Raw genomic sequence first — 49,170 nt, 5'->3', positions numbered from 1 at the left:
GACGACGCACCCGCGCCGCCGAAACCACCACACGCATCAACACCGAACGCAGACTCAACGCGTGCGAGGCCACCGTCGTACCCTGAGCACGGATAGTCCTCCGCGGCAAGTTTTCTCGCCGAATACGCCCCGACTGCAGGTGCACCACTCGCCAATATGCGCCAGGTGGGCAGCCGCACCGCGCCGCGCCCAATACTCGCGAATTCTGCGTCGCCGTCGTGATCACAGCGCTGCCACAACCGTGCGGCAGAAATCGACGCCAAACGCCCCCGCGAGCCCAATGCGGTGTTTGGCTTCCGCCTCAACGGGCACGCCTCTAGCACGACTTCGAGGAGGATGCCCATGCGCGCAGTGACCTGGCAAGGCCGACGGAAGGTCTCCGTCGACAACGTGCCCGACCCGACGATCAAGGAACCCAACGACGCGATCATCCGCGTCACCAGCACCAATATCTGCGGCTCGGACCTGCATCTGTACGAAGTGCTCGGCGCGTTCATGAGCGAGGGCGACATCCTCGGGCACGAGGCGATGGGCGTGGTCGAGGAGGTCGGCCGCGATGTCGACGGCTTGAAAGTCGGCGACCGCGTGGTCATCCCGTTCAACATCTCCTGCGGCCATTGCTTCATGTGCGACCAAGGACTGCAGAGCCAATGCGAGACCACCCAGAACCGAGACCAGGGCACAGGCGCCGCCCTCTTCGGCTACTCCAAGCTCTACGGCGAGGTCGCCGGCGGCCAAGCCGAATACCTACGCGTTCCCCAAGCCCAGTACACCCACATCAAGGTGCCCGTCGACGGGCCTGACGAACGCTACGTCTACCTCTCCGATGTGCTGCCCACCGCCTGGCAGGCCGTCGAATACGCCGCGGTGCCCGACGGCGGCACCCTGGTGGTCCTCGGCCTCGGCCCGATCGGTTCCATGGCTTGCCGCATCGCCTCACATCGCAAGGGCTGCAAAGTGATCGGCGTGGACTTGGTCGACGAGCGCCTCGACCGAGCCCGCGACTACTGCGAGGAGGTCATCGATCTCCGCCGCGACGACGCCGACGAAGTCGTCAAGAGCCACACCCAGGGCCGCGGCGCCGACTCGGTGATCGACGCCGTCGGGATGGAGGCCCACGGCTCCCCGATCGCCGAGGCCGCGCAGACTGCCAGCGGGTTCCTGCCGTCCCCGGTGGGACGGGTCGTCATGAAGCGCGCCGGCGTCGACCGGCTCGCCGCGCTCAACTCCGCCATTTCCCTGGTGCGTCGCGGCGGCACCATCTCACTGTCCGGCGTCTACGGCGGCGCAGCCGACCCGATCAACCTGATGACGTTGTTCGACAAGCAGATTCAGCTCCGGATGGGTCAGGCCAACGTCAAGCGCTGGGTGCCCGACATCATGCCCCTGCTCACCGCCGACGATCCGCTCGGCGTCGAGCAGTTCGCCACCCACCGGCTGCCGCTCGAGGCCGCACCCGGGGCCTATGAAACCTTCCAGAAGAAAGAGGACGGCATGGTCAAGGTGGTGCTCACCCCGTAATCGGGTAACCGGCCGACATGGACCAATCCGAAGCGCCACTCTTGGATGCTCTGGTCGACTACCGCAAGCGTGACCGCTATGGCTTCACCCCACCCGGTCACCGCCAGGGCCGCGGCGTCGACGACCGCGTGCTCGGCGTGCTGGGCCCCGAAGCCTTCCGGGACGACCTGCTTGCCAACGGCGGCCTCGATGACCGGCGTTCGAGCAACAAATACCTCCAGCGCGCCGAGGACTTGATGGCCGAAGCCGTCGGCGCCGAGATCGCCTGGTTCTCAACCTGCGGCAGCTCCCTTTCGGTGAAAGCGGCGATGATGGCCGTCGCCGGCGGCCCGGACCAGTCCGCGGGCTCGTCAGGCGGCAGCCTGATCGTCCCCCGCGACAGCCACAAATCCATCGTCGCCGGGCTGATCTTCTCCGGTGTGCAGCCGCGTTGGGTCACCCCGCGCTGGGACGCCGACCAACACATCTCTCATCCGCCGTCACCCGCGGAGTTCGAACGAGCGTGGGACGCCCACCCCGACGCCGCAGGCGCGCTCGTCGTCAGCCCCAGCCCCTACGGCACCTGCGCCGACATCGCCGGCATCGCACGCGTGTGCCACGACCGCGGCAAGCCGCTCATCGTCGACGAGGCATGGGGCGCACACCTGCCGTTCCACGAGAAGCTCCCGACGTGGGCGATGGACGCCGGCGCCGACGTGTGCGTCGTGAGCGTGCACAAGATGGGCGCCGGGTTCGAACAGGGATCGGTCTTTCACCTGCAAGGCGATCTGATCGACCAGACCCGCCTTTCCGCATGCGCCGACCTACTCATGACCACCAGCCCCAGCGTGCCGATCTACGCCGCGATGGACGGTTGGCGCAGACAGATGGTCCAGCACGGCCACGACCTCCTCGGCGCCGCAATCGAATTGGTCGGCGGACTGCGCGACGACATCGAGCTGATCCCCGACATCGAGGTACTCGACGCCGAGCTTCTCGGCGTCGAAGCCTCCCACGACCTCGACCGCCTCCAAGTGCTGATCGACGTGTCCGGCGCAGGAACGTCGGGCTACCAGGCCGCCGACTGGCTGCGTGAACACCGCCAGATCGACCTCGGCATGAGCGACCATCGACGCATTCTCGCCACGATGTCGTTCGCCGACGACAAACTGACCTGCGAACGGCTGCTGGACTCGCTGTGGGCCTGGCGCAAGGCCGCCAACGACTTCGACAAACCACCACCGGTGCGGCTGCCGTCGCCGGAGGAGATCGAATTGGAGACCGTCAAGCTGCCCCGCGACGCGTTCTTCGGCCGCACCGAAGCAGTACCCGCCGACAAGGCCGAAGGCCGCATCGCCGCCGAGCAGATCACGCCCTACCCGCCCGGCATCCCCGCCGTCGTCCCGGGTGAGCGGCTCAACACGGCCGTCATCGACTATCTGCGTACCGGCCTGCAGGCCGGCATGAACCTCCCGGATGCCGCCGATCCATCACTGCAGACCTTCCGGGTGGTGGCCTAGCGGAGCCTGGTTTGGCGGCACCGAATTCTGGCAACATTACTGCTGAGTAAGAAGTTTCCTCCGATATCCACCGGGTGGGGCACATGACGGACATGACGGAAATTTCCCTCGTCGCGCAGGACGAGGGCGGCGGCGCCGCACTCAACGAAGTCATCGGCCTGTCGATCTTCGCGGTCGTGGTCACGGCATTGCTGCTGTGGATCGGCTGGCTGCATCGCAGCCGCAAGATCACCTGGCTGACCCGCCTCGCCGACTGGTCGGGGCGCCGCTTCAAGCGCCCGCCGTGGGTGGCGCTGCCCATCGCACTGTTCATCACCGCGATCATCTGCGCGCTGTTCGGCTTCATCTGGGACGTCAGCCTGCACATCGGCGCGGGCCGAGACGAGGGGCCCCTTGCCAACCCCGCGCACTACTTCATCCTGGCCGGGCTGTTCTTCATCTTCGTCGCGGGCTGCCTTGCGATGGTGTTGCCCCTTGGGGGAGCCGAAGACAAACCCGGCCCGTCGGCCGTGAGGATCACCGACAGCTGGTACGCACCGGTCGGCGGCATCGTGATGGCCGGCTGCGGTCTGTACGCACTCCTGGGCTTCCCGCTCGATGACATCTGGCACCGGATCTTCGGTCAGGACGTAACACTTTGGGGTCCCACCCATTTGATGATGATCGGCGGTGCCGGCTTCTCCACCCTCGCGGCCCTGTACCTCGAGCACGAGGGGCGGCGAGCGATGGGTGACGAGAAGCCGCGCGACGGCATCGGCCTCAAGTTCGTGCAGTATCTGGCCTTCGCCGGCGTGCTCATCGGCATGTCGGTGTACCAAATCGAGTTCGACTTCGGCGTACAGCAGTTCCGCCAGGTGTTCCAGCCCATGCTGATCGCCGCGGCCGCCGCCTTCGCGTTGGTCGGCGCCCGGATCTTCATGGGGCGCGGGGCGGCGATCCTCGCTGCGCTGCTCGCGATCGGACTGCGGGGCCTGGTCTCACTTGCGGTCGGACCGGTGCTCGACGCGCCGAACAGCTGGTTCCCGCTCTACCTCGGCGCGGCCGTCCTCGTCGAGTTGATCGCGCTGACGCCGCTGCTCAAGCGGCCGATCGTGTTCGGGCTCGTCAGCGGTCTGGCGATCGGCACGGTCGGGCTCTGGCTGGAATCGTTGTGGATCAACGCGGTTTACCCATATCCGTGGGAGACCAGCCTGTGGCCCGAAGCCCTCGCGATGTCGGTTCCCGTCGCGGTGCTCACCGGCGCCTGCGGCGCGATGCTCGGCATGGTGCTGTGCGATCAGCCGCTGCCCGGACGCGCGATCGGGATCGGGCTGGTCGCGCTCACGGTCGTCGTCATCGGTGCCGCCACCGCCAACGGGCTGCGCTATGACGTCCCCGAAAGCGCCACCGCCACAATCACTCTCACTGAGGCACCGAGTATCGGCGACCAACGGCAGGTGACCGCAGACGTCCAGCTCACGCCCGCGAACCTGCTCAGCGAGAACCCCAACTGGGTGTCGGTGCTGGGTTGGCAGGGCGGCATCGCGAACCAGCGCGGCCTGTTCATCGACCACCTCGAGACCGTGGGTCCCGGCCACTTCCGCTCGACCGAGCCGATGCCGGCGTCTGGCTCTTGGAAGACGCTGCTACGCGTACACGACGGCAAGACGTTGGCCGCGGTGCCGATCTATCTGGCCGCAGACCCGGGTATCGGTGCGACAGAGGTGCCCGCCGAAGCGACGATGACGCGGCCGTTCGTCGCCGAGATCACGATTCTGCAGCGCGAGCGCAGCCCCGACGTGCCCGAAACGCTATGGCTCATCGGCTGTTTGATCGTGCTGTTCTGCACGCTGGTCATGGTCGCCGGGGTCACCTGGGGCGCGGGACGGCTGAACAAGTCCGAACCGAGCGGCAGCGAGGCCGAGTTGCGACCCACCGCTCAGGCGTGACGGCATGACGGCTGTGCCCAACGACCCGAACGTCGTCATCCTCGCCGACCATCCGATTTGGCTCGCCGTGCCGGCGTTCGCCCCGGCGATCGTGGTCGCCGGCGTCGTTGCTTACATAGCGGTGAAGAACCGCCGCAAGCCCGGAAACAAAGATGGAGGATCGTGATCAGTCGTAAGGCACTTCTCGTCCTGGCCACCGCCGCTCTCGTCGCCGCCGGATGCGGCTCGCAAGACGGCGACACCGCGGAGGGAACGTCGCCGCCCGCGTCGCCCGCGAGCCCGTCGGACTTGACCGATCAGCAGCGCCCGGCCGACCGCGTCACCCTCGATCTCACCATTGAAGGCGGACAGGTCGATCCCACCAACGAACAGCTGGAGGCGAAGGTCGGCGAGCCGATCGTGGTCCGGGTCAACAGCGACGCCCCCGACGAACTGCACGTGCACTCCACCCCCGAGCACAACTTCCAGATCAAGCCCGAGCCCGGCCAGCAGTTCCAGTTCACCGTCGACATCCCCGGCCGGGTCGAAGTGGAGCTGCACGACGCGAACAAGATCGTCGCGACCATCCAGGTGCGGTGAACACCGACCCGTCGCAGGTCGTGCTGGCGCACGGCCTTGGCGGCTCGACCGATCTGCCGATCCCGTTCACCTACGCCCTGATCGGTGCGGCGTGGACGCTGACATTCACCTTCGCGGTCGTCGCGTTCGCATGGCGGCAACCCCAGTTCGACCCCGACAAGCCGGCGCGCCCGTTGCCGCGCTGGGTGACGACGGTGATCGATGCCCCAGCCACCCGATGGACCGTCGCGCTGGCGGGGCTGCTGTTCGCCGTATGGGTCGCGGTGGCGTCGTTCATCCGGCCGCAGAACGCCGACAATCCGCTGCCCGGTGTGTTCTACGTGCTGCTGTGGGTGGGTCTGGTGGCTCTGTCGCTGGTGGCCGGCCCGGTGTGGCGGGCGATCTCACCGATTCGGGCGGTGCATCGGCTGCTGGGCTGGCGTTCCCTGCGCCGCGCCTATCCGGCGGCGCTGGGCTACTGGCCCGCCGCGCTGGGCCTGTTCGCGTTCGTGTGGCTCGAGCTCGCCAGCCCCGACCCCGGATCGCTTGGCGCCATCAGGATTTGGTTGCTGATCTATCTGGTCGTCACCCTGGCCGGCGGGCTGTGCTTCGGTCGGTGCTGGTACGGCCGCGCCGACCCGTTCGAGGTGTACAGCATCGCGGTGTCGCGGCTGTCGCCGTGGCGGCGCGATCCGCGCAGCGGCCTGGTCGCCCTCGGCAATCCGTTCGACCACCTGCCGTCGCTGCCGATCCGGCCGGGCGTCGTCGCGATCATGGCGGTGCTGCTGGGATCGACGGCCTTCGACAGTTTTTCGGCGCAGCCGCGGTGGCGCAACTTCGTCGACGAGCACGCCACGTCGACCCTGACCGCCACCGTGATCCAGACTGCGGGCCTGCTGCTGTTCATCGGGGTCGTCGCGGCCACGTTTTGGTTGGCGGCCGTCGCGACCGGAGGCGTCGACCGCGGGCGGCGACGTGCGCTGCCCGGGCAGATGGCGCATTCGCTGATCCCGATCGTGATCGGCTACGTGTTCGCGCACTACCTGACCTATCTGGTGGAACGCGGTCAGCAGACGGTCTTCCTGCTGTTCGGGCTGGATGCCGATGTCAACTACGTGCTGTCCCTCCATCCTTCGGTGCTGTCCACCATCAAAGTCGGTTGCGTGCTGGCGGGCCACGTCGCCGGCGTCGTCGCCGCCCATGACCGCGCGCTGCGTCTGCTGCCCGCGGGCCATCAGCTGACCGGCCAGCTGGCGATGATGCTGGTGATGGTCGGTTACACCTTCACCGGGCTGTATCTGCTCTTCGGCGGATAACGGCGCTACGGTTGGGGTATGAAAGCGCTGATCATCGTCGACGTGCAGAACGACTTCTGCGAGGGCGGATCGCTGGCCGTGACCGGCGGCGCCGAGGTGGCGCGCAACGTCACCCGGCTGCTCGCTGACCGCTCCGACTATGCGCACATCGTGGCCACCAAGGATTTTCACATCGATCCCGGTGACCACTTCTCCGACACCCCCGACTACAAGGTGTCGTGGCCGAGGCACTGCGTTGCCGACACCCCGGGCGCGGAATTCCATCCGGACTTCGACGCCAGCGCCGTGGAAGCCGTGTTCCGCAAGGGCCACTACTCGGCGGCCTACAGCGGCTTCGAGGGCACCGACGACGACGGCACCCCGCTCGCCGACTGGCTGCGGCAGCGCGGGGTCGACGAGGTCGACGTGGTCGGGATCGCCACCGACCACTGCGTGCGGGCCACCGCCACCGACGCGGCCAAGGCCGGGTTCACCACGCGCGTGTTGCTGGACTACACCGCCGGTGTGGCACCGGAGACGACCGAAAAGGCCGTCGAGGACCTGCGCGCCGCGGGCGTACAGGTCAGCTGATCTCGGCCCGCACCTGGTGCGCGGCCGCCACCATGTTGCGCAGCGACGCGGTCACCTCGTCCGGTTGGCGGGTCTTGAGCCCGCAGTCCGGGTTGACCCACAGCCGTTCCGCGGGCACCGCACGCAACGCCGCGCGCAGCTTCTCGGCCATCTCCTCGGTGCTGGGCACCCGCGGCGAGTGGATGTCGTACACGCCCGGCCCGACGCTGTTGGCGAAGCCCGCGGCGTTCAGGTCGTCTAGCACCTCCATGCGCGACCGCGCCGCTTCAATGGAGGTGACGTCGGCGTCGAGATCGGCGATGGCGCCGATGATCTCGCCGAACTCCGAGTAGCACAGGTGGGTGTGGATCTGGGTGTCGTCGTTGACCCCCGACGTCGCCAGCCGGAACGCGTCGACCGCCCACTTCAGGTAGGCGTCCTGGTCCTTGCTGCGCAGCGGTAACAGCTCCCGTAGCGCGGGCTCGTCCACCTGGACGATCGTGATACCCGCGGCTTGCAGGTCCACGGTCTCGTCGCGGATCGCCAGCGCCACCTGGGCGGCGGTGTCGGCCAGCGGCTGGTCGTCCCGCACGAACGACCACGCGAGGATTGTCACCGGGCCGGTGAGCATTCCCTTGACCGGCTTGGCGGTCAGTGACTGCGCATAGGTGATCCAGTCCACGGTCATCGGCTTGGGCCGGGCCACGTCGCCGAACAGAATCGGCGGGCGCACGCACCGGCTGCCGTAGGACTGCACCCACCCGTTCTGGGTCGCCAGGAACCCGTCGAGTTGCTCGGCGAAATACTGCACCATGTCGTTGCGCTCGGGCTCGCCGTGCACCAACACGTCGATGCCGAGATCCTCCTGAAGCCCGATCACATCGGCGATCTCGGCCTTCATCCGCCGCTCGTACTCGGCGCGGTCGATCTTGCCGGACCGCAGCTGGGCACGGGCCCCGCGGATCGCCGGCGTCTGCGGGTAGGACCCGATGGTCGTGGTCGGCAACAGCGGCAGGTTCAGCCGCGCGTTCTGCGCGGCCCGGCGCTCTTGGGCGGGCCCGCGCCGCGACCCCGACGCGGCGATCGACGAGATCCGTGACCGCACATCGTCGTTGGTCAAGCGCGAGTCCGACCGGCGTGACGCGATCGCCGCGTCGGAGGCGGCGACTTCGGCCTCGATCGCGTCGCGGCCGTCCCGCAGCCCGCGTGCCAACGTCACGACCTCGGTGACTTTTTCGGCACCGAACGCCAGCCAACTGCGCAGCGCGGGGTCGATGTCGTCCTCGGCATCCAGCGAGTAGGGCACGTGCAGCGTCGAGCACGACGTCGAAACCGCCACGGCCCCAGCTAGTCCCGACAGCCTCGCCAGCACCTCCGACGCGTTCCGCAGATCGGTGCGCCACACATTGCGGCCGTCGACGATGCCCGCGACCAGCAGCTTGTCGGCCAGCTCGGGCACCGCCGCGACGGCCGACGCACCGCCGGCCACCAGATCGACGCCCACCGCCTCCACCGGTGTGCGGGCAAGCGCGGGCAGCGCGTCGGTGAGTTCGCCGAAGTAGCTCGCCACGAACAGCGACGGCCGCTTGGCGACGTGGCCAAGCGTTCCATAGGCGCGGTCAGCCAACTCGGCGGCGTTGGCGACGATGTCGGTCACCAGCACGGGTTCGTCGAGCTGGATCCAGCCGACGCCCTCATCGGCGAGCAGCTCCAACAGTTCGGCGTACACGGCGACGAGCTCGTCGAGTCGGCCGACCGGCGCGTCGGCGCCGTCCACGGCCTTCGACAGTGCCAGAAACGTGATCGGGCCGACGACGACCGGCCGGGCCGGGACGTCAAGCGCGCGGGCCTCTTTCAGCTCGGCGAGCACCTTGGCCGGGTTGAGCGAGAACCGGGTGTCGGGCCCGAGCTCGGGAACGATGTAGTGGTAGTTGGTGTCGAACCACTTGGTCATCTCCAGCGGGGCGACCTCGTCGGTGCCGCGGGCGGCCGCGAAGTAGCGGTCGAGATCGTCGTCGATGCCCGCGACCCGTGCGGGCAGGGCACCGAGCATCACCGCGGTGTCGAGCACATGGTCGTAGTAGGAGAACGTGTTCACCGGCACGGAGTCCAGGCCCGCTGCCGCAAGCGATTCGATGGTCTTGCGGCGCAATGTCGCGGCCACCGCCTCGAGCTCGGCGCGCTCGATGCCGCCGGCCCAGTACTTCTCCAGCGCACGCTTGAGTTCCCGGTTCGGGCCGATGCGGGGTGACCCGAGAATGGTGGCGGTGAAAGGTGTGGCGGTCATGCTTCGTCCTCTATTACGGCGTGACGGTTCATCGCCGGGGGACGCGTACCGAATGCGGGTACACCGCTTCGGCCACTGCCCATTCCGCGAGGCGATGAACCACCGGACGCGGCGCGCCCGGTACAGCCGGCAGGTCTTCGGACTCACGGGCACGCACCGAGGTGCTCCTACTGGCCGTCGCTTCCCAGCCCGGGTGGGCCAGTGCCGTTGACGGCGGTCGTTCCCGTACACCGCTGCGGGACAGTCCCGGATTCTCACCGGGTTCCCTCTCGCCACCCGCCTCACGGGAGGTGGGTGGCTCGATGCCGACGCCCAAACCTCAACGCCGACAGACCAGCTGCACCGCCCAGCCTATCCGACTGTCGGGTCCACCGGATTGCCCGTCCACCGCGGCGGCCGACCGGCCAGGTGCGCACGCACCCCTTCTCTCGCGTCCTCGTGCGCCATCAGCCGCAGATGGATCTCGGTCTCGCGGCGACCCACCGCCGCGCGATCCAGATCGAACGAGTCCCACAGCAGCCGTTTGCTCGCGGCCACGGACATCGGCGCGGCGTTGTCGGCGATGTCATGCGCCACCTCCAGCGCGGCGGCGAGGACGTCGTCGGCGTCGAGGACCCGGCTGCCCAGTCCCAGCTCGACCGCGCGTCGACCGTCGAAAGTGGCTCCGGTCAACAGGATCTCGGCGGCGTTGGCGATGCCGACCAGCCGCGGCAGCACCCAGTGCGAGTAGGCGTCGCCGACCACGCCGCGGCGCACCTGCACGACGCCGTAGCGAGCGTCGGCGGCGAAGAACCGGAGATCGCACTGCAACGCCAGCGTCAGCCCCAACCCGATGGCGTGGCCGTTCACCGCGGCGATCACCGGCTTGCTCAGCGACCAGGCGGGCACGTCGATACCGGAGGCGCTGAACCCCGCGCCTGGCCGGGCGAACGTGTCTTCGCCAGATGACAGGTCCGCGCCCGCGCAGAACGCCGGCGGAGTGCCGGTCAGCACCACGGCCCGGATGCGGTCGTCGCGGTCGCAGCTGCGGTAGGCGTCGGCGAGTTCCTCCCGCATACCGTCGCCGATCGCGTTCCGCTGCCTCGGACGGTTCAGCGTGATGGTCGCCACCCCACCGTCCACCGCGGTCAGCAACGTCCGATACGCGCGCATCGTGTCAGCTTTCCTTCACGTTCGAGCATCGCGATTGCGAAGCGACGCGATTGGGCATTCCCCGTATCGTCTCGTCAACTGATCACTGGAGCGTGCAATTTTGGAAGTCTGGCCCGGCAAGGCGTATCCCCTCGGCGCCACCTACGACGGAGCCGGAACGAATTTCGGGCTGTTCAGCGAGGTCGCCGACAAGGTGGAGCTGTGCCTCTTCGACGCTGACGGCACCGAGTCGCGGGTGATGCTGCCCGAGGTCGACGGGTTCGTCTGGCACGGCTTCATCCCGAACATCGAGCCCGGGCAGCGCTACGGCTACCGGGTGCACGGGCCCTACGACCCGGCCGAGGGGCTGCGCTGCAACCCGAACAAACTGCTGCTGGACCCGTACTCGAAGGCCATCGACGGCAACTTCGACTGGAACCAGTCGCTGTTCGGCTACACCTTCGGCGATCCCGACAGCCGCAACGACGAGGACTCGGCGGCCAGCATGCCCAAGTCCGTCGTGATCAACCCGTTCTTCGACTGGGGCAACGACCGCTCGCCGGGCTACGAGTACGCCGACAGCGTCATCTACGAAGCCCACGTCAAGGGCCTGACCCAGACGCACCCCGACATCCCCGACCAGATCCGCGGCACGTATGCCGCCGTCGCGCATCCGGCGATCATCGAGCATCTGACCTCGCTGGGCGTCACCACGCTCGAGTTGATGCCGGTGCACCACTTCGCCAACGATTCCACGCTGCTGGAGAGGGGCCTCACCAACTACTGGGGTTACAACACCATCGGCTTCTTCGCCCCCGACTTTAAGTACAGCTCCAGCCCCAACCCGGGTGGGCAGGTGCAGGAGTTCAAGGCGATGGTGCGCACGCTGCATGAAGCCGGCATCGAGGTGCTGCTCGACGTCGTCTACAACCACACCGCCGAGGGCAACCACCTGGGGCCGATGGCCAGCTTCCGCGGCATCGACAACCCCGCCTACTACCGGTTGGTGGAGGACGACAAGCGCTACTACATGGACTACACCGGCACCGGCAACAGCCTCAACGTCGGGCACCCGCATTCGTTGCAGCTGATCATGGACTCGCTGCGGTACTGGGTCACCGAGATGCACGTCGACGGGTTCCGGTTCGACCTGGCCTCGACGCTGGCCCGCGAGTTCTACGACGTAGACCGGCTGTCGACGTTCTTCGAACTCGTCCAACAGGATCCGACGGTCAGCCAGGTCAAGCTGATCGCCGAGCCGTGGGACGTCGGACCGGGCGGCTATCAGGTCGGCAACTTCCCGCCGCAGTGGAGCGAGTGGAACGGCAAGTACCGCGACACGGTTCGCGACTACTGGCGCGGTGAGCCGGCCACCCTCGACGAGTTCGCCTACCGGCTGACCGGCTCGGCCGACCTCTACGAGCACACCGCGCGCAGACCCGTCGCGTCCATCAACTTCGTCACCGCGCACGACGGCTTCACGCTTCGGGACCTGGTGTCCTACAACGAGAAACACAACGAGGCCAACGGCGAGGACAACAACGACGGCGAGAGCCACAACCGGTCCTGGAACTGCGGTGTCGAGGGCCCGACGGACGACCCGGAGGTCAACGCGTTGCGGGCCCGGCAGCAGCGCAACTTCCTGACCACCCTGCTGCTGTCGCAGGGGGTGCCGATGATCAGCCACGGCGACGAGCTCGGCCGCACCCAGCAGGGCAACAACAACGTGTACTGCCAAGACAACGAGCTGTCCTGGATCGACTGGGAGAACGCCGACACCGAGCTGATGGAGTTCACCCGCACGGTGTCCGCGCTGCGCGCCGCGCACCCGGTGTTCCGGCGCCGCCGGTTCTTCTCGGGCGACACCGTGCGCGGCCACGGCGGCACTGCGGGGCTGCCCGACATCGCGTGGTTCGCCCCGGACGGCTCGGAGATGAGCGACGAGGATTGGGAGAGCGGGTTCGCCAAGTCGATCGCGGTGTACCTCAACGGCCACGGTATCCCGTATCTGGACGTGCGCGGTCAGCGGGTGATCGACGACTCGTTCCTGTTGTGCTTCAACGCCCATTACGAACCGATCGAGTTCGCGGTTCCGCCAAGCGAATTCGCGGCTGGATGGCTTCCGGTCGTCAACACCGCGGCCGATGCCGAGGCTGATCAGCCAGAGGTCGCGGCGGGCGAGAAGGTCAGCGTCGAGGCGCGCTCGGTGCTGGTGCTGCACGCACCGCTCGAGTGACGCTACTCGACGACGGGAAAGATCGAACTGCCGTCCTCCGGGGTGCCGTCGACTTCGCCGTCGGTGCTCTCCGGCCGCTCGGCGGCGAGCTTCTCGTCGAGCGACTCGCCTTCGGGCTCAGCGGCGATGTGATCGGCGGCGGCCCACTGCTCCGGCGGGTCGACGACCTCATCGCCGTCGTCGTTTCGGACGTCGTCTGAATCCATCGCCTCCATCGGGCGCAGGGTGTCCTCGACCCCGCCGGTGTCGTTCGGAGAGGCGTCGAATTCGGTGTTGTCGGGCTCCACGTCCATCCGGTTGCCCACTCCCGGCGCTGTTAAACGCCGAGCGCGCCGATCGACCGGCGCGGCGGCGGGCCGTGCGTCAGAAACGTTGCGCGCCAGAGGACTTCCGCGTCAAACCGCCACATTCCGTACCAGCCTGTATGGTATGGTCCCACCCGTAGCAACCGTGGCCGCCGCGCTGGCACGAACCTTGATCATCGTGTGCCTCCGGTCGGGCGGGCCGGAATAGGAGCCGACGAGCGGCGGCGCCTACCGGCGGCCGCGGTTGCCTCAAATGAATATATTCGTGCGTGTCAATTATCGGCGTATGCTGCCCCCATGACGGCGCCGACCGGTGCTGGCCGGCGAGTGACGGCCGACGACTGGATTCAGGCCGGCTTTGCGGTTCTGGCCGAGGGGGGACCGGACGCGCTGCGGATCGGCCGGTTGTGCGATCGACTTTCGGTCACCAAAGGCAGCTTCTACTGGCACTTCACCGATATGCAGGAGTACCGGGCTTCGCTGGCCCGCGCCTGGGGCGACCTCCACGACGAACAACGACGCCGATTCGAGGAAAGCGCCGAGGCCGACCCCCGCAAGCGGCTGGTCGCGATGATGCAGACGTTGATGCGGCCCGAGCATTGGGCGCTCGAACGCGCGATGCGGGTCTGGGCATTGACCGACGAGTCCGTGCTGGCGAGCGTTCAGCGCAGCGACCGGCGGGTGCGGTGCGCGGTCCGGCAGGCTTTCATCGACTACGGATTCGACGCCGAAGAGGCCGACCTGCGCGCGACGGTGTTGTTCGCCGCCAGCCTCGGCCTGCTGCACGGGTCGGGGTCAAGCAGGGACATTCCGGCGTCGCTGCGCGAGCGCGTTCTCGAGCTCATGCTCCGCAGATAGACCTGCCGGTCACGCCGCGTCCTGCTCCATCGCCTCTGCGGCCGCCCGGGTCCGGGCGGCGGGGTTTTGGGTAACTTTTTGCTGGGCAATCCCGATACATCACCAAGATCGGGCCGGAGATAGGGGAATCGTGCGCAAACTCTTCAAGGCGGTCGTCGCGCTGGCGGCCGTGGTACTGGTGGCGGCGAGCCTCACGCACATGCTGCGCCCCGACTCGGACAACAGCCGCGGCATCCCCGTCACCGAGACGGCGGCGGTGTCTTCGCTGGGGTTTGCCGATTCGTGGCTGTGGTTCCTGTCCCCGGACGACGTGAACCGCCAACTGGACCTGATGGTCGACACCGGCGTGCGAAGCGCGCGGATCATGATGCCGTGGGCGGCCATCCAGCCGAACCCGGACGCGTGGAACTGGGGCCAGGCCGACCTGATCGTCAACGCCGCCAACGCGCGGGGCATCGCCGTCGTCGCGCTGTTGAACTCCACGCCCGGTTGGGCTACCGGCGGCGGGCCTGCCATCGCCTCGCCACCGGCGGCGGCCGAGACGTTCGGCACGTTCGCGGGCACGATGGCGTCGCACTTCGCCGGGCGCATCGCCGCCTACGAACTGTGGAACGAAGCCAACGCCGTGCAGTTCTGGGCCGGACCGCAGGGTCCCCAGCCCGCCCGGTTCGCCGACCTGTTGAAGGCCGCCTACCCGGCGATCAAGGGCGCCGATCCCAACGCGACGGTGGTCCTGGGCGGACTGTCGCCGACCATCAACTTCTTCTCGGTCACCAGGAATCCGGTGGACTACCTCAACGGCGTGTACGCGGCGGGCGGCGGCGGACACTTCGACGCCGTGGGCTATCACCCGTACCTGTTCACCAACAACGAGGCCTCCCGGTTCTCCACGGGTCAGGCCAACTCGCCGCGCGGCCTCTATGACCAGCTGCGCGGGGTGATGGCCGCCAACGGTGACGGCGGCAAGCAGATCTGGGCCACCGAGTTCGGCGAGGCGACGTCGAAGGTCAGCGAGGCCACGCAGGCCGACCGCATCCGCGACTTCATCGTCGCGTGGCGCACGCTGCCGGGTGCGGGCCCGGTGTTCATCTACACCACCCGCGACCGCGCCACCGGCAGCCCCAACCCGCAGGACAACTACGGCGTCTACCGCACGGACTGGACACCCAAGCCCGCCGCGGACGTCATGCGCAGCCTGGCCTAGCCGCTAGCGCCCACCTCACTACCGCCGAGCAGACGTGAAAACCCCCAAAACGGCGCCACTTCGGGGGTTTTCACGTCTGCTCGCGCACGAAAGGGAGAGGGCTTCTAGCCGACGATCCTGGCGATCGACTTGAGCGGAATCGGAAGCCAGCTGGGTCGGTGCCGCGCCTCGTAGGTGGCTTCGTAGACGGCCTTGTCCAGCTCGTAGGCGGCCAGCAGCACCGCCGAGTCGCGCGGATCGACCTCGGCGACCTCGGCATACCCGTCACAGAACGACGCGGCGTTGCGGTCCACCCACTCGCGCGCGCGGGCGGCCAGCTGGCGGTCCCGGTCCTCGGCGCCGGAGCTCGACGCCTGATCCATCAACCGGTGGTAGGCCGCGTATTCGAAGGATCGCAGGATTCCGGCGACATCGCGTAGCGGTGAGTCGGGGCGGCGGCGCTCCTCGAGCGGCTGGCCGGGCTCCCCCTCGAAGTCGATGAGCAACCAGCGTTCCGGGGTGCGCAGCACCTGACCTAGATGCAGGTCGCCGTGGATGCGCTGTACGGTGACGGGCTCGTCGGCGAGCTTGCGGTAGCGCTCTTCGATCAGCGAGACATACTGCTGCAGTCCGGGGACCGATTCCGCCGCGGACCGCAGCCGTCTGACCATGGTGTCCGTCGGGAACGCGGTGGTCGACGTGCCCAGTTCGGCGGCCAGCGTCGCGTGCACCGACGCCACCGCCTCACCGAGCCGGTAGGACTCGGCGGCGAAATCGCCTCCGACCTCGTCGGCGTAGAGGTCACCCTCGGCGAACAGGTCGCGGGTGCTGGTCATCGCCATGTCCCAGCCCTCGGCGGAGTTGGCCGCGAACTCGGCCACCATGCCCAGCGCGTACGGCTCACCGTCCCACTGGGTTTCGTACGCCCCGAGCAGCCGCGCCACGTGCGGGTTGCCCGCGGTGGCCAGCACCCGGTTCAGCTCGATGTCGGGGTTGACGCCCGGGGTGATGCGCCGGAACACCTTGAGGATGGCGGCCTCCTCGAACACCACGCTGGTGTTGCTCTGTTCGGCGCTCGACAGCCGCGGCGCCGCCTCCAGCGGCAACTCGACGCCGTTCTCCTTGCTGAACCGGACGTCGCCCACCGCGGCCGAGCTGTCGATGAGCGCCAGCAGCGCCCGGGCCGCGGCGGGGTCGTACAGCGCGTCGTACGCGGTGCGTTCGCCGTCGTGGGCCGCCCCGCCGATGGTGGCGACGTTGAGGAACTCGGCGATCGGTCCGCCGCCGGCGGTCGCCTCGTCGTTCCAGCAGACGATCACCTGGTAGCGCTCCGCCGAGCCGTCGGTGTAGGAGACCTCGAGCAGCATGAGCTCGAGGTCCAGGTCGAAATCGTTGGGCAGCGCCACCACCACGGCGGGTTCCGCGGACGCCAACTCGCGGTTGCGTCCGGCATACCACCGTTGCTGCGGTAGCCACTCGGCGAACGGCAAGGTCATGGCTGGTCTTTCGGCTCGGGTTCGGGCGCGCGCAACGAGAACCAGTAGAACCCGTGGCCCGGCAGGGTCAGCAGATACGGCAGCTGACCGATCGACGGAAACTCGACATATCCAGTCATCTCGATGGGGGTGTACCCGCTGTAGGCCTGCAGGTTCAGCTCGATCGGCTGCGGAAACCGGGACAGGTTGTTCACACAGAGCACCGTGTCGGTGCCCCCGTCGTCTCGCTTGATCTCGCGGACGTAGGTCAGCACGGACGGGTTCGAGCCGCCGAGTTCGTGGAAGGTGCCGGTGGCGAACGCCTCGTGGCGACGACGCACCGCCAGCATGGTGCGCGTCCAGTTCAGCAGCGAGTTCGAGATGTCCCGCTGGGCTTCAACGTTGACGGCCTGGTACCCGTAGATCGCGTCCTGGTTGGGCGGCAGGTACAGCCGGCCCGGTGTGGCGGTGGAGAAGCCGGCGTTGCGGTCCGGCGTCCACTGCATCGGGGTGCGGACCCCGTCGCGGTCGCCGAGCCAGATGATGTCGCCCATGCCGATTTCGTCGCCGTAGTACAGCATCGGCGAACCCGGCAGGCTCAACAGCAGCGCGGTGAACAGCTCGATCTGGTTGCGGTCGTTCTCGAGCAGCGGCGCCAGGCGCCGGCGGATGCCGACGTTGGCCTTCATCCGCGGATCCTTGGCGTACTCGGCGTACATGTAGTCGCGTTCTTCGTCGGTGACCATCTCCAGCGTCAGCTCGTCGTGGTTGCGCAGGAAGATCGCCCACTGCGCCATCTCCGGGATGTCGGGTGTTTGCGCGAGGATCTCGCTGATCGGAAAGCGTGATTCACGCCGCACCGCCATGAAGATCCGTGGCATCAGCGGAAAGTGGAACGCCATGTGGCACTCGTCGCCGCCGGTGGCCGGGTCGCCGAAGTACTCGACCACATCGGCGGGCCACTGATTGGCCTCGGCCAGCAGTACCCGGCCGGGGTATTCGTCGTCGATCACCTTGCGGCAGCGCTTGAGAAACGCGTGCGTCTCGGGCAGGTTCTCGCAGTTGGTGCCCTCCCGCTCGAACAGGTAGGGCACCGCGTCCAACCGGAACCCGTCGATGCCGAGGTCAAGCCAGAACCGCAGGACGTCGAGCATCGCCTCCTGCACGGCGGGGTTGTCGTAGTTGAGATCGGGTTGGTGGCTGAAGAACCGGTGCCAGTAGAACTGCCGTCGCACCGGGTCGAACGTCCAGTTCGACTCCTCGGTGTCGACGAAGATGATCCGCGCGTCGCTGTATTTTTCGCTGGTGTCACTCCACACGTAGAAGTCGCCGTACGGGCCGTCGGGATCCCTGCGCGACTCCTGAAACCATGCGTGCGACTCGGACGTGTGGTTCATCACGAGGTCGGTGATGACGCGGATGCCCCGGCGGTGGGCGGCGTCCAGCAGGTCGACGAAGTCGTCGACGGTGCCGAACTCCGGAAGCACCTTGTAGAAGTCACGGATGTCGTAGCCGCCGTCGCGCAGCGGCGAGTCGTAGAACGGAGGCAGCCAAAGACAGTCGACGCCAAGCCACTTCACGTAGTCGAGCTGCTCGGTCAGCCCACGCAGATCCCCGATGCCGTCGGCGTTGGAGTCGTAGAACGCGCGCACCAACACCTCGTAGAAGACCGCGCGCTTGAACCACGTGCGGTCCTCGGGCAGCACCCGGGCGTGGCCAAAGTCATCGGCGGTAGGGTGCTCGACGGTCCTGCCGTCCGGACCCTCCTCGACATGGCTGCCTTCGGACGGGTCGTGTTCGTTGACACCGCTGCGCTGATCCATACCGAGTTCAAACGTACCCAGTCCGCCGGAATTGAACCTGTTGTGTCCGCTGCCGCGACGGGTTAACGTTTCGACGTCTCGCTCCCACCTCCTTGAATGAATTGAGTGGTTTGTGGCTGATTCAGTGCCGAATGATGGTGAAGCTCCGGTAATCGTCGGCATGGCCGACGCAGCGATGCACATGTATTCGGTCGCGATCGACGCGCTTCCCGACAACACCGATCCCGAGTTTCCCGATCGCGCCGGCGTCATCCTGGCGGGCCTGCGCAAACTGCAGCGCTCGTTGACCGAGGCCGCAGGCCGCAGTCGGACCACCCCGTCGGTGGTCGTCGCGCTCAGCGAGGTCCGCAACCGCTACGACACGCTGATGGAGAAGGCGGCGGACGGACCGAACGCCACCCTGGGCCAGCGGCTCTACGTCGCCCGCGGGCGGGCCAAGCTGTCGGCCAAGGAGACGGCCAACGGCATCGGTTTGCGGAAGGACTTGATCGAGGCGATCGAGGCCGAGGAGCCCACCACCGAGGACGAGAGCGCGCGCATCAAGGACCTCATCGCCGCGCTCGGCGGCTGACCCGGCGCCGAGGTGACCCCGCGCGATCACGGCGACCCGGGCGACGCGCCCTCGGTTCCGCCCCCGCTGACCGAAGTGGTGAACGCCACCCGCCCGTCGGCGGCCGAGGAGGCGCGCACGATCGCCGCCTCCACCAACGTCGGCACGCTGGCCACCCTGACGGCCGACGGCGACCCGTGGGCGTCGTTCGTGACCTATGGGCTGCTCGGCGGCGCACCGGTGCTGTGTGTGTCCAACCTCGCCGAGCACGGGCGCAACCTCGGCCACGATCCGCGGGCCAGCATCGCGATCGTCGCGCCCGACGCCGAATCCGACCCGCTGGCCAGCGGCCGGGTCACGCTGGCGGGCGTGGCCGAGGTGCCCACGGGCGAGGAGTTGGCCGCCGCCCGCCAGGCGCACCTGTCGGCCGTCGCGTCGGCCAAGTACTACATCGACTACAGCGACTTCACGCTGTGGGTACTGCGGGTCAAACGGGTCCGCTGGGTCGGCGGGTACGGCCGGATGGACTCGGCGACGGGTGAGGCGTACGCGGCGGCCGAACCGGATCCGGTCGCGCCCCATGCCGCCGGAGCCGTCGCGCACCTCAACGCCGACCACGCCGACACGCTGGTCGCGATGGCCAAGGTGCTCGGCGGTTACCCGGACACCGTCACCGCGACCTGCACCGGCGCCGACCGCTACGGGCTGGACCTGCGGGTCACCACCGACCGTGGCGTGGCCTACACCCGGATCGGCTACGCCGCGCCCCTCGATTCGGCCGACGAACTGCGATCCGCGGCCGTCGAGCTGGCCCGCCGGGCCCGACAGCCCTGAAATACCATCACCACATGTCCTCGCGTCCAGACACCTGGCAAGCGGCGTTCGACCTGATCCGCACCCGCGGCTACGAGCATCGCGCCGAGCCGTTCCGGCTGGCCAGCGGCCAGCTCAGCCACGACTACATCGACGGCAAGTACGCGGTGGACACCGGCGAACGGTTGACGATCGTCAGCCGCGCGGTCGCCGACCTGGCCGCCGGCCACGGCATCGAGTTCGACGCGGTGGGCGGGCTGACGATGGGCGCCGACCCGCTGGCGCACGGTGTGGCGATGGTGACCGGTAAGGCGTGGTTCTCGGTGCGCAAGGAACAGAAGAAACGCGGCCGCGAGCAGTGGATCGAAGGGACCCGCCTGCAACCGGGCACCCGGGTGCTGCTGGTCGACGACGTGATCAGCACCGGCGGCTCCACCGAGATCGCCTTCGACCGGGTGACCGCCGCGGGGGCCGTCGTCGCCGGCGTCATCCCGATGGTGGACCGCGGCGACATCGCGTCCGCCCGGTTCGCCAAGCGCGGGGTGCCGTTCGTCGCGCTGGTCACCTACCGCGACCTGGGCATCGAACCGGTCAAGGACGTATAGCTCAGCGCACCAGCGCGCTGATCACCGACCAGTACCTCTGCTGCTCGGCCGGCGGCAGGTGTGGCGGAAACGAAACCGTCACCGTCCCAACGTGTTTGATCCGCCGTGGCACGGCGTACTGGGCTGCCTGCGCAGGGGAGGCGAAGGACTTGACCCGCAACGTGTCGGTGACGACGGACTGTTCGCACTGCGCGGCACCACACTCCTGGGCGGTGGTGTCCACCGGATTCGGGGCGGGCAGCCCGGCACGGTTGAGGGCGCGCAGCACCTCGTCGACGGTCAGCACCGGCGCGGGAGCCTGCCCGCTGGTGGACGCGCCCAGCGGCTGGCTGCTGTCGGCCGAGCTGGTCGTGGTCGGCGTACCGGTGGGCGGCGCGGGTTCGGCGCACGCCCCGAGCGCCAGCACCAGGACGGCTGCCCCCGCCGCGGTGACCGATCGACCCTTCATGATCAGCATCGTCGCATCCGCCGCACAGCACGGCTGAGAAATCGCCTGCCTGTGCCCGTCTCCAGTTGCCGCGGCGCAACCCTTGTCGGCAGGATTCTCGGTATGACTTCAGTGCCCACCGCCCCGACGGACAGCGGCGAGGATGCGTTGGTCGGCCAGGTCGACGACGTGCTGCGGGCGTCTCGGGCGATGGTCGGCATCGTCGCGGCGTCGCTTGCCGGTGTCGAGGAAGTCGTCACCGTGCCGCAGCTGCGGGTGCTCGTGATGGTGCACACCCGCGGCCCGTTGAACCTCGCGGCGGTGGCCGCCGGGCTGGCGGTCAACCCGTCGAACGCCAGCCGGACCTGTGACCGGCTCATCCAGGCGGGCCTGCTTGACCGGCGGGAATCGGCCGTCGACCGGCGCAACATCACGTTGACGCTGACCCCGGCCGGGAAGCGGCTGGTCGACAAGCTGACGAAGCGGCGGCGCGGCGAGATCGAACGGGTGCTTCGCACGATGTCACCGGCTGAGCGCAGCGCGGTCGGCGCCGCGATGGCGGCGTTCGCCTCGGCGGCCGGTGAACCCGAGGACGAGTCCAGGTTTCTGGCGTTGATGTGGCCACGGACGACCTGACTCATAGCACCGTGATACCCGCATTTCTTGCAGGCCCGCAAGCGTTTCGGCGCTGATCAGCCGCGGGTGGAGCTCATGCGGGCACCACCAGCACGCCGCCCGATTCGACGCCGACGGTCACCGTGTCGCCGGGCGTCAACGCCCGCGCCGTCGCACTGGCCATCTGCGCGCTGATCACGTTGCCGTCGGGCATCGTGAGGTACACCCGGGAGATCGGCCCGAGGAAGGCCACCGAGGTGACGGTGGCCGTGCCCGCGGGATCGGCGGTGACGACGATCGACTCGGGACGCACCATCGCCAGCCCGCCGCCCGAGGCCACCGAACCGGGCAACGTCGGCACCGACGCGCCCAGCACCTGCGCCCGCCCGCCCGACACCCGCGCGGGGATCTTGTTGGTGAGCCCGACGAACTCGGCGACGAACGGGGTCGCCGGGTTGGCGTACACGTCGGCAGGCGGCGCCAGTTGTTCGAGCCTGCCCTGGCTCATCACGCCGACCCGGTCGGCGACGGCCAGCGCCTCCTCCTGGTCGTGGGTGACGAACACCGTGGTGGTGCCGACCTCGAGTTGCACCCGCCGGATCTCGTCGCGCAGTGCGGCGCGCACCTTGGCGTCCAGCGCGGAGAGCGGTTCGTCGAGCAACAGCACGCGGGGCGCGATCGCCAGCGCGCGGGCCAGCGCGACGCGCTGTTGCTGGCCGCCCGACAGTTCGCTGGTGAACTTGTCGCGGTGCTCGGCCAGCCCGACCATGTCCAGCATGTCGGCCGCACGAGAAAGCCGCCGGCTCTTGGACTTTCCACGCATCTTGAGCCCGAACGCCACATTGTCGAGCACGGTCAGATGCGGGAACAGGCTGTAGGCCTGAAACACCATGCCCATGTCGCGTTTGTTCGCGGGAACGTTGCTGACGTCGCGACCGTCGACGGCCACCGTGCCCGACGTGGCGTCGTCGAGGCCGGCCAGGATGCGCAGCGCGGTGGTCTTCCCGCAGCCCGACGGCCCCAGCAGGGCGACGAGTTCCCCGGGCTCGACGTGCAGCGTGAAACCGTCGAGCGCATTGACGGCACCGTAGCTGCGGGTGACGTCGTTGAAGTCGACTGAGACGCTCACGGCAGCACTCCCTCGACGCGCCGCCGCCCGCGGGTCAACAGCGAAAGCGCCAGCAGCAGAACGAAACCCAACGCCAGCACGGCCAGTGACGCGGCCACCGAGGTCGGGCCGTCGTTCTTGCCGATCGCCACGATAGCCACCGGTAACGTCTCATAGCCCGACAGCGACGCGATCGTGTACTCGCCCAGCACCACCGCGATCGAGATGAACGCCGCGGACAGGATCCCCGACCAGATGTTGGGCACCACGACGCGAAGGATCGTGGTGGTCCAGCCGGCGCCGAGCGACCGCGCCGCCTCGGCGAGCGTCTGCAGGTCGATCGCCGACAGCGCCGTGTCCAGCGCGCGGTAGGCGAACGGCAGCACCAACACGACGTAGACGAACGTCAACGTCAGCGCGGACTCACCGAGGAAGTAGGTCACCCACAGGTACACGTTGTGCAGGCCCACGACGATCACCAGCGCCGGGATGGTCAACGGCAACAGGCACAGGAACTCGACCAGGCCCTTCGCCCACGGCGCGCGGAGCCGCACCCAGATCATCGTCGGCACCAGCAGCACCAGCATCGCCACGACGGTGAACACCGCGAGCAGCAGGGAGATCACGATCGCCGAGTACAGCGCGTCGTCGGTGACCAGGTTGGCCCACGCGCGCAGGGTGCGCCCGCCCGCGAGGAGGTCGCGGGTGGAGAAGTCGGCCATCGCGTACAGCGGGAACAGGAAGAACGCCCCGAACAGCAGCCACAGCATCGCCCGAATCAGCTTGCGGCCCAGCCTCGTCCGGCTCATCGCAGCCACCGCGCGCTGCGTCGCACCAGCATGTTGTACGCGACCATCACGACCGCCACGACCACGACCATCTCCAGGGCCAGCGCGTAGGCGAACCCGGACTGGCCGAGCACCACCTCGCTGGTCAGCGCCGCCCGGATCAGCAGCGGTACGATCGGGCTGCCCTGGCTCACCAGCGCGGCCGCCGTCGCGTATGCGGCAAAAGCGTTGGCGAACAACAACAACGCCGACCCGAGAAACGCCGGCGTCAGCAGCGGCACCGCGACCGACCGCAGGTACTGCCATCGCGATGCGCCGAGGCTGACCGCCGCTTCCCGCCACTGCACCCTCAGTCCGTCGAGCGCGGGCAGGAAAACCAGCACCATCAGCGGGATCTGGAAGTAGGAGTAGACCAGGATCAGTCCGGTCAGGCTGTACAGCCAGCCGGACCCGGCCAGGTTCCAGCCGAACGCCTGCTGCAGCCACAGCGTCAGCACGCCGTTGAGCCCCACCGTCGCCAGAAACGCGAAAGCCAGTGCCACACCGCCGAACTGAGCCAGCACACTGCACAACGAGAGCACGCCGCGGCGCACCATCGACGTGGGTGGGCTGCTGACGATCAACCAGGCCAGCACCGTACCGAACACCGCGCCGATGACCGCCGTGCTCCCCGACAGCACCAGGCTCTTGGACAGTGCCGCCAGCGCGGCGCCCGAGAACAGCGCCTGGATCTGACCCAGCGAAAACGCGCCGTCGTCGAAGAACGCGTTGACGATCACCGTCACGGTAGGGATGAGAAGAAAGGTCACCACGATCGCCAGAAACGGCAGCAACGGCAGCGCTTCGCGCAGCCGCCGGTTCAGTGCTGGTCCCGGCATGAGCCTCGGTCAGCCGACCGCGCCGGCCCAGTGCTCGGCCAGATACGCGGTGGCCTTCTCGGTCTGGTCCGGGCTCGGCACCGTGACCGGTCCGTCGATGACGGGCAGGGTCGCGGCGGCGGCCTGGTCGAGGGTGCCGTCGGTCATCATGTTGTCGGCGCGCGCGGGCCGGACACCGCCCGCGGCGAACAGGTTCTGGCCCTCGTCGCTGAAGAGGAACTCCTGCCAGAGCCGGGCCGCGGCCGGATGCGGGGCGTCCTTGTTGATCGCCTGGTAGTAGTAGCCCGCCACGGGGTACTCCGGCGGCACGAACACCCGCCAGGACGGCAGCTTCTGGCTTTGGGCGGCGTTGAGGTAGTTCCAGTCGATGACCACCGGCGTCTGACCCGACTCGATGGTGGCCGGCGTCGGGTCGACCGGCAGGAAATTGCCCGCCTGGTTCAGCTTGCGGAAGAACTCGACGCCCGGGGCGATGTCGTCGACCGAACCGCCCTGCGACAGCGCCACCATCAGCACTCCGGAGTAGGCCGCCCCCGCCTGGGTGGGGTCACCGTTGAGCGCGACCTTGCCGCGGAACTCGGGCTTGAGCAGGTCGTCGACGCTGGTCACCTCGGGCACCTTGGCCGAGTCGTAGCCGATCGACATGTAGCCGCCGTAGTCGTTGACCCAGGTGCCCTCGCGGTCCTTGAAGGCCGCCGGGATGTCGTCGAAGGTGGCGACCCGGTACGGCGCGAACATCGAGGTGTTGGCCAGCGCGACCGATTGGCCGAGATCGAAGACGTCAGGCGCGGTGGACTTGCCCTTCTGCTGGGTGGCCGCGTTGATCTCCTCCTGGCTGGAGGCGTTGGGTTGCGCGGAGTTCACCTTGATGCCGTACTTGTCCTCGAAGGTCTTGATGATGTTGCCGTAGTTGGCCCAATCCGGCGGCAGCGCAATGACATTGAGCTCACCCTCCTTCTTGGCCGCCTCGATGAGCCCGTCCATGCCGCCGAAATCCTGCGCGGACGTGGCCTCGCCGGCCTTGACCCCGGACTGCGTCTGTTCCCCTCCGCTCTCCTTCTCCGGCGGGGCACAGGCCGCCGAGCCGACGAGCAGGAGCGCGGCCGCGGTGACGGCCGCCAGGCGTGATTTCATCGTTTGCCAACCTTCCGATCCGGATGAGCGCGCTCGCACCCTATCGCGGTCTCGGATACCGCGCGACGGCCGTCGTCGGTGCTGGTACCGGCGTTAGCATCGGTGGATGGCTGAGCGCGAGGCCGCGTCGTTCGACGCCTTCGATCCGGGCACCTGGCGCTTCGAACCCGATCCGACGCCGTGGTATCGAGGCAGGCAGGCGAGGGCGGCGCTGATCGCGGTGGCCGCGGCGTCGGTGGCCATCGTTGTGTCCGGGGTGTTGCTGCTGTTCGACGAGGCCGGCACGGTGGTCCACGAGCCGGGTCCGACCGCCACGTCGGTGCCGCGCACTGCCCCGTCGACGCCGGTGGCGACCAGCGCCAGACCGTCGGCGCCGCCGCCCCCGCCCGCACCACCCCCTCCGCCCGCGGAGGTGACGGCCCAGCCCGTCGTGCCCCCGCCGGCGCGCACGGCCGAGGTGGCGTCGCCGACGCGGGTCACCAAGGAACCCGAGTTCGGGGTGACGCGCACCAAGGAGACGCGCAGGCCGATCAGCGTCGCACCGCGGCGGCCCTAACGCTGGTTTTCGCGATGCGGAATAGGCTGGACCCATGGCCGAATTCGAGGACGCTGCGGCCATGTTCGCGCAAGCGCCGGTGGCGATGCTGGCCACCGTCGGGGCGAACGGCGCGCCGCACCTGGTGCCGGTGGTGTTCGGCGTGCACAACGGCGTCGTCTACACCGCCGTCGACGCCAAGCGAAAGTCGACCCAGCGGTTGCGGCGGCTGACCAACATCGAGGCCAACCCCCGGGTGAGCATGCTCGTCGACCACTACGACGACGACTGGACGCAGCTGTGGTGGGTGCGCGCAGACGGGCTGGCCGAGGTGCACCACAGCGGCGAGGCCCGCGCCGTCGGCTACGCGCTGCTGCGCGCCAAATACCCTCAGTACCAACGGATTGCGTTGGACGGACCGGTGGTGACCGTTGCCGTCGACCGGTGGACGTCCTGGCACGCCTGAGCGCGGCCGCTCTCGGGCGCCGGTTTCTGCGTGAGGGCTGCGCGTGGGCCAGAAGCGCGACCCTGGTGAAGAAATCGACGCGCTGAACCTCTCGACGGCACAACGGTGGCCGCCTGCCTTCGTAAAAGTCGCCGAATCCCTTGTGCTCGGCGTCGGTTGGGGGAATGGTGGGGGACACACCACCGTCAGGAGGCGCTGCCATGGCTGACAAAACGACAACTTCCGGTGGTGCCGGAGCCGCCCCCACCGCGGACAGTCCGGCCGCCATCCGAAACGTGGTGCTGGTGGGCCCATCGGGTGGCGGCAAGACCACACTCGTCGAAGCCCTGCTCGTCGCCGCCGGGGTTCTCAACCGAGCCGGGTCCATCGTGGACGGCACCACGGTCTGCGACTTCGACGAGGCCGAGATCTCCCAGCAGCGCTCGGTCGGGCTCGCGCTGGCGTCGCTGAAGCACGACGGAATCAAGGTCAACCTGATCGACACCCCCGGCTACGCCGACTTCGTCGGTGAACTGCGCGCCGGCCTGCGCGCAGCGGACTGCGCGTTGTTCGTGATCGCGGCCAACGAGCAGGTCGACGAGCCGACCAAAGCGCTGTGGCAGGAGTGCAGCCAGGTCGGCATGCCGCGCGCGGTGGTCATCACCAAACTCGACCACGCGCGCGCCGACTACGACACCGCGCTGGCCGTTACCCAGCAGGCGTTCGGCGACAAGGTGCTGCCGCTGTATCTGCCGGCCGGGCGGGGAAAGCTGGGCGGGAATCAATCAGATTCACCGTGCACGGGCCTGATCGGGTTGCTGTCGCAGACGCACTACGAGTACGCCGACGGCAAGCGCACCGGCACCCACGAGCCCGACGCCTCCTACGCCGACGCGATCGAGGAGATGCGGGGCACGCTGATCGAGGGAATCATCGAGGAGTCCGAGGACGAGACGCTGATGGAGCGCTACCTCGGCGGCGAGCAGATCGACCAGTCGGTGCTGATCGCCGACCTGGAGAAGGCCGTCGCGCGCGGCTCCTTCTTCCCGGTGATTCCGGCCTGCAGCGCCACCGGCGTCGGCACCCTCGAACTGCTGGAGATCATCACCAGCGCCTTCCCGTCGCCACCCGAACACAAACTGCCCGAGGTGTTCACGCCGCAGGGCAAGCCACGCGACGGCCTGACCTGTGACCCGAAGGGGCCGCTGCTGGCCGAGGTCGTCAAGACGACGTCGGACCCGTACGTCGGCCGGGTCAGCCTGGTGCGGGTGTTCTCGGGCACCATCAACCCGGATGCGACCGTGCATGTGTCGGGCCACTTCACCTCGTTCTTCGGCGACCCGGACCACAACGGCTCCGCCGTCAGCCACGAGGATCACGACGAGGACGAACGCATCGGCACGCTGTCGTTCCCGCTGGGCAAGCAGCAGCGCCCGGCGCCCAAGGTGATCGCGGGCGACATCTGCGCGATCGGGCGGTTGAGCCGCGCCGAGACCGGCGACACGCTGTCCGACAAGTCGGACCCGCTGGTGCTCAAGCCGTGGGTCATGCCCGAGCCGCTGCTGCCGATCGCGGTGCAGCCGCGCGCCAAGACCGACGAGGACAAGCTGTCGGTCGGGTTGCAGCGGCTGGCCGCCGAGGACCCCACGCTGCGCATAGAGCAGAACCGCGAAACCCACCAGCTCGTGTTGTGGACCATGGGCGAGGCCCATGCCGGCGTGGTGCTCGACGGGCTGCAGCGCCGCTACGGGGTCGCCGTCGACACCGTCGAGCTGCGGGTGCCGCTGCGAGAAACGTTCGGCGGCAAGGCAAAAGGGCACGGCAGGCATGTCAAGCAGTCCGGCGGGCACGGCCAGTACGCGGTGTGCGACATCGAGGTCGAGCCGCTGCCGGAGGGCTCGGGGTTCGAGTTCGTCGACAAGGTGGTCGGCGGCGCCGTGCCGCGCCAGTTCATTCCCAGCGTGGAGAAGGGGATCCGGGCGCAGATGGAGAAGGGGGTGGGCGCCGGCTATCCGGTGGTCGACATCCGGGTCACCCTGTTCGACGGCAAGGCGCACAGCGTCGACTCGTCGGACTTCGCGTTCCAGACGGCAGGCGCGCTGGCGCTGCGTGAGGCCGCCGCGGCCACCAAGGTGAACCTGCTCGAACCGGTCGACGAGGTTTCGGTGCTGGTGCCCGACGATCTGGTGGGCACCGTGATGGGCGACCTGGCGGGGCGTCGCGGCCGCGTGCTGGGCACGGAGAAGGTCGGTGAGGACCGCACGCTGATCAAGGCCGAGATCCCCGAGGTGGAGTTGACCCGCTACGCGATCGACCTGCGCTCGATGGCCCACGGCGCCGGGTCGTTCACCAGGTCTTTCGCCCGCTATGAGCCGATGCCCGAGCACGCCGCCGCCAAGGTTCTGGCGTCGGCCTGAGACAGCCGGTTCTGCGCCGGCTGTCAGGTCCTTCTCAGGCGGTATTCCTACCGTCGGGCGCTGTGCACCGGACTCATCTGCTTCGCCATGTTGTCGTCACGATCCTGCTGGGGCTCTTCGCGCTGGTGATCACCTGGCTGTGCCTGTTCAACGGCGCGGTCTAGCAGCTCGCCGAGATCGACGTTTTGGTCGGTTCTGCCCCGGGCGAATCGACCATTTCGTCCGTTTCGGCGACATCTACCGTGGCGGGTCGCCGCGCCAGCTGAAGCTGTTGACGTATTTGCCCATGTCCAAAGCGATCTGGAGGTTGGCGCCCGACGGCTTACCGAACCCGAAGTCCGGGCCGAACTCGTGGTACGGGCCCACCGCGGCGGCGACCAGCGCGAGATCGTTCTTCACCGCGACCATCACCATCACCCGCATCCTCGCGTAGCTGGTGTTGGCGCCCTGCGGCCAACAGTCGGCGACCTCGCCGTAACCGGGCTGATAGCCCACCATCGCGTTGGGAATCTCGTAGGCGGTGCGGGTGTCGGGAAAGGTGGCCGTCACCACCGTTTTGGCGATCTCCTGCGCCGGCCGGCCGGCCGCGGGTTCGCTGAACAACCGCATGACACCGCCGTCGCCCGCCAGGAACTCCGCGGTCACCCCGCTGGGTTCGGTGGTGATGCGATACGCCGAGCTCTCCACCGGATGGCTCACCGAGAACGCGCCGTCGGGCGCGGTGAAGCGCGGGTTGACCTCCACCGGTGTGCCCGTGGGTGGTCGCCCGCAGTCCGGCGGGCACACGTACCGCGCGGCGGGCTTGTCGATCGCCGCGGACAGCGCCACCAGGCAGGCAGCCACCACGACGATGGCCACCAGCCACGTCACCACCAGCCGTCTGCGCGACGTCCGCCGCGGCGCGGGGGCCGCGTAGGTGCCCGCCGGAACCGCGTAGCCGGGAAAGAAATCCGTCGGCGCGCTCACGTCGCATCCGGTCCTGTCGCGCGAACCGGACGTGCCGCACGCCGGGACCGGCGCGAGGACCGAGACGACGCGCGCGTGGCCACCCCGCAGGCCGGGCAGAACGCCATGTCGGGCACCACATGACCGCAATGCGGGCACAGCACCGGCTCGTCGGCCTGGATCTCGTCGTGCGCCTCGTGCAGCAACGCCAGGTGAATTCCGATGCGCAGCAACAGCAATGCGACCGCCGCCAACAGCAGATGCAGTCCCAACATCAGCAGTTGGGTGGGTGCCGCGGCGTCGATCACCCCGAGCCCGAGACAGACCGTCAGCACCGCGACCGCGAACCCGACGAGCACCGCGCGCACCAGCACCGGCCGCTGGTTCTGCTTGCTGGGCGGGCGCCGAAACCACAGCGCCGCACCGATCAACCCGCCCGCGGCCGCCGCCGTCACCGGTTCGGCCACGCCCCGGATGCCGGCCTCCACCAACAGGCTCTCCATCGGCTGCCCGCTCACCACCCCGGTCCCGAACTGCGGCGCCAGGTGCGCCAGCGTGGACGCGGCGGTGAACGTCAACGCGCCGAGCGCGCCGACGATGAAGCCGTCCAACGCCTCCCGGCTCGGCGGCCGCGCCAGCCGCACGATCACCGCGGGCAGCAACATGAGGAGCACACCGCCGAGCGGCACCGCGAGGCCGTCGCGCAGGATGCGGTCCCAGTCCGGCCCTCCGGCCAGCCCCAGCTCGTAGGAGCGGGTGATCGTCGCCTCGGTCAGCAGCACCCATCCCAGACCGAGCCCGACGCCCAGCACCGTCGTCACGGCCAGCGTGCGAACACCGAAGTCGCGGAACGCATCCGACTCACGCAGATAGAGCACGAACAGCACCGGAAGACCCAGCGCGGCCACGGTCACCAGCGCCGCGGGCAGGCGCAGCAGCGTGAACGCGACCAGCGTGGCGAGCAGCGCCGCCAGCCCAAGCCGGAACGCGCTGCGTGAGCGCTGCGGCAGGTGCGGAAACAGCGAGCTGGTCAGCGCCGGCTGCAGCAGATGCTCGTCTTTGGCGGCGCCGAAGTCGCGCACCCGAAGCCAGTCGGGGCCCTCGGCCCGCCGCGGGGTCAGGTGACATCCGCACAACCCGCAGTACCGGCCCGCGGGGACATCGGTCCGACACACCCGGCATTCGGCCGTGGGCACCCGATCCTGGTCGCTCATTCGCCAGACTCCTGCAGCGCCAACAGATTACGCGCCAGATTGGCGACGTCTGGGGTGCCCAGCCCGGTCACCAGGTCGTAGCCCGGCGCGGCGTCGGCCACCACGTTGCCGCCCAGCGTCACGTCGCGGAACGCGGGCAGCGCCGCACCCGCCGCGATGCGGTACAGCTTGGGGTTGAGATCGCCGATCGGCTGTCCCCCGTTGGCGAGCAGGTACTGGTTCATCACCGCGGCGAAGCCCGCCCAGATGGGCGCCGACTGCGAGGTGCCGCCGCCGACGAGCGGTGTCTGCTGGAACACGATGCGCACGCCGGTGAACGGGTCGGCCACCGCGGCGACGTCCGGTGTCAGCCTGCGGCCGAGGCTCTCGTCGGGCAGCACACCCCGTTGCCAGTCGGGGCGGTCGAACAACGCCGACACCCCGCCGCCGGTGCCCACCGACAGCGGCACGTCGAACCAGGCCTGCTCTGCCAGCCACCTGCCGTCGGCGTCGGTCGACAGCGTCGTGCCCCCGACGCCGGTGATCTCCGGTAGCGAGGCCACCGAGTCCAGCCCGATGTCGTCCTCCCCCGGCGGGGATGACCACTCGTCGCCGCCCTTGCATTCCAGCCCGGCGAGGTCACCGCTGGCGTTGACCGCCGTGGTGCCGTTGGCCTGCGCGGCCGCCAGCGCCGAGCGCACCGGCGCGAGGTCGGCGGCGGTGATCAGCTTGTCGCAGCCCCAGCCGATCGACAGGCTCCACACCGCGCCGGGGAACCGCCGGTCGGCTTCGGCGAACATCTCCCCGACCTTCACGAACGTCCCGTCCCCGGCCACGGTCGGGCGGGCGCTGACGACGACCTTGCGCGCGTCGGGGGCGACGGCGTGTGCGACCTGAAGATCCATGGTGGTCTCGCCGCGCGGCGCGTCGAGGTCGCCGCCGATGATCTCCGGGGTGAAGCGGGGCAGCCCGAACGTGTCGGCGAAGAGATCGAGATCGGCCTGCTCGAAGCCGTCGAACGCGAAGATCACGATCGTGGAACCCTTGCCGGTGTAACCCTCGGCGGTCAGCGTGTCGACGTTGTAGGTGTGCCGCAGCGCGGCCGGCGACAACCCCTTGTCCGGCACGTCCAGCGGCAGCATCGGCAGGTGGGAGGTGTGGTGCGGTATGTAGCCCAGGATCCGGCCGATCTCGTCGACGTCGCCGCGCAGCGCGGCGGGGATCCGCGGCTGCTGCGGGGAGGCGTAGAACACCTGTCCGCGCCTGCCGCGGTAGTCGTGCACCTCGACGTCGAACGCGCGCGCCAGGTTCTGCGCCTGGCCCTTTACGACCGCCCAGTTGTCCCCCGGGTGCCATCTGATCGCAAGGTCGTGGCTGTCGGCCCAGTCGAACACCGCCGCCGGGCGGTCGCGGCGGTGCAGGGCCAGCGTCAGCTGGGCGTCGGCGTCGCGCGACGGCCCCAGGTCGGTCGAGCTCGCCAGCAGATAGGCGTAGGGCCCGGTGATGGCGCCCTGGCGGGGCGCGGCCGGACCCAGGTCGGAGGCGAACACCAGCACGCTCGCCGCCACGAGGGCGAGCATGCCGAGTCGCCGCACCCCCACGGACCGCGGTCCGAGCCGATCAGACCCGCGGTCAGTGATCGCCGGGAATGGCCGTCGGCGCGGGTGGGGCCTTCACCGTCGGCGAGAACGGGTTGGGACCCGGTTCGATGCGCGGCGCCTTCTCCGTCGGCTCGCCGGGCTCGCCGGGAGCGGGCGGCGGCGGGGTGGCCGGCGGCGCCGTCGTCGTCGTGGTGGTCGTCGTGGTGGTGGTGGTGGTGTCGTCCGGCGTCGACTCCTCCTGTCCCGCGCACGACGCGGTCAGCAGCACCGTCGCCGCGACCGCGGTTCCGCCGGCGACCGCCGCGATACGACGCCCCAGAAGACCTGGCCTCATATTTCGTCCCATCTGTCCCGACCCAGCGCCAGGGCGTACCGAGATCACCACCGGCGTTCGAAACTCTAGTGGAATGTGCTGGTGAACGCGCGTCGGCTAATTCTGCGACGCGGCGCCTACCGCGGCGATCGCCTCGGCCAGCGTCGGATACAGCGAGAAGACTTGGTCCAGGCCCGTCAACTGGATGGGCCTGCTGGTGGCGGGACCGTGGGCGACCACCGCGAAGCCGGTGGTGGTCTTGGTGACGGCCTCGTTGGTGGCCACCAGCGTCTGCAGGCCCGCCGATGCGAGAAAGTCGACGTCGGACAGATCGACGATCAGCGCGGTGGGTTTGGTGGCCAGCGCCTCGGTGATCGATTCTTCGAGGGTGGCGACCGTGGCTACGTCGACGTCGCCGCTCACCGCCACCACGGCGACCCCATCCCGATGGGTCACCGACGTCGTGATCGGATCATTACCTGGCAACGGCGGTCCTTCGTCTCGTGGGCGCCGCCAGTATTGACGGCAGTGCGCAGAGCTTAACGCTTTGCCGCCGAAGGTAGATCAGCGCTTCGACAGTTCCACCACCCGGCCGCGGGCTAGTGTCGCGGTAGGACGCACGCCATTGGTGCTGAGCTGGGAGGTTGGATGTCCGATCCGTGTTTGGACCTGGACCGCTCGGGGCCGGCCGGCGGGAGGCGGGTCGCCGCCGAGGTGACCCGAACCGCCGAGTCGACCGGCTGACCGGAGCCTGCCCGCAGCCACCATGCACGTGCCCGTCCTGAACCAAGGCCCGACCCTGATCGCCTCGATGCGGCTCGGGCCGCCCTTCGACGACATGCGGACACCGCTGAAACGGCAACTCGATGCGCGGAAGGTGACCAGGAGTGAGAGTGGCGGGTGATTTCGTCGTCGACATCGGCGGCCCCGACGATATCGTCGCGGCCCGTCAGGCGGGCCGCGAGCTGGCCGGACAGCTCGGGTTCTCGCTGACCGACGTCACCATGATCGCCACCGCAATATCCGAGATCGCCCGCAACATAACGAGTTTCGCGGGTCACGGGGAGATCCGAATAGGCGTCGAGTTCCGCGACGGCAGGCAGGCGCTGGTGGTGCATGCCGAGGACGACGGGCCCGGGATCGCCGACATGGAACGCGCGATGGAGGACGGGTACTCCACTGGCCCCGGGCTGGGGCTGGGACTGCCTGGCGCGCGCAGGCTGATGGACCGAATGCATGTCGAATCCAGGCCCGGCAAAGGCACCGTGATCGAGATGTGGAAGTGGGTCCCCGACGGTGCTTAGGCATGACCGACCGGGCCCCATTGCGTGGGCCGCACGTCACCGGGGCTCGTCATGACCGAGCGTGAGGCCTTCTACGCTTCCTACGCCGAGGCGCTGCACGCCTATCTGCGCACGGGTGACGAAGCGGCGTTGGCGCTCGGGCACGACCTCGGCCGCCAAGCACTCAGGGATCGGATGAGCGTGCTCGAGATCATCGAGAACCACTCGCGCCTGGTCCGCGTCGGCGGCCGCGATACCGAGGCGGGCACGGGACGTGCGCTGCAGTTTCTGCTGCAGACCCTGGCGGCGATCGACGTGGCCACCCGCGGATTCCTCGACGGCACAAGGCGGTACGCCCAGCAACGGGCCCGCGCCGACGACCTCGCCGACCGCGACGAGTTCCGCACCGCGCTGGTCAACTCGCTTCAGGAGGGCTTCTTCATCGCCGACCACGCCGGCACCATCGTGGAGGTCAACGACGCGTTCGCCGACATCACCGGGTACGACGCCGAGGGCCTGCCCTACCCGATGCCCCACCCCTGGGTGGAGGATCCGGTCACGGCGAACGAACATCTGATGGAGGTGGTCAGACGCGGCGCGGGCACCGCCGAGATCCCGATCCGGCACCGCGACGGCAGGCACCGGTGGGCGGCGCTGAGCATGAACGTGATCGCCGAGCACGCCACGGACCGCACCGCCTACGTCGGCACGATCCGTGACATCACCGCTCCGCGCGCGGCGGCCGAACGCGACGCCACGATGGCCCGCCTGGCCACCGCGGTCAGCGTCGCCAAGAACGTCGACGAGGTTCTGTCGATCACGTTGGCACAGTGCGCATCCGCGCTCGACGTCGCGCGGGTGATCGCGGTCGTCTGGCCGCGGACGGACGGTGACCCCGCCATCCACGTGGCCGGGGACCCGGCCGTATCGAGTTGGGAGGACCTGGATTCCGACTGGCAACGCACCTTTGACGACGCCCGCAACTGGGTGCCGCTGACGGTCAGCCCGGTCGGCGCCGCCCCCAGCGCAGGGACCACGCGCGGGTTCGCCGCGGTCCTTTCCACCACACGTGATGTCGTCGTCTGCCTGGAACACCGACAGCCACGCGTGGTCAGCACCGAGGACCGGCGACTGGTCAGCGCGCTGGTCGGCCACCTGGGCCTGGCGATGCAGCACGTCCGGCAGTTCGAGAGCGCCAGGGAGACCTCGCTGACCCTGCAGCGCTCGTTGCTCGCGCCCACAGCGCTTCCTGCCGGCTTCGCCGTGCGCTACGAACCGGCGGTACCGCCGCTGGAGATCGGCGGAGATTTCTACGACGTGCTGCCCGTCGCCGCGCACAGGATCGGCGTGGTCGTCGGCGACTGCGTCGGCCGTGGCCTGTCCGCCGCGGCGGTGATGGGCCAGCTTCGGGCGTCCACCCGGGCGCTGCTGCTGACCGGTGCGGAGCCGTCGACGGTGCTCGAACAACTCGACTCGGTGGCCGAACTGATCCCGGACGCCTTCTGCACCACGGTGTTCGTCGCGGTGATCGACACCGCGACCCGGTCGGTGCACTACAGCAGCGCGGGGCACATGCCGCCGGTGCTGATCACCGGCTCGTCGGCACCGGAACTGTTGACCGACGGGCGATCGGTGCCGCTGGCGGTGCAGTGCGGCGAGCCCCGCCCCCAGGCGACCCGTACGCTGACGCCCGGTTCGACGCTGATGCTCTACACCGACGGGCTGGTCGAACGGCGCGACCAAGCGATCGACGACCAGATCGACCGCCTCACCGAGGTGCTCGCCGAAACCACCGAACAACCCATCGAAGCCGTCGCCGACACGCTGCTGGCTAAGTTGGCGCCCGACAACGGCTTCGACGACGACATCGCGATCGTGCTGTACCGGGGCGAGTCCGCGCCGCTGCGCATGGACACCGAAGCGGTGGCGACCCAGCTCAGCGACGTGCGGCACCGGCTGGCCGCGTGGCTGGCCGGCAACGGCGTTCCCGCCCCGCTTGCCGACGACATCGTGTTGGTGGTCAACGAGGCATGCTCGAACTGCGTCGAACACGCCTACCGCGGCCGCGATCCCGGCCGGATGCGGGTGGAAGCCGACATTCGCGCCGACGAGGTCCATGTCAGTGTCATCGACGGCGGTTCATGGAAGACTCCGCCCGAAGACCCCGGCACCAGGGGGCGGGGTTTGCTGCTGATGCGCGCGGTCAGCGACGGGGTGGATCTGGACGGCACCCCGGCGGGTACGACGGTGGAGATGTCGTTTCGGCTACCGGATCACTGAAAATCAGATTGCCCTGCGCACCACCGCCGTCGGCGTGGTATTACTGCATTCCGGCGACTTGCGGGAGGTGCGATGTCCCAAAAAGCGTTCGGCCCCGGCCGGCACCCGAGCGGTCCCGCATCGCTTCCGACACCATGACCAGAGCCCAGTTCCAACTGACGGCCGCCCAAGCCGAGCAGGCGCCGGTCGTCTCGGCGGCCGGCGAGATCGATCTCGCCAACATCGACGAGTTCGGCGCGGTGCTGTCGCGCGCCGCGACCGACCACACGACGGTCACCGTCGACCTGGTGCAGGTGAGCTATTGCGACAGTGCTGCTCTGCGGGAACTGTTCTCGGTCGCGGCCGACACCAAGCTCACGCTGGTGGTGCCCGCACAGGGTCCGATCACCACATTGCTCAAGATCTCGGGTCTGGATCAGGTCGCGACGGTCCAAGTTGTCTACTGATCGGCTCAATCATCTTGTCCGCGCCGGATTTTCACCCTCGGGACCACCCTCAATTGATCGCGCTGCTGCAACGCGTCCTCGAACGCATGCAGGCGGAGCTGCCCGAGTCGCTCGGCATCAGCGTGTGCGTGCACAACAGACACCGCGGTGAGGGCCCGTCGGTGATCACCGCGCTCGGGATCGGTGAGGAACTCGTGGGCGCCCAGCTGTCCGGGCTCGGCGGGCCGGTCGCCGACGCCCTCAGCCACCAGGTTCCTGTGCTGTCGCTGGACCTGTGGACCGACGAGCGGTGGCCGGACCTGACGTTCGACGCGATCACCGCCCGGGAGCCAGGCCTTCGGTCCAGCTGGGAGCGGGTGCACGGATCCGCCGCCGCCCCCGGCGTCTGGCAGGACGACGCCACCGTCGTGGTGGCCTGCACGCTCACCGAACCGGCAACCGCCGCGACGATGACGACGCTGATCAACTATGAGCAGCTGGTGTCCGCCGCGTTCGTCTCGACCGCCGCCAAGCACGCCTCCGCGTTCTCCGATTTGCTGTCGGTGCTGCAGTCGCGCGGCGCCATCGAACAGGCGAAGGGCGCGCTGATGGGCCGGGTCGGCTGCGACGCCGAACAGGCGTGGAACATCCTGCGCCGCGCCAGCCAGCAGTTCAACGTCAAGCTGCGCGAGCTGGCGGTGGCGCTGATCGAGCACATCAGCGGCGCCCCGGCCGAGCAGCCGCGCACGCCGGCGCGGATCGCTCCCGACCGGCCGGCACGCACCGCCGCCCGGCTGCTGTGGACGGCGATGACCGAGTCGGCGCGGCCGCAGGGTCGCGGCGACTAGGTCGGGCGGCCGACCGCGGCGGCGGCCTCGAGTTCCTCCTCGAGTGCGCCCTCGTCGCGGCCGAGCGCGATGGTCGACGCCGTCATCGCGACGACCGCGATGGTGATCGCCACGGCTTTGACGCCGTCCACGGTCATGTGCTCACCGAGCACCACCGCGCCGAGCACCACGGCGATGACCGGTTCGAGCACAAGCATCGTCGGCACCGAGGTCTGCAGGGAGCCGGCGTGGAAGGCGGACTGCTGCAGAAACACCGCGATAACGCCCAGCAGCACAAGCAGATACGGGATCGGGGTGCTGAGCACGGCCATCGGCCCGTATTGGGTGAGAAGGTACATGACCACCTTGGTGAGCACCGCGACGACGCCGAACAGCACGCCGACGGCGACGGCCAGCAGCACCGCGCGCCGCCAACCGGGGTTACGGACCGCGACCACCACGCATGCGGTCACGGCCGCGATGCACACCACCGCGACAAGCGCCGTCAGCGGCGCGGAGGCCTCGTAGTCGCCGGGGCGGGTCTTGGCCAGCACCACGAACACGGCCAGCGCGACGGTCAACAGCGATGCCCACAGCCATTCGCCGCGGGTCACGCGGCGCTCGGCGAGGCGCGCGCTCAGCGGCAGGGCGAACAGCAGCGCGGACACCAGGATCGGCTGCACCAGCAGCAGCGAACCGAACACCAGCGCGAACGCCTGAAAGCAGAACCCGGTCACCGCCGCGGCGGTGCCCGCCCACCACAGCGGCCTGCGCAGCAGGGTGAGCACCATCACGACGCTCACGCTGTGCTCGGGTGCGACGTCCATGGTGGCGCGCTGGCGGACCACGATGCCGATCGCGAGAAACACCGCGGCCAGCAGGGCCAGAAGCACGGCCAGACCATGGCTTACCAAAGCGTTTCACTCCCTTCAGACCACGGCCGGCACACGGGACAAGCAGACCATATTGGCCGGTGCACCGCGCAGTCGGTGTGACCGCGCCGACGACCGGAAAGTTTCGGCCGCGCCCCGAGTGGGCATTGATCGATCATGAACATGCGACGGTTGGTGTTGCTCGTGGGCGCGGTCGTGCTGGTCGTGGGTGTCATTGGTCTTCTGGTACCCGTATCGACCGCGGGACCCGACAATCAGAAGATCGGTTGCGGTAACGCGATCGCCGCGGACTACTCCGAGGCACGCGACATCGACGAACGCAACCCCGCGAACCTGCCTATCATCAACGAACTGGTGCCGCACACCGACTACGTCGCGCAGTGCGAGGCAGCGGTGTCCGGGCGGCGCACCTGGGCCATCCCGGTGGCGGTCATCGGGCTGGTGATCCTCGTCGCCGGGTTCTTCGTGGGCGATCGCGTCGGCGGCGCCCGAACCGGCTAGCTTGCTTCCCGACCGCCGACCACACGCAGGTGTGGCGGCGATTCGGCCGTCGGCGCGATCTTGTCATTGACCGAGGCCACGACCGTGTCCACCCGGGTGACCGCGCGGTCACACAGCCCGCGGACCCGGTCACTCGCCACGTCGACGTCGTCGGCCGCGCTGCGCAGGTAGGCCCGGATACTCACCCGGAACCGGTCGCCGGCCGCGCGCAACCTGTGGCGGAGCCGGTCGTCGATCTCCACCGAGACGTAGGGCAACACCCGAACCTTCATGGCCACACGATACTTCTCCGGCGAGTGTGGGGTCGTGTCACGCTCCTGGCGCTCGGGGCGTGCGGGTAATCCACGTTCGGCGGCTCAGGTGGCTACGGCGCCTGAGGCGCCTGAGACACCGCCGCGGGCATCGGCTCCTCGGTGGTCTGCGGCAGCGGGCGGGCGGCGGTCTCGCGCATCGTGAGCACCGCGGCCAGCGACACGACCGCCGCCACGATCAGATAGAAGGCGGGGGCGACGTCGTTGCCGGTCTCGGCGGTCAACCAGGTGACCACATACGGCGTGGTGCCCCCGAACGTGGCGACGCAGATGTTGTAGCCGATGGAGAAGCCGCTGTAGCGCACGGTGGTGGCGAACAGTTCGACGCCGGCGGAGACCGCGGCCGACACGTAGACCGACTCGATGGCGGCCAGGCCGCAGTGCGCGATGACCGCCGCCAGCGACCCCGAGTTCAACAGCAGAAACAGCGGATAGCCCAGCACCGCGAAGGCCACCGAGGCCCCGGCGAGCATCGGTTTGCGTCCGATCCGGTCCGACAGCGCCGCCAGCGGCAGGATGAGGATCAGCGCCACCAGGCTGGCCAACGTCATCGAGACGAACGCGCTGGTCTTGGAGAACTCCAGCGTCTTGATGAAGTAGGTGGGCAGGAACGTGAACACCACGTAGTAGCCGACGTTGAACACGATGAACAGCCCCATCACCTGGAGGATCGGCCGCCACGCGGTGGTGATGGCCTCACGCAGCGGCGACTTGGCCACCCGGTCGGTCTTGCTGAGTTCGGCGAACTGCGGGGTGTCGTCGAGGCGCAACCGGATGTACAGGCCGATCAGGCCGAGCGGCCCGGCGATCAGAAACGGGATGCGCCAGCCGTAGCTCTCCATCGCGGCGGCCGGCAGCAGCGCCTGCAGCAGCGTGACGGTCACCGACCCGAGCAGAAAGCCCAGCACGCCCGACCATGCCATGAACGTGACCGTCAACCCGCGGCGATTCTCGGACGCGAACTCGGCCAGGTACACCGCGCCGCCCCCGTACTCCCCGCCGGCCGAGAAGCCTTGCAGGCAGCGCAGCACGAGCAGCAGGAGCGGGGCGGCGACGCCGATCGAGGCGTACGTCGGCAGCAGCCCGATGGCCACCGTCGCCGCCGACATCAGCAGGATCACGACGGCCAGGACGCGCTGGCGCCCGATCCGGTCGCCGAGCGGGCCGAACACGAACCCGCCGAGCGGCCGCATGAAGAAGGCGGCCGCGAAGATCGCGAATGTGTTGAGCAGAGCGGCGGTTTCGTTGCCCGCCGGAAAGAAGTTCGCCGCGATGAACGTCGCCAGGAAACCGTAGATCGCGAAGTCGAACCATTCGACGGCGTTGCCGATCGACGCCCCGGTGATGGCCTTGCGCACATCGGACGGCATGTCGCTTCTCCCTAGAGTCCGAGCCGAAACTAAGCGTCGCGCTGAGCATCTCGCTTACGCGGCCGCTACACCCACCCCGCAAGCACCCTAGAAAGATAGCGGGCCGGGTGGGTTCACGTGCGCTGTGTGCCGCCGCGGATACGCGCCAACCCGTCGACCCAGAACGGGCGGGTGGCCAGCACCACCAGCGCCAGCATCGCGACCGGCGCCAGCAGCGGCACCCACGGCAGCTCCACCGGTATCGAGACGGTGGCCAGGGCCACGGTCGTAAACCCCATCGCCCCAACGACCGTGGGCGCCGTCGCGTTGGCCGCGTGCCGCAGCACCAGGTAGCCGGTCGCCGTCAACCCGCACAGCGACGCCAGCATCGGCGGGGCCTCAGAGGCCACCAGCACCGCACCCGCCAGCAGCACCGCCAGCGTCGCGCAGGGCCGAAACACGCTGCCCGCCAACACCGCCAACACAGCCGCCCCCGCCACCGCGAGGGCGATGTCGTCGGCCTGCACCGCCGAGGTCGCGACCATCACCAGCCCGAACCCTGCCGCGACCGCGCGGGACTGCACCACCGAGGTCATGTCACCGCCGCCCCCGCACCGGGCGTCGATGGTCGGGCACCAGCTGCATCGCCTGATCCAGCGTGTCGACCGCACGCCACGACACCACGTCGACGCCGACGGTGCCCATGTCGCGATACATGAACGAGCGTTGCAGCGCCCACATTCGGGCGACCAGGCGGTCGGTGTCGTCGGCGAACGGCGCGCCCTCCAACACGTCGACGGCGACGACGGTGTGCCCGCGTTTGCGTAAGTCGATGAGCGCCAACGCGAATTCGGTGTCGAGCATCGTCGAGAACGCGACGACGATCGCGCCGGGCGGCACCGCGGCGCGGGGTGCCAGCGTGCCCCGGGTGGTCTCGAAGCCGTCGTCGACGGCGAGGATGGCGTCGAGCACACGGTAGAACTGGCGCCGCCCGATGTCTGCGCCTAGCCAGCGCGGCTGCTTGTCGCCGAGCGCGACGACGCCGGCGCGGTCGCCGCTGCGCAGCGCGCTCTGCACCACCTGGACGGCGCCCCGCGCGGTGCGGTCGGTGGCTTCGGTCGCCGGCCCCGCCGGTTGCGGATAGTTGTCGATGAGCACCACCACGTCGGCGGCGCGGTCGGTCAGCCGCTGGGTGACGTGCAGGCTGCCGCGGCGGGCGCTGACCGGCCAGTTGACCGTACGCAGCTGGTCGCCGGGCACGTAGCGGCGCACGTCGGCGTACTCGACGCCGGGACCGATGTGCCGGGTCAGATGCGTGCCGAGCCGGTCGAGCAGTTCGGTGCGCGGTATCGCCGTCGACTGCGGCGGGGCTTGGGGAAAGACGTAGACGTTGGCGGCGTCGGCGACGCCGAGGCCCTCGAGCAGACCGCCGCGGGCGGTGACTCGCAGGCGGACCCGGATCGGATAGCGGCCCCAACGCTCGGCGGTCACCTCGACGGTCTGCTCACCGTCGCGCTCGACGACGTCGCACTGCATTCCGGTGGGCGTGGAAACCGCGAACGTCACCGGTTCCGGTGCGGCGTCGGCCCACACCGTGACGCGGGCCCGTTCGGTCTCGAAACACCTGTGCGATCCGGGCCGGGCATTTACCCGCGCCGACGGCGCCGGGCGCTGCCAGCCGATCGAACACAGCACCCCGACGAAGGGCGCCGCGAACGCGACCAGCTGCCAGTACCCGCCGGCCACCGCCACCACGAACGCCGCCACCGCACACGTCAGCAGCGCCTGTGTGAGAGGCGATGCGCGCCAGGTCAATTCCAGTTCGGTGGTGCGGACCTCGGCCACGGCGCGTCACGCCTCGGCTCGCGGCACGGGCAGGCGGCGCAGCAGTTCGTGCACCACGTCGCTGCCGTGGACCCGCCGCACCCACATCTCCGGCCGCAGGCTGATGCGATGCGCGATCGCCGGGACCGCAAGGGATTTCACATCTTCGGGAATGACATAGTCCCGGCCGAACAGCAGGGCGCGGGCGCGGGCCAGCTGCACCAGGTCCAGTTCGGCGCGCGGGCTGGCGCCGACGGCGATCTGCGGATGCTGCCGGGTGGCCGCGGCCAGCGACACCACATACCGCAGCACGTCGTCGTGCACGGTCACCTGTTCCACCGACTCGCGCATAGCGATCAGCTCGTCGGCGTCGACGACCTGCTGCACCGTCGGCTCGGTCGACCCCCGGTCGACGCGACGGCGCAACATCGAAACCTCTTCTGGCTCAGACAGATAGTTCAGCTCGAGCCGGATCGTGAACCGGTCGAGTTGCGCCTCGGGCAGCGGATAGGTGCCCTCGTACTCGATCGGGTTGTCGGTGGCCAACACGATGAACGGTGCGGGCAGCTTGTGCGTGACACCGTCGATGCTCACCTGGCGTTCAGCCATCGCCTCCAGAAGCGCCGCCTGCGTCTTGGGCGGGGTGCGGTTGATCTCGTCGGCCAGCAGCAAGTTGGTGAAGATGGGCCCGGGCCGGAACTCGAAACGGCCCGACTGCATGTCGTAGACCGTGGATCCGAGCAGATCGGCGGGCAGCAGGTCCGGGGTGAACTGAACGCGCTTGAACTGCAGACCGAGCGCGGCGGCGAACGACCGCGCGATCAGGGTCTTGCCGAGGCCGGGCAGGTCCTCGACGAGCACGTGTCCGCCGGCCAGCACAGTGGTGAGGATGAGCGTGAGCGCACCGCGCTTGCCGACGACGACGCGGCCGATCTCGTCGAGCACCGTCTCACAGTGGGCGGTGGTGGTCGCCGCCGGAAGGCCCATGGTCATATCCGCTCCAGCCGTTGCAGGATCTCGTCGAGCGCCGCGCGCCCGGGAGCAGGGTCGTTGACGTCGCTGCCCGCGACGTTCTCCGGATCCACCCATGCCCACAGTTGCGGACCGAACAGCATCTGCCCGGTGGCGTGATAGGCGGCACGGTCCTTGAGTCGCTTCTGCCCCGTCGCCATTTCGAACTGCCGCGCGAGCATGGGCCGCAAGTGGCGGTCCCAGTCCCTTCGGGTCGAGTCCGCCCTGCTGATCAGCGTCTCGGTGCGTGACATCCAGCGTCGCAGCGCCTCCGCGGCGTCGTCGACCGGTTCCTCGCCCGCGCCGGCGACCTGTTCACGCACCAGGTACCACCGCAGCCCCAGCAGCGCGACAGCCAGGGCGACCCCCGAGATGACAAGGGCCAGGCCGCGGTCGGGCGCGGCCAGCACCATCAACTCGGTTCCGACGACCAACAGAAACCCCGCTGCGGCAAGCCTTTTCATGCCGGCACCTCCGGCACGCGCCCGGGCAGATCGGCCAGCACGCGCTGCAGCACCCGCAGCGCCGCGTCCCGGTGCGCCTCGGTCATGACATGCGGAGAGAACCGGGCTTCCTCGAAGAGCTCCACCAGTTCGGTTGCGCTGTCGGCGCGTAACGCGTGGCGGTCGACCGCGCGGGCCAGCACCTCGGTGGGGGTGTCGCAATCCTGGGGCATGGCGCCGGGCACCCGGGTCAACTCGCGCTCCATCGCCGCGTAGCACGCGATGATCGCTTCGCGCGGCTCGCGGCTGAGGTCGCCGATCTCGGCCAGCCCGATCTCCGCGGCGCGGGCAAGCGAGTTCGTGGCCTTCGGGGCCGCGGGACCCGCGACCTGGTCATCGGCGAGCGCATCGTCGTGCGTGTCGCGCCGTTGTCGTCGCGACGCGATCGCCGTGCCGAGCACCACCAGGCCCATCAGGATCAGCATCGGCGGGATCAGATAGTCGACGACGCTCGAGCCAGTCGAGTCGTCGCCGTCGGTCTCGTCCGGCAGCTGCGCCGGTGGGCGGTTCGCGTCGGATGCCGGACCGGCGACGTCGGATGTGGCATCCGGCGGCGGTGGTTCGATCGGCTCGGGGCCGCCGACCCGGCTCAGCACCACGATCAGCAGCAGCCACGCGATGATCGCGGCCAGCGCGATCATCGAGAACCGCCACGTCGGACGTCCCATCGCGCCCGGACTTCGCGGCAGCGCGCGCGCCGTCGGCGGTCTCGGTCGCCGGTCGCGCAGCCGCACGATGATCGCGAACCCGATGATCGCCACCGCCGCGGTCAGCATCGCGACCACCGCGGCCAATGCCGCGGGGTTGCTTTCCGGCGGCCCGCGCTCGACGGACCGCTCGGGGGCGCCGGGAACGTAGCCCCGCAGCGCCCAGGCGGCAAGGATCATGAGCGCGATGACCGCGATCACGCGCTGTGTCGGCTTGTCGAAACCGGCCATGACCCTGCCCCCATCCTGGCAGCAGTTACGCGATTTCGGCGCGGGAACCGTCGCTCAGCGTCGATTGGCGCGCCGAACCCGCGCAGCGGCCTCGCGGCTGGCCTGTTTGCCCTTGTCGTAGGCCTCTTCGGCGGCGGCCAGCGCCGCTTCGGCCTCCTCCAGCCGGCGCTTGGCGTCCTGGTGCCGCAGCCGCGCGGTGGCCAGATCGGACTGCAGTTCGGCCAGCGCCTCGTCGGCCTCGGCCTTGGCCCGTTCGGCGGCCGCCAGTTCGGCCCGGGCCTGCTCCCGCTTGCGCCGCTCCTCGGTGTCGACGGGCTTCTCGTCGGTCTTCTGGGCAGGCTTGTCGGCGCGCTTCGCCGGCGCGGCCTTCGCCTTCGGCTTGAAAACCGCGGCGCTGTCACCGAATTCGCCGAAGCCCGACCACTGTTCGGCCTTGGTCAACCGACCGATCCTGGCCGCGACGTCGGGGTCGGCGACGGCGGCCTGCAGGGTCGCGGTGACGTCGTCGCGCAGTGACGCCGACGGCCTGGCCAGCTCGGCTTCTTCGAACGCCGCCCGGGCGAGGTCGTCGATGAGCCGGCGCTGTTCGGCGGTCAGTTCGCGGATGCGGGCGCCGTCCATCTCGGCGTGCGCCGCGCGCAACCGTGCGCCGAGGTCGGTGAGACGCTGTCGCACGGCGTCGTCGGCGTGTGCGAGCCGGTTGACCACCCACGCCGCGGTGGTGGGTTTGCGGGCGGCCGAGATCGTCTTGGCTTCGTCGGCGGCGCCGCGTTTCTTGGCGGCCGCGGCGAGTTCAGTACGCAGGGCGGTGAAGTCCTCGAGCCGGGCGGCGTAGAGCTCGTCGAGCGGGTCCATACGTCCTCCCTACCGGTTACGGGGTCAGGGCCCCTGTCCATGGTCGCGCAACCAGCGCGCCGTCAGCTGCCGGAAGGCCTGCCGGCCGAGGCTGCCGGGGCGGGCGTCGAACACGTGGTCGGCGTACGGGACGGTGACGACGTCGACGTCGACGCCTGCCGCCGCGGCCTGTTCGGCGAACCGGTAGGTGCCGGCCACCGGAACCAGATGGTCGGCGGCAGGCACGATGATCAGCGTCGGCGGCGCGGCGGCGGTGATATGGCCGGCCGACGAAACGCGTTGGTAGCGCTCGGGAAACTGCTCGGGCGACCCGCCGGTGTAGGCACCGACCATGTCGCGCGCGAAGCCGCCGAGGACCGGGTCTGGGTTGTGGTACATGCCGGCCGGGTCGACGGCGGGATACATCACCGACACCGCGTGCACCGCCGGTATCCGCCCGCCGCACGACGACGGCAGCGTGCCCGCGGCCGCCAGGTAGGCGGTGTTGACGGCCAGGTTGCCGCCCGCGGAGTGGCCGGCTAGCGACAGCCGCGCCGGGTCACCGCCGTACCGGTGGGCGTTGGCCGCCACCCAGGCCAGCGCGCAGCCGAGCTGGCTCTGGGTGACGTCGGCGAGATGCCGGTCGTTCGACGACAACGGGTATCCGACGCTGATCGTCAGCCACCCCTGGTCGGCGAGCCACCGCAGCTCGGTGCTGCGCGAATGCCGGTCGCCGGCGACCCACCCGCCGCCGTGGATGTAGACCAGCACCGGGGCGCGCGACGCCTGCGTCGAACCCGGCGGGCGGTAGATGCTGACCTGCAGCGGTTCCCCCTCGAACGTCGCATAGGTCGCTTCGGCGTCCGGTGGTGCCGACCCGGCGGACCCGATGCCGAACATGTCGACCAGATCGACGTCGGCCCCGGCGGCCTGGACCGCGGTGGTCATCCGCGCGGTGATGAACGACGCGCCCACCGCCGCGAGCACGGCCGTCACCGTCAGCGCTGCGGCGAACCAGCCCCGCCCGCGCCACCAGCGGTACCCCGCCAGCACCGCGCCGACGGCCGCCGCCACGATCAACCACACGACGAACCACGGCACGAACGCCGTCGCCAGCCCCACATACGGGACGTCGTTGAGCAGAGTGCCCGAGACGCCGAGCGCAGCGACCACGACGAGCGGCACCGCCACCACGTACGCGATCATCAGGCCACACCGAACGACCCCAGCAGAACCTCGGTTCGCCACCAGATCAACGCCGCGAACACGACCAGCAGCGCAGCGGTGACCCCGGCCTGCACCGCGTTGCGCGAGTTCCGCGGCGCGTACGCGTAGGCCCCGGCGACCACCGCGCCGGTGAGCAGCCCGCCGAGGTGGCCCTGCCAGCTGATGTTGACCGAGCTGATCAGCGGAATGATGAACGTGAACACCAGGTTCAGCACGATGATCGCGACGACCCAGCGGACGTCGAGGTTGAGCCGCTTGCCCACCACGAACGTCGCGCCGAACAGCCCGAAGATCGCCCCGGACGCGCCGGCGGTGGCCGCGGTCACCGGCGACAACAGGTACACCAGCACCGACCCGCCCAGTGCGCTGAGGAAGTAGAGGGCGCTGAACCGCAGCCGGCCGAGCGCGGCCTCCAGGGGCGGGCCCACCACGTACAGCGCCCACATGTTGAACAGCAGGTGCGTCAGGCCGTAGTGCAGAAACGCCGAGGTCAACAGTCGGTACAGCTCGCCGCCGGCGGCGACCGCGCCGGAGTGCATCACCAGCGCGCGCTGCAGATCCGGTGACACGTTCTGCAGCACGAACATCGCCACATTGACCGCGATCAACACGTAGGTCACCACTGGGCCGGCCGACGGACGCCCGCCGAACTGGGTTCGTGGCTGCCGGACCGTCCTGGCGCCGGTGTTCACACATTCCACGCACTGATGGCCCACGGCGGCGCTGCGCATGCACTCCGGGCAGATGTAGCGGTTGCAGCGAGAACAGCGGACATAGGTCACCCGGTCGGGGTGCCGGTAGCAGGTCTGCGTCTCCGCGGGGATCGACATGGCCCCACCTTAAAGAGGCCCCCGCGCGCCCAGGACGAACCGCATTCGATAACGATTCGATCACCGTCGACATCACGATCATCTAAGACCTTCCGGCAAGTTCTGAGAATCCACGCCCGTTCTGGTCGCTGACTTATCTGAAACGGCCGATTTTGCGGTGTAGATCACGCCCATTCGGTGTAACGCAAGCGGCTATCCAGCAAACGAAAAAGCGGCGTCGATCCGCGCCGCCCACGGTCGGCTACCTTGGTTTTCGGGGACGGGGGATCAGCGACGAATTCGAATAAAAGGGAAGAAAGCATATGAAATTCAGTGGTATCACTGCGCGCCGGGGAATCGCGGGCGCATGTGCAGCAGGCGTGCTCGGCGGCCTGGCCGCAGCAACCATCGCCGCACCGTCGGCGGTGGCCTCACCCGGGCAGTGCGACGCCAGCGCGGTGTCCGGCACGGTCAGCTCCGTGACGGGCTCGGCACGCGCGTACCTGGACGGCCATCCCGGTGCCAACCAGGCCGTCACGACCGCGTTCAGCCAGCCGCGTCCCGAGGCGGCCGCGACACTGCGCGGGTACTTCACCAACAACCCGCAGGAGTATCACGACCTGCGCGGCATCCTCGCGCCGATCGGTGAGGTACAGAGCAAGTGCGACATCGCGGTGCTTCCGCCGGACCTGGCCTCGGCCTACAACGAGTTCATGGCCGGCTGAGTCCATCGCACGCGCAGCGAGAACCCGCCGCCGCAGCCCCGCTGTGGCGGCGGGTTTTCCCATCTCTCACCGACGCCTAGACTGGCTTGCCATGAACCCGACGCGATCTACCGTCCTCGCCGCGGCGATCCTCGTCGCCGCTGGTGGAGTGGTCACGGGGGTCGCGCATGCCCAGCCCGAGCCGTCGCCGACGCCGTCCACCGCGCCTGCTCCGCCGCCGGTGTCACACGCGCCGTCCGCTGCGGCGCCGGGACCGGCGCCCGACGCGTCCGAGGACGCCGACGAGTCGCCGGACGCCCCGGCCGGGCCCCAGACCTCGATCACGGCCGACGGCACCTACCAGGTCGGTGTCGACATCGTGCCGGGGACCTACTCCTCGGCGGGGCCGATCACC

Annotated in this window: 50 protein-coding genes and 1 riboswitch (1 of these 51 only partly in view); of the genes, 24 read left to right on the top strand and 26 right to left on the bottom strand. The window is 69.1% G+C overall.

What is annotated here, in order from left to right; translation table 11 throughout:
- Window positions 1-342: 342 nt before the first annotated feature.
- The 7 genes from MELE44368_RS17160 to pncA all read left to right on the top strand — a co-directional run bounded on the left by MELE44368_RS17160 (window position 343) and on the right by pncA (window position 7,392).
- Window positions 343-1,521, top strand: coding sequence for a zinc-dependent alcohol dehydrogenase (locus MELE44368_RS17160; RefSeq protein ID WP_128109567.1), 1,179 nt, complete (start codon window positions 343-345; stop codon window positions 1,519-1,521).
- Window positions 1,522-1,538: 17 nt separating this feature from the next.
- On the top strand, window positions 1,539-3,020 hold the full coding sequence (locus MELE44368_RS17155; RefSeq protein WP_128109566.1) for an aminotransferase class I/II-fold pyridoxal phosphate-dependent enzyme: 1,482 nt from the start codon (window positions 1,539-1,541) through the stop codon (window positions 3,018-3,020).
- Window positions 3,021-3,103: 83 nt separating this feature from the next.
- Entirely contained in the window at window positions 3,104-4,948 is a 1,845-nt protein-coding gene (locus MELE44368_RS17150; protein WP_128109565.1) for a hypothetical protein, read from the top strand.
- Between the two features lie 4 nt (window positions 4,949-4,952).
- The gene (locus tag MELE44368_RS26690; RefSeq protein WP_164890132.1) at window positions 4,953-5,114 is read left to right on the top strand and encodes a hypothetical protein; all 162 of its coding nucleotides are present in this window, start codon (window positions 4,953-4,955) and stop codon (window positions 5,112-5,114) included.
- Window positions 5,108-5,527, top strand: coding sequence for a hypothetical protein (locus MELE44368_RS17145; RefSeq protein ID WP_128109597.1), 420 nt, complete (start codon window positions 5,108-5,110; stop codon window positions 5,525-5,527). Before MELE44368_RS26690 ends, MELE44368_RS17145 begins: the two co-directional genes overlap by 7 nt.
- Window positions 5,524-6,822 carry a hypothetical protein gene (locus tag MELE44368_RS17140; protein WP_128109564.1) on the top strand — a complete coding sequence of 433 codons (1,299 nt, stop codon included), beginning with the start codon at window positions 5,524-5,526 and terminating at the stop codon, window positions 6,820-6,822. Before MELE44368_RS17145 ends, MELE44368_RS17140 begins: the two co-directional genes overlap by 4 nt.
- A gap of 18 nt (window positions 6,823-6,840) precedes the next feature.
- The gene (gene pncA, locus MELE44368_RS17135) at window positions 6,841-7,392 is read left to right on the top strand and encodes a pyrazinamidase PncA (RefSeq protein ID WP_128109563.1); all 552 of its coding nucleotides are present in this window, start codon (window positions 6,841-6,843) and stop codon (window positions 7,390-7,392) included.
- On the opposite strand, the gene metE is transcribed toward pncA, so the two are convergent.
- Together metE and MELE44368_RS17125 are read right to left on the bottom strand one after the other, a co-directional pair.
- Window positions 7,385-9,658, bottom strand: coding sequence for a 5-methyltetrahydropteroyltriglutamate--homocysteine S-methyltransferase (gene metE, locus MELE44368_RS17130; protein ID WP_128109562.1), 2,274 nt, complete (start codon window positions 9,656-9,658; stop codon window positions 7,385-7,387). The two genes, pncA and metE, sit on opposite strands and share 8 nt — an antisense overlap.
- Window positions 9,659-9,769: 111 nt before the next feature.
- Window positions 9,770-9,953, bottom strand: a riboswitch (cobalamin riboswitch).
- Window positions 9,954-10,009: 56 nt separating this feature from the next.
- Window positions 10,010-10,810 (bottom strand): enoyl-CoA hydratase/isomerase family protein, encoded by an 801-nt coding sequence (locus MELE44368_RS17125; protein WP_128109561.1) that lies wholly within the window; start codon window positions 10,808-10,810, stop codon window positions 10,010-10,012.
- Between the two features lie 100 nt (window positions 10,811-10,910).
- On the opposite strand from MELE44368_RS17125, the gene glgX reads away from it, so the two are divergent.
- Window positions 10,911-13,025 (top strand): glycogen debranching protein GlgX, encoded by a 2,115-nt coding sequence (gene glgX, locus MELE44368_RS17120; protein ID WP_241566662.1) that lies wholly within the window; start codon window positions 10,911-10,913, stop codon window positions 13,023-13,025.
- A gap of 2 nt (window positions 13,026-13,027) precedes the next feature.
- Here the strand turns inward: glgX and MELE44368_RS17115 are convergent, their stop codons facing one another.
- On the bottom strand, window positions 13,028-13,318 hold the full coding sequence (locus tag MELE44368_RS17115) for a hypothetical protein (RefSeq protein WP_128109559.1): 291 nt from the start codon (window positions 13,316-13,318) through the stop codon (window positions 13,028-13,030).
- A gap of 309 nt (window positions 13,319-13,627) precedes the next feature.
- Between MELE44368_RS17115 and MELE44368_RS17110 the strand changes: the two genes are divergently transcribed.
- Window positions 13,628-14,188: a TetR/AcrR family transcriptional regulator gene (locus MELE44368_RS17110; RefSeq protein WP_128109558.1), complete on the top strand. Its 561-nt coding sequence runs from the start codon at window positions 13,628-13,630 to the stop codon at window positions 14,186-14,188.
- 130 nt (window positions 14,189-14,318) lie between these two features.
- The gene (locus tag MELE44368_RS17105; protein ID WP_128109557.1) at window positions 14,319-15,392 is read left to right on the top strand and encodes a cellulase family glycosylhydrolase; all 1,074 of its coding nucleotides are present in this window, start codon (window positions 14,319-14,321) and stop codon (window positions 15,390-15,392) included.
- Between the two features lie 104 nt (window positions 15,393-15,496).
- Here the strand turns inward: MELE44368_RS17105 and MELE44368_RS17100 are convergent, their stop codons facing one another.
- Window positions 15,497-16,867, bottom strand: coding sequence for a maltokinase N-terminal cap-like domain-containing protein (locus MELE44368_RS17100; protein ID WP_128109556.1), 1,371 nt, complete (start codon window positions 16,865-16,867; stop codon window positions 15,497-15,499).
- Entirely contained in the window at window positions 16,864-18,669 is a 1,806-nt protein-coding gene (gene treS, locus MELE44368_RS17095) for a maltose alpha-D-glucosyltransferase (RefSeq protein WP_128109555.1), read from the bottom strand. Before treS ends, MELE44368_RS17100 begins: the two co-directional genes overlap by 4 nt.
- A gap of 181 nt (window positions 18,670-18,850) precedes the next feature.
- On the opposite strand from treS, the gene MELE44368_RS17090 reads away from it, so the two are divergent.
- The 3 genes from MELE44368_RS17090 to pyrE are packed head-to-tail and all read left to right on the top strand — an operon-like array spanning window position 18,851 to window position 20,637.
- Window positions 18,851-19,240, top strand: a complete 390-nt coding sequence (locus MELE44368_RS17090) for a hypothetical protein (protein WP_046753502.1) — start codon at window positions 18,851-18,853, stop codon at window positions 19,238-19,240.
- A 12-nt stretch (window positions 19,241-19,252) separates the two neighbouring features.
- Entirely contained in the window at window positions 19,253-20,053 is an 801-nt protein-coding gene (locus MELE44368_RS17085; RefSeq protein ID WP_128109554.1) for a HugZ family pyridoxamine 5'-phosphate oxidase, read from the top strand.
- A gap of 14 nt (window positions 20,054-20,067) precedes the next feature.
- Window positions 20,068-20,637 carry an orotate phosphoribosyltransferase gene (gene pyrE / locus MELE44368_RS17080; RefSeq protein ID WP_128109553.1) on the top strand — a complete coding sequence of 190 codons (570 nt, stop codon included), beginning with the start codon at window positions 20,068-20,070 and terminating at the stop codon, window positions 20,635-20,637.
- A 1-nt stretch (window position 20,638) separates the two neighbouring features.
- Here pyrE and MELE44368_RS17075 read toward each other — a convergent pair whose 3' ends face one another.
- Window positions 20,639-21,085, bottom strand: a complete 447-nt coding sequence (locus tag MELE44368_RS17075; protein WP_128109552.1) for a hypothetical protein — start codon at window positions 21,083-21,085, stop codon at window positions 20,639-20,641.
- 102 nt (window positions 21,086-21,187) lie between these two features.
- Between MELE44368_RS17075 and MELE44368_RS17070 the strand changes: the two genes are divergently transcribed.
- Entirely contained in the window at window positions 21,188-21,700 is a 513-nt protein-coding gene (locus MELE44368_RS17070) for a MarR family winged helix-turn-helix transcriptional regulator (protein WP_128109551.1), read from the top strand.
- 73 nt (window positions 21,701-21,773) lie between these two features.
- Here MELE44368_RS17070 and MELE44368_RS17065 read toward each other — a convergent pair whose 3' ends face one another.
- The 4 genes from MELE44368_RS17065 to MELE44368_RS17050 are packed head-to-tail and all read right to left on the bottom strand — an operon-like array spanning window position 21,774 to window position 25,587.
- On the bottom strand, window positions 21,774-22,808 hold the full coding sequence (locus tag MELE44368_RS17065) for an ABC transporter ATP-binding protein (protein ID WP_128109550.1): 1,035 nt from the start codon (window positions 22,806-22,808) through the stop codon (window positions 21,774-21,776).
- Window positions 22,805-23,596, bottom strand: coding sequence for an ABC transporter permease (locus tag MELE44368_RS17060; RefSeq protein ID WP_128109549.1), 792 nt, complete (start codon window positions 23,594-23,596; stop codon window positions 22,805-22,807). The genes MELE44368_RS17065 and MELE44368_RS17060 overlap by 4 nt, the downstream gene beginning before the upstream one ends.
- Window positions 23,593-24,453, bottom strand: coding sequence for an ABC transporter permease (locus tag MELE44368_RS17055; RefSeq protein WP_128109548.1), 861 nt, complete (start codon window positions 24,451-24,453; stop codon window positions 23,593-23,595). The genes MELE44368_RS17060 and MELE44368_RS17055 overlap by 4 nt, the downstream gene beginning before the upstream one ends.
- Window positions 24,454-24,462: 9 nt before the next feature.
- A complete protein-coding gene (locus tag MELE44368_RS17050) occupies window positions 24,463-25,587 on the bottom strand; it encodes an ABC transporter substrate-binding protein (RefSeq protein WP_128109547.1) in 1,125 nt (374 codons plus the stop codon).
- Between the two features lie 106 nt (window positions 25,588-25,693).
- Between MELE44368_RS17050 and MELE44368_RS17045 the strand changes: the two genes are divergently transcribed.
- From MELE44368_RS17045 to MELE44368_RS17035, 3 genes are all read left to right on the top strand, one after another.
- Window positions 25,694-26,143 (top strand): hypothetical protein, encoded by a 450-nt coding sequence (locus MELE44368_RS17045; RefSeq protein ID WP_128109546.1) that lies wholly within the window; start codon window positions 25,694-25,696, stop codon window positions 26,141-26,143.
- A gap of 34 nt (window positions 26,144-26,177) precedes the next feature.
- A complete protein-coding gene (locus MELE44368_RS17040) occupies window positions 26,178-26,588 on the top strand; it encodes a TIGR03668 family PPOX class F420-dependent oxidoreductase (RefSeq protein ID WP_128109545.1) in 411 nt (136 codons plus the stop codon).
- A gap of 200 nt (window positions 26,589-26,788) precedes the next feature.
- Window positions 26,789-28,984, top strand: a complete 2,196-nt coding sequence (locus tag MELE44368_RS17035; RefSeq protein ID WP_128109544.1) for an elongation factor G-like protein EF-G2 — start codon at window positions 26,789-26,791, stop codon at window positions 28,982-28,984.
- Between the two features lie 237 nt (window positions 28,985-29,221).
- On the opposite strand, the gene MELE44368_RS27165 is transcribed toward MELE44368_RS17035, so the two are convergent.
- The 5 genes from MELE44368_RS27165 to MELE44368_RS17010 all read right to left on the bottom strand — a co-directional run bounded on the left by MELE44368_RS27165 (window position 29,222) and on the right by MELE44368_RS17010 (window position 33,522).
- Entirely contained in the window at window positions 29,222-29,950 is a 729-nt protein-coding gene (locus tag MELE44368_RS27165) for a hypothetical protein (protein ID WP_128109543.1), read from the bottom strand.
- Window positions 29,947-31,143, bottom strand: coding sequence for a zinc ribbon domain-containing protein (locus MELE44368_RS27160; RefSeq protein ID WP_128109542.1), 1,197 nt, complete (start codon window positions 31,141-31,143; stop codon window positions 29,947-29,949). Before MELE44368_RS27160 ends, MELE44368_RS27165 begins: the two co-directional genes overlap by 4 nt.
- Entirely contained in the window at window positions 31,140-32,702 is a 1,563-nt protein-coding gene (locus tag MELE44368_RS17020; protein ID WP_128109541.1) for a S53 family peptidase, read from the bottom strand. The genes MELE44368_RS27160 and MELE44368_RS17020 overlap by 4 nt, the downstream gene beginning before the upstream one ends.
- A gap of 52 nt (window positions 32,703-32,754) precedes the next feature.
- Window positions 32,755-33,057 (bottom strand): hypothetical protein, encoded by a 303-nt coding sequence (locus MELE44368_RS17015; RefSeq protein WP_128109540.1) that lies wholly within the window; start codon window positions 33,055-33,057, stop codon window positions 32,755-32,757.
- Between the two features lie 96 nt (window positions 33,058-33,153).
- Window positions 33,154-33,522: an STAS domain-containing protein gene (locus MELE44368_RS17010; RefSeq protein WP_128109539.1), complete on the bottom strand. Its 369-nt coding sequence runs from the start codon at window positions 33,520-33,522 to the stop codon at window positions 33,154-33,156.
- A gap of 407 nt (window positions 33,523-33,929) precedes the next feature.
- Here MELE44368_RS17010 and MELE44368_RS17005 point away from each other — a divergent pair, with 407 nt between their 5' ends.
- The 4 genes from MELE44368_RS17005 (at window position 33,930) to MELE44368_RS16990 (ending at window position 37,872) form a co-directional block, all read left to right on the top strand.
- Window positions 33,930-34,340 carry an ATP-binding protein gene (locus MELE44368_RS17005; RefSeq protein ID WP_128109596.1) on the top strand — a complete coding sequence of 137 codons (411 nt, stop codon included), beginning with the start codon at window positions 33,930-33,932 and terminating at the stop codon, window positions 34,338-34,340.
- Between the two features lie 51 nt (window positions 34,341-34,391).
- The gene (locus MELE44368_RS17000) at window positions 34,392-36,599 is read left to right on the top strand and encodes a SpoIIE family protein phosphatase (RefSeq protein WP_128109538.1); all 2,208 of its coding nucleotides are present in this window, start codon (window positions 34,392-34,394) and stop codon (window positions 36,597-36,599) included.
- A 134-nt stretch (window positions 36,600-36,733) separates the two neighbouring features.
- On the top strand, window positions 36,734-37,045 hold the full coding sequence (locus MELE44368_RS16995; protein ID WP_128109537.1) for an STAS domain-containing protein: 312 nt from the start codon (window positions 36,734-36,736) through the stop codon (window positions 37,043-37,045).
- Between the two features lie 53 nt (window positions 37,046-37,098).
- Window positions 37,099-37,872, top strand: a complete 774-nt coding sequence (locus MELE44368_RS16990; RefSeq protein ID WP_241566661.1) for an ANTAR domain-containing protein — start codon at window positions 37,099-37,101, stop codon at window positions 37,870-37,872.
- Here MELE44368_RS16990 and MELE44368_RS16985 read toward each other — a convergent pair.
- Window positions 37,869-38,765, bottom strand: a complete 897-nt coding sequence (locus MELE44368_RS16985) for a DMT family transporter (protein WP_206613791.1) — start codon at window positions 38,763-38,765, stop codon at window positions 37,869-37,871. The two genes, MELE44368_RS16990 and MELE44368_RS16985, sit on opposite strands and share 4 nt — an antisense overlap.
- A gap of 135 nt (window positions 38,766-38,900) precedes the next feature.
- On the opposite strand from MELE44368_RS16985, the gene MELE44368_RS16980 reads away from it, so the two are divergent.
- A complete protein-coding gene (locus MELE44368_RS16980) occupies window positions 38,901-39,245 on the top strand; it encodes an aminopeptidase (protein WP_128109535.1) in 345 nt (114 codons plus the stop codon).
- On the opposite strand, the gene MELE44368_RS16975 is transcribed toward MELE44368_RS16980, so the two are convergent.
- From MELE44368_RS16975 to MELE44368_RS16930, 10 genes are all read right to left on the bottom strand, one after another.
- The gene (locus MELE44368_RS16975; protein ID WP_128109534.1) at window positions 39,242-39,517 is read right to left on the bottom strand and encodes a hypothetical protein; all 276 of its coding nucleotides are present in this window, start codon (window positions 39,515-39,517) and stop codon (window positions 39,242-39,244) included. The two genes, MELE44368_RS16980 and MELE44368_RS16975, sit on opposite strands and share 4 nt — an antisense overlap.
- Before the next feature lie 92 nt (window positions 39,518-39,609).
- Window positions 39,610-40,926 carry an MFS transporter gene (locus MELE44368_RS16970; RefSeq protein ID WP_128109533.1) on the bottom strand — a complete coding sequence of 439 codons (1,317 nt, stop codon included), beginning with the start codon at window positions 40,924-40,926 and terminating at the stop codon, window positions 39,610-39,612.
- Window positions 40,927-41,039: 113 nt separating this feature from the next.
- Window positions 41,040-41,501 carry a hypothetical protein gene (locus MELE44368_RS16965; protein WP_128109532.1) on the bottom strand — a complete coding sequence of 154 codons (462 nt, stop codon included), beginning with the start codon at window positions 41,499-41,501 and terminating at the stop codon, window positions 41,040-41,042.
- Window position 41,502: 1 nt separating this feature from the next.
- Complete coding sequence (locus MELE44368_RS16960; RefSeq protein WP_128109531.1) at window positions 41,503-42,750, bottom strand: DUF58 domain-containing protein; 1,248 nt, start codon at window positions 42,748-42,750, stop codon at window positions 41,503-41,505.
- A 6-nt stretch (window positions 42,751-42,756) separates the two neighbouring features.
- Window positions 42,757-43,716 carry an AAA family ATPase gene (locus MELE44368_RS16955; protein WP_128109594.1) on the bottom strand — a complete coding sequence of 320 codons (960 nt, stop codon included), beginning with the start codon at window positions 43,714-43,716 and terminating at the stop codon, window positions 42,757-42,759.
- 2 nt (window positions 43,717-43,718) lie between these two features.
- A complete protein-coding gene (locus tag MELE44368_RS16950) occupies window positions 43,719-44,204 on the bottom strand; it encodes a hypothetical protein (RefSeq protein ID WP_128109530.1) in 486 nt (161 codons plus the stop codon).
- Entirely contained in the window at window positions 44,201-45,181 is a 981-nt protein-coding gene (locus MELE44368_RS16945) for a DUF4129 domain-containing protein (protein WP_128109529.1), read from the bottom strand. The genes MELE44368_RS16950 and MELE44368_RS16945 overlap by 4 nt, the downstream gene beginning before the upstream one ends.
- Window positions 45,182-45,235: 54 nt before the next feature.
- Entirely contained in the window at window positions 45,236-46,036 is an 801-nt protein-coding gene (locus MELE44368_RS16940) for a hypothetical protein (protein WP_128109528.1), read from the bottom strand.
- A gap of 24 nt (window positions 46,037-46,060) precedes the next feature.
- The gene (locus MELE44368_RS16935; RefSeq protein WP_128109527.1) at window positions 46,061-47,221 is read right to left on the bottom strand and encodes an alpha/beta hydrolase; all 1,161 of its coding nucleotides are present in this window, start codon (window positions 47,219-47,221) and stop codon (window positions 46,061-46,063) included.
- Window positions 47,221-48,072: a rhomboid family intramembrane serine protease gene (locus tag MELE44368_RS16930; protein ID WP_128109526.1), complete on the bottom strand. Its 852-nt coding sequence runs from the start codon at window positions 48,070-48,072 to the stop codon at window positions 47,221-47,223. Before MELE44368_RS16930 ends, MELE44368_RS16935 begins: the two co-directional genes overlap by 1 nt.
- Before the next feature lie 302 nt (window positions 48,073-48,374).
- On the opposite strand from MELE44368_RS16930, the gene MELE44368_RS16925 reads away from it, so the two are divergent.
- Window positions 48,375-48,776 (top strand): heme-binding protein, encoded by a 402-nt coding sequence (locus tag MELE44368_RS16925; protein ID WP_128109525.1) that lies wholly within the window; start codon window positions 48,375-48,377, stop codon window positions 48,774-48,776.
- A 91-nt stretch (window positions 48,777-48,867) separates the two neighbouring features.
- On the top strand, window positions 48,868-49,170 hold the 5' portion of the coding sequence (locus MELE44368_RS16920; RefSeq protein WP_128109524.1) for an Rv1352/Rv1906c domain-containing protein. 237 nt of this gene lie beyond the right edge of the window; only the first 303 of its 540 coding nucleotides appear in the window; it begins with the start codon at window positions 48,868-48,870; its stop codon lies off the right edge, out of view.

Origin of the sequence: Mycolicibacterium elephantis DSM 44368, assembly GCF_004014805.1 — a bacterium.
Taxonomy (GTDB): domain Bacteria; phylum Actinomycetota; class Actinomycetes; order Mycobacteriales; family Mycobacteriaceae; genus Mycobacterium; species Mycobacterium elephantis.
The sequence above is the reverse complement of the archived record's forward strand: the minus strand, read 5'-3'. Positions and strand labels throughout refer to the sequence as shown.

Excerpts from the sequence above, each read along its gene's own strand:
- MELE44368_RS16975 (WP_128109534.1), bottom strand. The coding sequence starts at position 39,517 with ATGAAGGTTCGGGTGTTGCCCTACGTCTCGGTGGAGATCGACGACCGG.
- MELE44368_RS26690 (WP_164890132.1), top strand. The coding sequence starts at position 4,953 with ATGACGGCTGTGCCCAACGACCCGAACGTCGTCATCCTCGCCGACCAT.
- MELE44368_RS16935 (WP_128109527.1), bottom strand. The coding sequence starts at position 47,221 with ATGATCGCGTACGTGGTGGCGGTGCCGCTCGTCGTGGTCGCTGCGCTC.
- MELE44368_RS16980 (WP_128109535.1), top strand. The coding sequence starts at position 38,901 with ATGAACATGCGACGGTTGGTGTTGCTCGTGGGCGCGGTCGTGCTGGTC.
- MELE44368_RS16940 (WP_128109528.1), bottom strand. The coding sequence starts at position 46,036 with ATGGACCCGCTCGACGAGCTCTACGCCGCCCGGCTCGAGGACTTCACC.
- MELE44368_RS17035 (WP_128109544.1), top strand. The coding sequence starts at position 26,789 with ATGGCTGACAAAACGACAACTTCCGGTGGTGCCGGAGCCGCCCCCACC.
- MELE44368_RS17070 (WP_128109551.1), top strand. The coding sequence starts at position 21,188 with ATGACTTCAGTGCCCACCGCCCCGACGGACAGCGGCGAGGATGCGTTG.
- MELE44368_RS17160 (WP_128109567.1), top strand. The coding sequence starts at position 343 with ATGCGCGCAGTGACCTGGCAAGGCCGACGGAAGGTCTCCGTCGACAAC.
- treS (WP_128109555.1), bottom strand. The coding sequence starts at position 18,669 with ATGGATCAGCGCAGCGGTGTCAACGAACACGACCCGTCCGAAGGCAGC.
- metE (WP_128109562.1), bottom strand. The coding sequence starts at position 9,658 with ATGACCGCCACACCTTTCACCGCCACCATTCTCGGGTCACCCCGCATC.
- MELE44368_RS17155 (WP_128109566.1), top strand. The coding sequence starts at position 1,539 with ATGGACCAATCCGAAGCGCCACTCTTGGATGCTCTGGTCGACTACCGC.
- MELE44368_RS17050 (WP_128109547.1), bottom strand. The coding sequence starts at position 25,587 with ATGAAATCACGCCTGGCGGCCGTCACCGCGGCCGCGCTCCTGCTCGTC.
- MELE44368_RS17125 (WP_128109561.1), bottom strand. The coding sequence starts at position 10,810 with ATGCGCGCGTATCGGACGTTGCTGACCGCGGTGGACGGTGGGGTGGCG.
- MELE44368_RS16965 (WP_128109532.1), bottom strand. The coding sequence starts at position 41,501 with ATGACCTCGGTGGTGCAGTCCCGCGCGGTCGCGGCAGGGTTCGGGCTG.
- MELE44368_RS17075 (WP_128109552.1), bottom strand. The coding sequence starts at position 21,085 with ATGAAGGGTCGATCGGTCACCGCGGCGGGGGCAGCCGTCCTGGTGCTG.
- MELE44368_RS17090 (WP_046753502.1), top strand. The coding sequence starts at position 18,851 with ATGTATTCGGTCGCGATCGACGCGCTTCCCGACAACACCGATCCCGAG.
- MELE44368_RS17020 (WP_128109541.1), bottom strand. The coding sequence starts at position 32,702 with ATGCTCGCCCTCGTGGCGGCGAGCGTGCTGGTGTTCGCCTCCGACCTG.
- MELE44368_RS17000 (WP_128109538.1), top strand. The coding sequence starts at position 34,392 with ATGACCGAGCGTGAGGCCTTCTACGCTTCCTACGCCGAGGCGCTGCAC.
- MELE44368_RS17115 (WP_128109559.1), bottom strand. The coding sequence starts at position 13,318 with ATGGACGTGGAGCCCGACAACACCGAATTCGACGCCTCTCCGAACGAC.
- MELE44368_RS16995 (WP_128109537.1), top strand. The coding sequence starts at position 36,734 with ATGACCAGAGCCCAGTTCCAACTGACGGCCGCCCAAGCCGAGCAGGCG.
- MELE44368_RS27160 (WP_128109542.1), bottom strand. The coding sequence starts at position 31,143 with ATGAGCGACCAGGATCGGGTGCCCACGGCCGAATGCCGGGTGTGTCGG.
- MELE44368_RS16925 (WP_128109525.1), top strand. The coding sequence starts at position 48,375 with ATGAAATTCAGTGGTATCACTGCGCGCCGGGGAATCGCGGGCGCATGT.
- MELE44368_RS16950 (WP_128109530.1), bottom strand. The coding sequence starts at position 44,204 with ATGAAAAGGCTTGCCGCAGCGGGGTTTCTGTTGGTCGTCGGAACCGAG.
- MELE44368_RS17060 (WP_128109549.1), bottom strand. The coding sequence starts at position 23,596 with ATGAGCCGGACGAGGCTGGGCCGCAAGCTGATTCGGGCGATGCTGTGG.
- pncA (WP_128109563.1), top strand. The coding sequence starts at position 6,841 with ATGAAAGCGCTGATCATCGTCGACGTGCAGAACGACTTCTGCGAGGGC.
- MELE44368_RS16955 (WP_128109594.1), bottom strand. The coding sequence starts at position 43,716 with ATGGGCCTTCCGGCGGCGACCACCACCGCCCACTGTGAGACGGTGCTC.
- MELE44368_RS17040 (WP_128109545.1), top strand. The coding sequence starts at position 26,178 with ATGGCCGAATTCGAGGACGCTGCGGCCATGTTCGCGCAAGCGCCGGTG.
- MELE44368_RS17015 (WP_128109540.1), bottom strand. The coding sequence starts at position 33,057 with ATGAGGCCAGGTCTTCTGGGGCGTCGTATCGCGGCGGTCGCCGGCGGA.
- MELE44368_RS16930 (WP_128109526.1), bottom strand. The coding sequence starts at position 48,072 with ATGTCGATCCCCGCGGAGACGCAGACCTGCTACCGGCACCCCGACCGG.
- MELE44368_RS17045 (WP_128109546.1), top strand. The coding sequence starts at position 25,694 with ATGGCTGAGCGCGAGGCCGCGTCGTTCGACGCCTTCGATCCGGGCACC.
- MELE44368_RS17055 (WP_128109548.1), bottom strand. The coding sequence starts at position 24,453 with ATGCCGGGACCAGCACTGAACCGGCGGCTGCGCGAAGCGCTGCCGTTG.
- MELE44368_RS17110 (WP_128109558.1), top strand. The coding sequence starts at position 13,628 with ATGACGGCGCCGACCGGTGCTGGCCGGCGAGTGACGGCCGACGACTGG.
- MELE44368_RS16945 (WP_128109529.1), bottom strand. The coding sequence starts at position 45,181 with ATGGCCGGTTTCGACAAGCCGACACAGCGCGTGATCGCGGTCATCGCG.
- pyrE (WP_128109553.1), top strand. The coding sequence starts at position 20,068 with ATGTCCTCGCGTCCAGACACCTGGCAAGCGGCGTTCGACCTGATCCGC.
- MELE44368_RS16970 (WP_128109533.1), bottom strand. The coding sequence starts at position 40,926 with ATGCCGTCCGATGTGCGCAAGGCCATCACCGGGGCGTCGATCGGCAAC.
- MELE44368_RS17150 (WP_128109565.1), top strand. The coding sequence starts at position 3,104 with ATGACGGACATGACGGAAATTTCCCTCGTCGCGCAGGACGAGGGCGGC.
- MELE44368_RS17100 (WP_128109556.1), bottom strand. The coding sequence starts at position 16,867 with ATGACCTTGCCGTTCGCCGAGTGGCTACCGCAGCAACGGTGGTATGCC.